General features: G+C 54.0%; 54 protein-coding genes, 1 other RNA gene and 1 pseudogene (1 of these 56 running past the window's edge). 20 read left to right on the top strand and 36 right to left on the bottom strand.

The features are described 5' to 3' along the window. From dnaX to ACZAHD_RS03485, 3 genes are all read right to left on the bottom strand, one after another. Positions 1-709, bottom strand: partial view of a DNA polymerase III subunit gamma/tau gene (dnaX, locus tag ACZAHD_RS03495; protein WP_462455547.1) — the beginning only. It extends 1,205 nt beyond the left edge of the window; only the first 709 of its 1,914 coding nucleotides appear in the window; it begins with the start codon at positions 707-709; the stop codon falls past the left edge of the window. 91 nt (positions 710-800) lie between these two features. Next, positions 801-1,352 (bottom strand): adenine phosphoribosyltransferase, encoded by a 552-nt coding sequence (gene apt / locus ACZAHD_RS03490; RefSeq protein ID WP_462455546.1) that lies wholly within the window; start codon positions 1,350-1,352, stop codon positions 801-803. A gap of 150 nt (positions 1,353-1,502) precedes the next feature. Continuing rightward, positions 1,503-1,880, bottom strand: coding sequence for a DUF454 family protein (locus ACZAHD_RS03485; protein ID WP_462455545.1), 378 nt, complete (start codon positions 1,878-1,880; stop codon positions 1,503-1,505). Between the two features lie 69 nt (positions 1,881-1,949). Here ACZAHD_RS03485 and priC point away from each other — a divergent pair, with 69 nt between their 5' ends. Continuing rightward, positions 1,950-2,477: a primosomal replication protein N'' gene (gene priC / locus ACZAHD_RS03480; protein ID WP_462455544.1), complete on the top strand. Its 528-nt coding sequence runs from the start codon at positions 1,950-1,952 to the stop codon at positions 2,475-2,477. Between the two features lie 14 nt (positions 2,478-2,491). Further along, entirely contained in the window at positions 2,492-2,668 is a 177-nt protein-coding gene (gene rsmS / locus ACZAHD_RS03475) for a pleiotropic regulatory protein RsmS (RefSeq protein ID WP_462455543.1), read from the top strand. 51 nt (positions 2,669-2,719) lie between these two features. On the opposite strand, the gene mscK is transcribed toward rsmS, so the two are convergent. After that, positions 2,720-6,067 (bottom strand): mechanosensitive channel MscK, encoded by a 3,348-nt coding sequence (gene mscK, locus ACZAHD_RS03470; protein ID WP_462455542.1) that lies wholly within the window; start codon positions 6,065-6,067, stop codon positions 2,720-2,722. A 133-nt stretch (positions 6,068-6,200) separates the two neighbouring features. Next, positions 6,201-6,851, bottom strand: a complete 651-nt coding sequence (gene acrR, locus ACZAHD_RS03465; protein ID WP_462455541.1) for a multidrug efflux transporter transcriptional repressor AcrR — start codon at positions 6,849-6,851, stop codon at positions 6,201-6,203. 142 nt (positions 6,852-6,993) lie between these two features. Between acrR and acrA the strand changes: the two genes are divergently transcribed. The 5 genes from acrA (at position 6,994) to maa (ending at position 13,221) form a co-directional block, all read left to right on the top strand. Next, entirely contained in the window at positions 6,994-8,187 is a 1,194-nt protein-coding gene (gene acrA, locus ACZAHD_RS03460; RefSeq protein ID WP_462455540.1) for a multidrug efflux RND transporter periplasmic adaptor subunit AcrA, read from the top strand. Positions 8,188-8,209: 22 nt separating this feature from the next. Then, a complete protein-coding gene (gene acrB, locus ACZAHD_RS03455) occupies positions 8,210-11,356 on the top strand; it encodes a multidrug efflux RND transporter permease subunit AcrB (protein ID WP_462455539.1) in 3,147 nt (1,048 codons plus the stop codon). A 525-nt stretch (positions 11,357-11,881) separates the two neighbouring features. Then, complete coding sequence (tomB, locus tag ACZAHD_RS03450; protein WP_004858785.1) at positions 11,882-12,256, top strand: Hha toxicity modulator TomB; 375 nt, start codon at positions 11,882-11,884, stop codon at positions 12,254-12,256. Positions 12,257-12,282: 26 nt separating this feature from the next. Then, a complete protein-coding gene (locus ACZAHD_RS03445; RefSeq protein WP_004858783.1) occupies positions 12,283-12,501 on the top strand; it encodes an HHA domain-containing protein in 219 nt (72 codons plus the stop codon). A gap of 153 nt (positions 12,502-12,654) precedes the next feature. Next, a complete protein-coding gene (gene maa / locus ACZAHD_RS03440) occupies positions 12,655-13,221 on the top strand; it encodes a maltose O-acetyltransferase (RefSeq protein ID WP_462455538.1) in 567 nt (188 codons plus the stop codon). Here the strand turns inward: maa and ACZAHD_RS03435 are convergent. Beyond that, the gene (locus ACZAHD_RS03435; RefSeq protein ID WP_462455551.1) at positions 13,193-13,327 is read right to left on the bottom strand and encodes a hypothetical protein; all 135 of its coding nucleotides are present in this window, start codon (positions 13,325-13,327) and stop codon (positions 13,193-13,195) included. The genes maa and ACZAHD_RS03435 overlap by 29 nt on opposite strands. Between ACZAHD_RS03435 and ACZAHD_RS03430 the strand changes: the two genes are divergently transcribed. After that, the gene (locus ACZAHD_RS03430) at positions 13,321-13,791 is read left to right on the top strand and encodes a YlaC family protein (RefSeq protein ID WP_462455537.1); all 471 of its coding nucleotides are present in this window, start codon (positions 13,321-13,323) and stop codon (positions 13,789-13,791) included. The two genes, ACZAHD_RS03435 and ACZAHD_RS03430, sit on opposite strands and share 7 nt — an antisense overlap. Here the strand turns inward: ACZAHD_RS03430 and pdxR are convergent. Beyond that, on the bottom strand, positions 13,766-15,217 hold the full coding sequence (gene pdxR / locus ACZAHD_RS03425) for a MocR-like pyridoxine biosynthesis transcription factor PdxR (RefSeq protein ID WP_462455536.1): 1,452 nt from the start codon (positions 15,215-15,217) through the stop codon (positions 13,766-13,768). The genes ACZAHD_RS03430 and pdxR overlap by 26 nt on opposite strands. 101 nt (positions 15,218-15,318) lie before the next feature. Between pdxR and ACZAHD_RS03420 the strand changes: the two genes are divergently transcribed. Further along, positions 15,319-16,029 (top strand): GNAT family N-acetyltransferase, encoded by a 711-nt coding sequence (locus tag ACZAHD_RS03420; protein ID WP_462455535.1) that lies wholly within the window; start codon positions 15,319-15,321, stop codon positions 16,027-16,029. Here the strand turns inward: ACZAHD_RS03420 and ykgO are convergent. The 3 genes from ykgO to ACZAHD_RS03405 form a co-directional block, all read right to left on the bottom strand. After that, positions 16,026-16,166: a type B 50S ribosomal protein L36 gene (gene ykgO / locus ACZAHD_RS03415; protein WP_003859006.1), complete on the bottom strand. Its 141-nt coding sequence runs from the start codon at positions 16,164-16,166 to the stop codon at positions 16,026-16,028. The genes ACZAHD_RS03420 and ykgO overlap by 4 nt on opposite strands. Positions 16,167-16,168: 2 nt before the next feature. Then, positions 16,169-16,429 (bottom strand): type B 50S ribosomal protein L31, encoded by a 261-nt coding sequence (locus tag ACZAHD_RS03410; protein WP_004858777.1) that lies wholly within the window; start codon positions 16,427-16,429, stop codon positions 16,169-16,171. A 117-nt stretch (positions 16,430-16,546) separates the two neighbouring features. Then, positions 16,547-17,620 carry a LacI family DNA-binding transcriptional regulator gene (locus ACZAHD_RS03405; protein ID WP_462455534.1) on the bottom strand — a complete coding sequence of 358 codons (1,074 nt, stop codon included), beginning with the start codon at positions 17,618-17,620 and terminating at the stop codon, positions 16,547-16,549. Between the two features lie 270 nt (positions 17,621-17,890). On the opposite strand from ACZAHD_RS03405, the gene ACZAHD_RS03400 reads away from it, so the two are divergent. Continuing rightward, a complete protein-coding gene (locus ACZAHD_RS03400) occupies positions 17,891-19,162 on the top strand; it encodes a maltoporin (RefSeq protein WP_462455533.1) in 1,272 nt (423 codons plus the stop codon). A 140-nt stretch (positions 19,163-19,302) separates the two neighbouring features. Here ACZAHD_RS03400 and ACZAHD_RS03395 read toward each other — a convergent pair whose 3' ends face one another. The 6 genes from ACZAHD_RS03395 to ACZAHD_RS03370 all read right to left on the bottom strand — a co-directional run bounded on the left by ACZAHD_RS03395 (position 19,303) and on the right by ACZAHD_RS03370 (position 26,506). After that, positions 19,303-19,617, bottom strand: coding sequence for a glucose PTS transporter subunit EIIB (locus ACZAHD_RS03395; protein ID WP_462455550.1), 315 nt, complete (start codon positions 19,615-19,617; stop codon positions 19,303-19,305). A gap of 69 nt (positions 19,618-19,686) precedes the next feature. After that, on the bottom strand, positions 19,687-21,744 hold the full coding sequence (locus ACZAHD_RS03390; RefSeq protein ID WP_462455532.1) for a beta-galactosidase: 2,058 nt from the start codon (positions 21,742-21,744) through the stop codon (positions 19,687-19,689). A gap of 31 nt (positions 21,745-21,775) precedes the next feature. After that, positions 21,776-22,978, bottom strand: coding sequence for a glycoside hydrolase family 53 protein (locus tag ACZAHD_RS03385; protein WP_462455531.1), 1,203 nt, complete (start codon positions 22,976-22,978; stop codon positions 21,776-21,778). Positions 22,979-22,982: 4 nt separating this feature from the next. Continuing rightward, positions 22,983-23,834, bottom strand: a complete 852-nt coding sequence (locus tag ACZAHD_RS03380; RefSeq protein WP_462455530.1) for a sugar ABC transporter permease — start codon at positions 23,832-23,834, stop codon at positions 22,983-22,985. Between the two features lie 11 nt (positions 23,835-23,845). Beyond that, positions 23,846-25,153, bottom strand: a complete 1,308-nt coding sequence (locus tag ACZAHD_RS03375; protein WP_462455529.1) for a carbohydrate ABC transporter permease — start codon at positions 25,151-25,153, stop codon at positions 23,846-23,848. 120 nt (positions 25,154-25,273) lie between these two features. Then, positions 25,274-26,506: a maltodextrin ABC transporter substrate-binding protein gene (locus tag ACZAHD_RS03370; protein ID WP_462455528.1), complete on the bottom strand. Its 1,233-nt coding sequence runs from the start codon at positions 26,504-26,506 to the stop codon at positions 25,274-25,276. 353 nt (positions 26,507-26,859) lie between these two features. On the opposite strand from ACZAHD_RS03370, the gene ACZAHD_RS03365 reads away from it, so the two are divergent. The 3 genes from ACZAHD_RS03365 (at position 26,860) to ACZAHD_RS03355 (ending at position 30,376) form a co-directional block, all read left to right on the top strand. Continuing rightward, the gene (locus tag ACZAHD_RS03365) at positions 26,860-28,005 is read left to right on the top strand and encodes an ABC transporter ATP-binding protein (protein WP_462455527.1); all 1,146 of its coding nucleotides are present in this window, start codon (positions 26,860-26,862) and stop codon (positions 28,003-28,005) included. A 226-nt stretch (positions 28,006-28,231) separates the two neighbouring features. Next, positions 28,232-29,791 (top strand): EAL domain-containing protein, encoded by a 1,560-nt coding sequence (locus tag ACZAHD_RS03360; protein ID WP_462455526.1) that lies wholly within the window; start codon positions 28,232-28,234, stop codon positions 29,789-29,791. 39 nt (positions 29,792-29,830) lie between these two features. After that, entirely contained in the window at positions 29,831-30,376 is a 546-nt protein-coding gene (locus ACZAHD_RS03355) for a flavin reductase family protein (RefSeq protein ID WP_462455525.1), read from the top strand. 49 nt (positions 30,377-30,425) lie between these two features. Here the strand turns inward: ACZAHD_RS03355 and ACZAHD_RS03350 are convergent. Together ACZAHD_RS03350 and yczE are read right to left on the bottom strand one after the other, a co-directional pair. Further along, positions 30,426-30,762 (bottom strand): annotated as a pseudogene (locus ACZAHD_RS03350) (DUF1428 domain-containing protein); the annotation flags it as partial. A 92-nt stretch (positions 30,763-30,854) separates the two neighbouring features. Then, positions 30,855-31,469 (bottom strand): membrane protein YczE, encoded by a 615-nt coding sequence (yczE, locus tag ACZAHD_RS03345; RefSeq protein WP_462455524.1) that lies wholly within the window; start codon positions 31,467-31,469, stop codon positions 30,855-30,857. 87 nt (positions 31,470-31,556) lie between these two features. On the opposite strand from yczE, the gene yczR reads away from it, so the two are divergent. After that, positions 31,557-32,984 carry a MocR-like transcription factor YczR gene (gene yczR / locus ACZAHD_RS03340; protein WP_462455523.1) on the top strand — a complete coding sequence of 476 codons (1,428 nt, stop codon included), beginning with the start codon at positions 31,557-31,559 and terminating at the stop codon, positions 32,982-32,984. A 133-nt stretch (positions 32,985-33,117) separates the two neighbouring features. Here yczR and ACZAHD_RS03335 read toward each other — a convergent pair whose 3' ends face one another. The 3 genes from ACZAHD_RS03335 to ffs form a co-directional block, all read right to left on the bottom strand. Continuing rightward, positions 33,118-33,333, bottom strand: a complete 216-nt coding sequence (locus ACZAHD_RS03335; RefSeq protein WP_462455522.1) for a hypothetical protein — start codon at positions 33,331-33,333, stop codon at positions 33,118-33,120. Further along, on the bottom strand, positions 33,330-33,587 hold the full coding sequence (locus ACZAHD_RS03330; protein WP_032696529.1) for a hypothetical protein: 258 nt from the start codon (positions 33,585-33,587) through the stop codon (positions 33,330-33,332). Before ACZAHD_RS03330 ends, ACZAHD_RS03335 begins: the two co-directional genes overlap by 4 nt. 391 nt (positions 33,588-33,978) lie before the next feature. Continuing rightward, an RNA gene (gene ffs, locus ACZAHD_RS03325) (signal recognition particle sRNA small type) lies at positions 33,979-34,075 on the bottom strand. 343 nt (positions 34,076-34,418) lie between these two features. On the opposite strand from ffs, the gene ACZAHD_RS03320 reads away from it, so the two are divergent. Together ACZAHD_RS03320 and ACZAHD_RS03315 are read left to right on the top strand one after the other, a co-directional pair. Beyond that, on the top strand, positions 34,419-34,826 hold the full coding sequence (locus ACZAHD_RS03320) for a dTDP-glucose pyrophosphorylase (protein ID WP_462455521.1): 408 nt from the start codon (positions 34,419-34,421) through the stop codon (positions 34,824-34,826). A 65-nt stretch (positions 34,827-34,891) separates the two neighbouring features. Then, entirely contained in the window at positions 34,892-35,203 is a 312-nt protein-coding gene (locus tag ACZAHD_RS03315; RefSeq protein WP_462455520.1) for an MGMT family protein, read from the top strand. 36 nt (positions 35,204-35,239) lie between these two features. Here the strand turns inward: ACZAHD_RS03315 and ACZAHD_RS03310 are convergent, their stop codons facing one another. Then, positions 35,240-35,752 (bottom strand): YbaY family lipoprotein, encoded by a 513-nt coding sequence (locus tag ACZAHD_RS03310; protein WP_462455519.1) that lies wholly within the window; start codon positions 35,750-35,752, stop codon positions 35,240-35,242. 219 nt (positions 35,753-35,971) lie between these two features. Here ACZAHD_RS03310 and tesB point away from each other — a divergent pair, with 219 nt between their 5' ends. Then, positions 35,972-36,835 carry an acyl-CoA thioesterase II gene (gene tesB, locus ACZAHD_RS03305; protein ID WP_462455518.1) on the top strand — a complete coding sequence of 288 codons (864 nt, stop codon included), beginning with the start codon at positions 35,972-35,974 and terminating at the stop codon, positions 36,833-36,835. Between the two features lie 99 nt (positions 36,836-36,934). On the opposite strand, the gene amtB is transcribed toward tesB, so the two are convergent. The 5 genes from amtB to ACZAHD_RS03280 all read right to left on the bottom strand — a co-directional run bounded on the left by amtB (position 36,935) and on the right by ACZAHD_RS03280 (position 42,883). After that, a complete protein-coding gene (gene amtB / locus ACZAHD_RS03300) occupies positions 36,935-38,224 on the bottom strand; it encodes an ammonium transporter AmtB (RefSeq protein ID WP_462455517.1) in 1,290 nt (429 codons plus the stop codon). A 33-nt stretch (positions 38,225-38,257) separates the two neighbouring features. Beyond that, positions 38,258-38,596 (bottom strand): P-II family nitrogen regulator, encoded by a 339-nt coding sequence (glnK, locus tag ACZAHD_RS03295; protein ID WP_004858743.1) that lies wholly within the window; start codon positions 38,594-38,596, stop codon positions 38,258-38,260. A gap of 242 nt (positions 38,597-38,838) precedes the next feature. Then, complete coding sequence (locus tag ACZAHD_RS03290) at positions 38,839-40,617, bottom strand: SmdB family multidrug efflux ABC transporter permease/ATP-binding protein (protein ID WP_462455516.1); 1,779 nt, start codon at positions 40,615-40,617, stop codon at positions 38,839-38,841. Then, on the bottom strand, positions 40,610-42,382 hold the full coding sequence (locus ACZAHD_RS03285; RefSeq protein WP_462455515.1) for a SmdA family multidrug ABC transporter permease/ATP-binding protein: 1,773 nt from the start codon (positions 42,380-42,382) through the stop codon (positions 40,610-40,612). Before ACZAHD_RS03285 ends, ACZAHD_RS03290 begins: the two co-directional genes overlap by 8 nt. A 42-nt stretch (positions 42,383-42,424) precedes the next feature. Next, positions 42,425-42,883 (bottom strand): Lrp/AsnC family transcriptional regulator, encoded by a 459-nt coding sequence (locus ACZAHD_RS03280; RefSeq protein ID WP_004858739.1) that lies wholly within the window; start codon positions 42,881-42,883, stop codon positions 42,425-42,427. A 115-nt stretch (positions 42,884-42,998) separates the two neighbouring features. On the opposite strand from ACZAHD_RS03280, the gene ACZAHD_RS03275 reads away from it, so the two are divergent. Next, the gene (locus ACZAHD_RS03275; protein WP_462455514.1) at positions 42,999-44,051 is read left to right on the top strand and encodes a PLP-dependent cysteine synthase family protein; all 1,053 of its coding nucleotides are present in this window, start codon (positions 42,999-43,001) and stop codon (positions 44,049-44,051) included. 44 nt (positions 44,052-44,095) lie between these two features. Here ACZAHD_RS03275 and cof read toward each other — a convergent pair whose 3' ends face one another. Beyond that, positions 44,096-44,914: an HMP-PP phosphatase gene (gene cof / locus ACZAHD_RS03270; RefSeq protein WP_462455513.1), complete on the bottom strand. Its 819-nt coding sequence runs from the start codon at positions 44,912-44,914 to the stop codon at positions 44,096-44,098. A gap of 208 nt (positions 44,915-45,122) precedes the next feature. Between cof and ACZAHD_RS03265 the strand changes: the two genes are divergently transcribed. Next, complete coding sequence (locus ACZAHD_RS03265) at positions 45,123-46,823, top strand: SgrR family transcriptional regulator (RefSeq protein ID WP_462455512.1); 1,701 nt, start codon at positions 45,123-45,125, stop codon at positions 46,821-46,823. Positions 46,824-46,889: 66 nt separating this feature from the next. Continuing rightward, positions 46,890-47,585, top strand: coding sequence for a 7-cyano-7-deazaguanine synthase QueC (gene queC, locus ACZAHD_RS03260; protein ID WP_462455511.1), 696 nt, complete (start codon positions 46,890-46,892; stop codon positions 47,583-47,585). Positions 47,586-47,795: 210 nt separating this feature from the next. On the opposite strand, the gene ACZAHD_RS03255 is transcribed toward queC, so the two are convergent. The 8 genes from ACZAHD_RS03255 to tig form a co-directional block, all read right to left on the bottom strand. Beyond that, positions 47,796-48,197, bottom strand: coding sequence for a YbgC/FadM family acyl-CoA thioesterase (locus tag ACZAHD_RS03255; protein ID WP_032689232.1), 402 nt, complete (start codon positions 48,195-48,197; stop codon positions 47,796-47,798). A gap of 110 nt (positions 48,198-48,307) precedes the next feature. Continuing rightward, on the bottom strand, positions 48,308-48,676 hold the full coding sequence (locus ACZAHD_RS03250) for a helix-hairpin-helix domain-containing protein (protein ID WP_462455510.1): 369 nt from the start codon (positions 48,674-48,676) through the stop codon (positions 48,308-48,310). A gap of 148 nt (positions 48,677-48,824) precedes the next feature. Further along, complete coding sequence (gene ppiD, locus ACZAHD_RS03245; RefSeq protein WP_462455509.1) at positions 48,825-50,699, bottom strand: peptidylprolyl isomerase; 1,875 nt, start codon at positions 50,697-50,699, stop codon at positions 48,825-48,827. A gap of 213 nt (positions 50,700-50,912) precedes the next feature. Then, complete coding sequence (hupB, locus tag ACZAHD_RS03240) at positions 50,913-51,185, bottom strand: nucleoid-associated protein HU-beta (RefSeq protein ID WP_002444653.1); 273 nt, start codon at positions 51,183-51,185, stop codon at positions 50,913-50,915. 207 nt (positions 51,186-51,392) lie between these two features. After that, positions 51,393-53,747 carry an endopeptidase La gene (lon, locus tag ACZAHD_RS03235; RefSeq protein ID WP_462455549.1) on the bottom strand — a complete coding sequence of 785 codons (2,355 nt, stop codon included), beginning with the start codon at positions 53,745-53,747 and terminating at the stop codon, positions 51,393-51,395. Positions 53,748-53,930: 183 nt separating this feature from the next. Further along, complete coding sequence (clpX, locus tag ACZAHD_RS03230) at positions 53,931-55,205, bottom strand: ATP-dependent protease ATP-binding subunit ClpX (RefSeq protein ID WP_004858716.1); 1,275 nt, start codon at positions 55,203-55,205, stop codon at positions 53,931-53,933. Positions 55,206-55,337: 132 nt separating this feature from the next. Further along, entirely contained in the window at positions 55,338-55,961 is a 624-nt protein-coding gene (gene clpP, locus ACZAHD_RS03225) for an ATP-dependent Clp endopeptidase proteolytic subunit ClpP (RefSeq protein WP_004858713.1), read from the bottom strand. Between the two features lie 359 nt (positions 55,962-56,320). Beyond that, a complete protein-coding gene (gene tig / locus ACZAHD_RS03220; RefSeq protein WP_462455508.1) occupies positions 56,321-57,619 on the bottom strand; it encodes a trigger factor in 1,299 nt (432 codons plus the stop codon). Positions 57,620-57,671: the final 52 nt, after the last annotated feature.

The raw sequence follows: 57,671 nt of genomic DNA, 5'->3' as shown, positions 1-57,671 counted from the left end.
CCGACTCCGCCGTCAGACGGCCATCGCCGCTGGCAATTGCCTGATCGGTCAGGCTTAAGGCATCGCGAAGGCTGCCATCCGCCGCGCGCGACAGCAGCTGCAGCGCGCGAGATTCATAGGCAATCTGCTCTGCGTCGAGAATATGCTCAAGCTGATGGCGGATCTGTTCGACATCCAGCGCCTTAAGATGGAATTGCAGACAGCGCGACAGGATCGTCACCGGCAGCTTCTGCGGATCGGTAGTCGCCAGCAGGAATTTGACGTGCGCAGGCGGCTCCTCGAGCGTTTTTAACAACGCGTTGAAGCTGTGGCGCGACAGCATGTGGACTTCATCGATCAGATAGACCTTAAAGCGACCACGGGCCGGTGCATACTGGACGTTGTCCAGCAGGTCGCGGGTGTCTTCGACTTTGGTACGGGAAGCAGCATCAATCTCAATCAGATCGACAAAGCGCCCCTGCTCTATTTCGCGGCAGTTATCACACACGCCGCACGGCGTGGCGGTAATACCGGTTTCACAGTTCAACCCTTTTGCGAGCAAGCGCGCGATGGAGGTTTTCCCCACGCCGCGGGTGCCGGAAAAGAGATAAGCGTGATGAATGCGCCCTAACGATAAGCCGTTCGCCAGTGCGGTCAGCACATGTTCCTGGCCGACGACGTCAGCAAAGGTTTGTGGGCGCCATTTACGGGCTAAGACCTGATAACTCATGGGCTGGCTCTGAAACGCTGGAAGGTGAAATCACGAGGGGTCATGCTATCACAGCCCCGCCCGATCGGCGAGGCTATGTGGAGGGATTTGCTTAGTGGCCCGGGAACGGAACCAGGCTATAGCAGTGGATTCCCAGTTTTTCCAGACGCTGCTCGCCGCCCAGATCAAACAGATTGATGATAAAGGCCGCGTCATGCACTTCACCGCCCAGGCGGCGAATCAGCTTCACGGTTGCATCAATCGTGCCGCCGGTGGCCAGCAGATCGTCAACGACGAGAACTTTATCGCCCGCTTTGATCGCATCGACATGAATCTCCAGTTGATCGGTACCGTATTCAAGCTCGTAGCTCTCCGCAATGGTTTCACGCGGCAGCTTACGCGGTTTACGTACCGGCACAAAACCCACGCCCAGCGCCAGTGCAACCGGGGCGCCAAACAGAAAACCGCGTGCCTCAGTGCCCACCACTTTGGTGATGCCGGCGTTTTTATAACGCTCGGTCAGCAGCTCAATGCTTAACGCATAGGCCTTCGGGTCTTCCAGCAAGCTGGTGACATCGCGGAAAAGAATACCCGGTTTCGGATAGTCCTGAATGCTTTGGATGCTGTTCTTTAGATATTCAAGCTGCTGTGCAGTTGCGGTCATAAGTTTATGCCTGATAAAAACGGTGTTACTCACGAGCAGGCCAAACGGGTCAAAGAAACATTTGGTTAACCTTTAACCAGGCGCGCCCGCGCTCGAAAACGCTCGAATTTACTGTCTGTAAGCGACAATTGCAACACTCATTATGATGCATTAGTGCTTTTGTTGCGTCGCGTCAACAACCGGAATACGCCACATAAATATCAACAGGCAGGTCAGAATCACCAGCAGCATGATGCGAACCCACGTAAGCTTGACCAGCCACAGCGACACGGCGAAGGTCAGCAGGATCATCACGACTGCCCGCGGCTTAGCGCCGGGCGGCATCGCACGGTATTGCTGCCAGTGACGAAGATAGCCGCCAAACCAGGAACGATACAACAGCCAGTGGTGAAAACGCGGTGAAGAACGGGCAAAACACCAGGCCGCCAGCAGAATAAACGGGGTGGTCGGCAATAAAGGCAAAAAGACGCCCAGCGTCCCCAGCGCTACCGCCAGCCAGCCTATGATGATTAAAATAATACGTGGCATAATGCGAATCGTTATCAGGCAGATGCGGCTACTCTAGCACAGTTGTCTATCAGGGTAGGGAGGTGTTATTTGAAAACAACCCGGCTTTTACAAACGCTGGAAAATCAGCTGGCCCAGTTGGCCGTGCAGGTGGCACCGCTGGCGCATCATGCTACGCTCAGCGCCCGCTTCGATCGCCAGCTGTTCCGCACTCGCAGCACGCTGATGCAGGACTGTCTCGAGGAGGCGCAGCAGCACTTTTCTGAGCTGCGGCAGGCCGTTGAACTACAGCAGCTTCCACAGGTCGCCTGGCTGGCGGAGCGGCTGGTCGCGCAGGTTGCCGCCCTCAGCCGGGAGGCAGCAACCTGGCCACTGCGCCGCTGGGATAGCGCCTCGCCCGGAGTGAACCGCTGGCAGCGGCGGCGACTTCAGCATCAGGAGTACGAACGTCGACTGCTGGCGATGCGAAACGATCGCCAGCATCAGCTCGCGCAGGCGACGATGCTTGAGGAGCAGCAGCGGCTGGCGAAAGAAGTCGATGTCTGCACCGGGCGTTTAGCACGCTGCCGCGATGCACTGGAAAAAATAGAAGGCGTGCTGGCACGCTTAACGCGCTAACAGAAGGAAGCACTATGTCGCTGGAAAACGCCCCGGATGAGGTCAAACTGGCCGTTGATTTGATTATGTTGCTTGAAGAGAACCAGGTGTCAGTGCAAACCGTATTGGGGGCGCTGGAGATAATCAAACGTGACTATGAAAATAAACTCAAGCACACCGGACAGACGTCAGATGAAGCGGATAAACGCTAACGACAGCCCGTCTGAAACGGGGCGGCACACTGGCCGCCCCTGCGGAGTCTTTTACCCGATAGCCGGAGACGGATCGTCCCCTTTGACCTCACGCTTGAGCGCCGTCACTTCATCCCCTTTTTCATTACGCAGATGGACTTCCAGCTGGTTGAAGGCGATGTTGATGTCGTTTTCACGACACAGGCGGTCGATCGCGCGGTTCAGTTCATCGACGGTATAGCTGCGATCGCGCAGTTCGCGGACATATAAACGCAGCTCATGATCCAGCGTGCTGGCGCCGAAGGTGGTGAAGAAGACCGATGGCGCAGGTTCCGGCATCACTTTCGGATGCTCATGTGCCGCCTGCAGCAGAACTTCCTTAACCTTATCCAGATCGGACCCGTACGCCACGCCGATGCGGATCACCACGCGGGTCACGGTGTCGGAGAGTGACCAGTTGATCAACCGCTCGGTCACAAACGCTTTGTTCGGGATGATCACCTCTTTACGGTCAAAGTCGGTAATAGTCGTGGCGCGAATGCGGATCTTGCTGACAGTACCGGAGAAGGTACCGATCGTCACGGTATCCCCGATGCGCACCGGGCGTTCGAAGAGGATAATCAGACCGGAAACAAAGTTACCGAAAATCTCCTGCAAACCAAAGCCCAGACCCACCGACAATGCGGCCGCCAGCCACTGCAGCTTGTCCCACGAGACGCCCAGCGCGCCAAATACCGTCATCGCACCGATCGCGATAATCGCGTAGTTCAGGATCGAGGTAATGGCGTAAGACGTCCCCTGGCGCATATTGAGCCGAGAGAGAATCAGCACTTCCAGCAGGCCCGGTAGGTTGCGGATCAATGCCCAGGCAACCATGGACGCGACGATCGCGAACAGCAGGCTTCCCATCGTCACGCTCCTCACCACACTGGCTCCCGCTTCGGTGCCGTTGTAGTGCCACAAGGTGATGCTGTCGAGATAGGCGAATACGGTGATGAGATCGGACCAAATTGCCCAGAATACGACACCAAACAAGGCGACCATCACCAGCATGGTAATACGCAATGTTTGCTGGTTGACCTGCTCCAGCGCAATCGTCGGTTCTTCCTGCGGCTCAGCCCCTTCCGCCCCCTCTTTGACCATATGCTGACGACGGGCCAGCGCACGCCGCCAGGCGATACGCCGCGCGGCAACGCTCAGGCCACGCAAAACGCTCTGGTACAGCAGATTCCACAGCATCACCAGGTAGACGGTCTCAATCCAGCGACCGGCCAGACGCAGGGTGGTATAGAAGTAGCCGGTTGCCGTCAGCACCATCAGCGCGACAGGCACAATCGAGAGAACGGTGACGGTGAGAAGACGCAGGCTGTGAGACTCTTTATCACGCCAGCTATCACGACACATCGGCCACACCAGTACCGCGATCAGCAGCAGATTGAGGAAGATAACAAACTGTCCCAGTACGTCATCCATCAGATTCAGCGGCGACAGCTCGGAGACCACCGACCAGAAATTCAGCGGCAGCAGCGCAAGACTGACGCGCACAATTTGCCGGCGCCAGTGGCTGGTCAGATGCGGCGGCATGTTAAAGTGGCTTACCGCAACGCCGTCTTTTTCCAGTACCTTCCAGCACAGGCCAAACACCAGCCAGAACAGCGCCAGTTTTTTACTGTATGCCCACAGCAGTTCGCTAATGTTCAGCTGCATCGTCAGCAGAATCAGCCCTATCGCCAGAATCAGCAGCACGACAGGCAATGCACGGATCAGGTCGATAAGAATCGCTTTAGGCGTATGGAGTTGCGTGTCGTTACGCAACTGGCCGACCTGCGAGGCCAGCCGGGCCTGGTAATTACGTAACCACTGCAGGCGCCAGCGGATCAGGCCAGCAATCAACAGCAGCGGCAGACCGGCAAGGAAGGCAACGAACACCGCTGGCCACGCTTTCTCCCAGTTTACGGTGATTTTCATCGCCTTAAACTGCCCTTTCAGCGCTTCCGGGAAAGATTTAATCCACTCCCAGTCCATCGGTTTATTGCTATTTACCCAGAAAATCTGCTGAGTCAGGATCGCTTTCAGGTTGCTTGAGACGCTCATTAACTGCTGCTGGTTGATCTGCAGGTTAATCGCCATCATCAACTGATTGCCGAGCTGCTTGTTAAACTGGTCGAGCAGTTCGCGGCGCATATCCACGATGTCCAGCAGGGCATTGTGTACGTCAGGGGTCACGTCACTGCTGTGCCCATCTTCCAGTTTGGCGACGAACGCATCGCTCTGGAACAACGCATCGCGCTGTTGGTTGACTTCAAACTGTTCAAGACGCAAATCGGCAATACGGTTGGTCATATCTTCCAGCTCGTCCGCCGACGGAAGCGTCTGCTGCTGCTGGTAAAGGATGCGCGACAGTAACAGGCTCCCTTTGAGGACTGAAATCTGTTCTTTGATATCACGCTCAGATTGCAGCGCCCGATCGAGCCAGTTTTTCACTTTAATGTTGCGCTGCACCAGCTGATTGCCGTTCTCGGTCGCCGCGATGAGCTTCTGACTCAGTTGATGGTTAACGTCCAGCTCTTGTTGGACCAGCGGGTTGGACTGGATACGCGCCGTCTCATCTGGCGTGACCGCTTCCTGAGCGGTTTTTTCCGTTAGCGTCAGGCGCTTGCTGTTAACCGCTTCCTGCAGCAACTGCAGTTGATGTTCAAGACGATTACTGTTGGCGCTGACGTAATCACGTTGCTTTTGCAACGTATCCTGCAACGCGGTATTACCTTCAAGGCTCTTCCGCTGCTGCTCGATTTGCGCGTTAAGCAGGGCCTGTTGCGCCAGCAGTAATGCCTGCTGACTTGGCCGCAGAGCTTCGTCACCCGTGGTGGTGGTGCCGTTCAGGCGGTTACGTATCTGTTGTAGCTGCTGGGAAGCCGCATACATCGCATTTTGCACGCGTTCCGGCTGAGTTTGCAGGGAGACCAGTTGACTGTTGTAGGTCGCCAGATCGTTCTGCGCGGTTTGCAGATCGTCCAGCGTCTGGGAGAGACGAGATTCCAGCTGCCGCAAAGAGAGTGTGCTGAACGTTTTCCGCGTCGCCTCATCATCAGGCACCTCGCTTAACGCGTTCAGACTATCAACCGCCTGGCGCATCTTCGCTGGCGCCTGCTCAACCTGTTGCCGCAGTTGAGTCGTTTCCGACTTAATCCGCTCAATTTTATCGAGTGCTTCAAGCGTCTGCACCAGGTCTTGTTGAACCAGCTTGTCCTGTGGTGTCAGTTCCTTTTGCTTATTTAGCGTATTAAGTTGATTCTGAATATCAGATCGGTCAGGGACATCGGCAGCCAAAGCCTGATTAACGCTAAGACAGCCGACAAATAACAACAGTACAATTACAAAAGCGGAAGTGGCATTTCGCCAACGGATAGTATGCAGCATAGTGTTAACATGAGTGGTTGCAATAGCCGGAGAATACCGGGGGTCGTCGCAGCCCGCAGAATAGCACTTCTGCAATCGCGCGAATAGCTGCGACCATCAGCAAACACTCACCTTTTTTATTTTTCCGGTATCGCTAATTATTCCCCTCCGAAGGCGCCCGGAGCGTAGGGCAAAACTGATACATTTCGAGAAGAATGGCCACGTAGTCGTGTGCTTCTTTTTCAAGATCGAATGAATCCGGTGCAAAGAGCCAGTTTTCCATCAGACCGGAGAGATAGCTACGCATTAAAATCGCCGCCCGGCGGGTTAACAAATTGGCCGGCAGCATCTTGGCCGCAATACACTCCTTTAACGTGTGTTCGATACGTTCATAGCTCTCAAGACATAAGCTGCGCTGCGCTTCCTGAACCACCTCCATCTCACCGACAAACTCACATTTATGGAAGATAATTTCCATCATGAGCCGCCGACGCTCTTCTGTTACGGTGGCTTCAAGAACATGGACTAAGATCCCTCTCACAACTGACAGTGGATCGTTAGGGAATTTTGCCCGATACTCAACTTCAAGATCGCTAATACTTGCGTCCGACAACACCCATATTTCATTGAATAGATCTGATTTATTCTTGAAATGCCAGTAGATAGCCCCCCTCGTTACCCCGGCAGCTTTTGCAATTGCTGCTAACGAGGTAGATGATACGCCTTGCTGCGAAAACAAACGCAGAGCAACATCCAGAATGTGTTGCCGGGTTTCAAGTGCCTGTTGTTTGGTTTTTCGTGCCATAGGTCGATGAGTTTGCAGAGGTTGCGTTTACATACATTTGTGAATGTATGTACCATAGCATGACCATAATAGAAACACAGTAGTGGGTTTGTGGTCGTTTGAGCCACTGAACAATTTGAAATCGGACACTCGAGGTTTACATATGAACAAAAACAGAGGGTTAACGCCTCTGGCGGTCGTTCTGATGCTCTCAGGCAGCTTAGCGCTAACAGGATGTGACGACAAACCGGCTCAACAAGGAGCCCAGCATATGCCGGAAGTCGGTATTGTGACGCTCAAATCCGCACCTCTGCAAATCACCACTGAGCTACCGGGCCGTACCAGCGCCTACCGTATTGCAGAAGTTCGTCCTCAGGTAAGTGGCATTATTCTGAAACGTAACTTTACGGAAGGCGGCGACATCCAGGCTGGAGTGTCCCTTTATCAGATCGATCCGGCGACTTACCAGGCCAGCTATGAAAGCGCCAAAGGCGACTTAGCCAAAGCACAGGCAGCGGCCAATATCGCCCAGTTGACGGTTAAGCGTTATCAGAAACTGCTCGGCACCAAATACATCAGTCAACAGGATTATGATACTGCCGTCGCCGACGCCCAGCAGAGCAATGCTGCCGTTGTTGCGGCGAAAGCCGCTGTGGAAACTGCACGTATTAACCTGGCCTATACCAAAGTGACTTCGCCTATCAGCGGCCGGATTGGTAAATCCGCCGTGACCGAAGGTGCGCTGGTGCAGAACGGTCAGGCCACTGCGCTGGCAACCGTGCAGCAGTTGGATCCTATCTATGTTGATGTGACCCAGTCGAGTAACGATTTCCTGCGTCTGAAACAAGAGCTGGCAAATGGCACGCTGAAACAAGAAAACGGTAAAGCCAAAGTCGAACTGGTTACCAACGACGGTCTGAAGTATCCGCAGAGCGGCACGCTGGAGTTTTCTGATGTCACCGTTGACCAGACCACCGGTTCTATCACTTTACGCGCCATCTTCCCGAACCCGGATCATACCCTGTTACCAGGGATGTTCGTCCGCGCTCGTCTGCAGGAAGGGACCAACCCGGACGCCCTGCTGGTTCCGCAGCAGGGCGTAACCCGTACACCGCGTGGTGATGCCAGCGTTATGGTTGTCGGTGAAGGCGATAAGGTCGAAGTTCGTCAGGTCACAGCAACGCAGGCGATTGGCGATAAATGGCTGGTCACCAGCGGAGTGAAATCCGGCGATCGCGTGATTGTCGCCGGACTGCAAAAAGTAAAACCAGGCGTGCAGGTTAAAGCGCAGGAAGTAGCCTCTGACGATCAACAGCAAGTTGCCAGCAACGCTCAGTCAGAACAAACCAAGTCTTAACTTAAACAGGAGCCGTTAAGACATGCCTAATTTCTTTATCGATCGCCCCATATTCGCATGGGTGATCGCCATAATCATCATGCTTGCCGGGGGACTTGCGATCCTGAAGCTGCCTGTCGCGCAATATCCAACGATTGCGCCACCAGCAGTCTCGATCACTGCAACCTACCCTGGTGCTGATGCAAAAACGGTGCAGGATACCGTGACGCAGGTTATCGAACAGAACATGAACGGTATCGATAACCTGATGTACATGTCCTCCAACAGTGACTCAACCGGTACGGTACAGATAACCCTGACCTTCCAGTCTGGTACAGATGCGGACATCGCGCAGGTACAGGTGCAGAACAAACTGCAGCTCGCCATGCCGCTGCTGCCGCAGGAAGTACAGCAACAGGGCGTGAGCGTGGAGAAATCCTCCAGCAGCTTCCTGATGGTTGTCGGCGTTATCAACACCAACGGCACCATGACGCAGGAGGATATCTCCGACTACGTTGGCGCCAACATGAAAGATGCGATCAGCCGAACGTCCGGCGTGGGTGACGTTCAGCTGTTTGGTTCTCAGTACGCGATGCGTATCTGGATGGATCCGAACAAACTGAACAACTTCCAACTGACGCCGGTCGATGTAATCAACGCGATTAAAGCGCAGAACGCCCAGGTCGCAGCCGGTCAGTTAGGCGGCACGCCGCCGGTGAAAGGCCAGCAGTTGAACGCCTCAATCATCGCGCAGACCCGTCTGAAATCCGCTGACGAATTCAGCAATATTCTGCTGAAAGTGAACCAGGACGGTTCGCAGGTTCGTCTGCGTGACGTGGCGAAAGTAGAACTCGGTGGCGAAAACTACGACATCATCGCGAAGTTTAATAACCAGCCGGCCTCCGGTCTGGGTATCAAACTGGCGACCGGCGCCAACGCCCTGGATACGGCGAAGGCCATTCGCGCTGAGCTGGCGAAAATGGAGCCGTACTTCCCGTCAGGTCTGAAGGTTGTTTACCCGTATGACACCACGCCGTTCGTGAAGATCTCGATTCATGAAGTGGTTAAAACGTTGGCTGAAGCGATCATCCTGGTCTTCCTGGTGATGTATCTGTTCCTACAGAACTTCCGCGCCACGTTGATTCCAACCATCGCGGTACCGGTGGTCTTACTGGGTACCTTCGCCATTCTTGCCATTTTTGGCTTCTCGATAAATACCCTGACCATGTTTGGTATGGTGCTGGCGATAGGCCTGCTCGTCGATGACGCCATCGTGGTGGTGGAAAACGTCGAGCGTGTCATGGCAGAAGAAGGCCTGCCGCCGAAGGAAGCAACCCGTAAATCCATGGGCCAGATTCAGGGCGCACTGGTCGGCATCGCGATGGTGCTTTCTGCGGTATTTATCCCGATGGCCTTCTTCGGTGGTTCAACAGGGGCGATTTACCGCCAGTTCTCCATCACCATCGTTTCGGCGATGGCGCTGTCGGTGCTGGTTGCGTTAATCCTGACCCCGGCGCTGTGCGCCACAATGCTGAAACCCATCGCTAAAGGCGGTCATACCGAGCACAAAGGCTTCTTTGGCTGGTTTAACCGCATGTTCGATAAGAGCACGCACCATTATACCGATAGCGTAGGTAACATTCTGCGTAGTACCGGTCGTTACCTGGTGCTGTATCTGATCATCGTCGTCGGAATGGCCTGGCTGTTCGTCCGTCTGCCAAGTTCGTTCTTGCCGGATGAAGATCAGGGCGTATTCCTGAGCATGGCGCAACTTCCGGCCGGTGCTACGCAGGAACGTACGCAGAAAGTGCTCGACGAGATGACGGACTACTATCTCACCAAAGAGAAAAACAACGTTGAATCGGTGTTTGCCGTTAACGGCTTTGGCTTCGCGGGTCGTGGTCAGAACACCGGCATCGCTTTCGTCTCGTTGAAAGACTGGAGCGAACGTCCGGGCAAAGAGAACAAAGTTGAAGCGATTACCGGTCGCGCGATGGCCCGCTTCTCGCAGATTAAAGATGCGATGGTCTTCGCCTTTAACCTGCCGGCTATCGTCGAACTGGGTACCGCAACCGGCTTTGACTTCCAGCTGATTGACCAGGGCGGCCTGGGTCATGAAAAACTGACGCAGGCACGTAACCAGTTGTTTGGTGAAGTGGCGCAACACCCTGATTTACTGGTCGGTGTTCGTCCGAACGGCCTGGAAGATACGCCGCAGTTCAAGGTGGATATCGACCAGGAGAAAGCGCAGGCGTTGGGCGTATCTATCAGCGACATTAATACCACGCTGGGCGCCGCCTGGGGCGGTAGCTACGTCAATGACTTCATCGACCGCGGTCGCGTGAAGAAAGTCTACGTCATGTCTGAAGCGAAATACCGTATGCTGCCGGAAGATATTGGCAACTGGTATGTTCGTGGTAGCAATGGACAGATGGTGCCGTTCTCAGCTTTCTCCACCTCACACTGGGAGTATGGTTCACCGCGCCTGGAACGCTATAACGGTCTGCCGTCAATGGAGATCCTCGGTCAGGCGGCGCCGGGCAGAAGTACCGGTGAAGCGATGACGATGATGGAAGAGCTGGCCAAAAAACTGCCTGCGGGTATTGGTTATGACTGGACCGGTATGTCCTATCAGGAACGTCTGTCCGGCAACCAGGCACCAGCGCTGTATGCTATCTCGCTGATCGTGGTATTCCTGTGTCTGGCGGCGCTGTATGAAAGCTGGTCGATACCGTTCTCCGTTATGCTGGTTGTCCCATTGGGGGTTATCGGTGCACTGCTGGCGGCCACGTTCCGTGGTCTGACGAACGACGTTTACTTCCAGGTAGGCCTGCTGACCACCATTGGCCTGTCGGCGAAGAACGCGATACTTATCGTAGAATTCGCCAAAGACCTGATGGATAAAGAAGGCAAGGGGCTGATTGAAGCGACCCTGGAAGCAGTGCGTATGCGTCTGCGTCCAATCCTGATGACCTCGCTGGCGTTTATCCTCGGGGTTATGCCACTGGTTATTAGCTCCGGCGCAGGTTCCGGCGCGCAGAACGCCGTAGGTACCGGCGTAATGGGCGGGATGGTGACGGCAACGGTTCTGGCTATCTTCTTTGTTCCGGTCTTCTTCGTGGTGGTTCGCCGCCGCTTCAGCAAGAAATCGGAAGACATTGAGCACAGCCATCCGACTGAGCATCATTAATCTCTCCACTGAGGGCCGCGCTAGCGGCCCTTTTTTTCGCCTTCGTCCCCGCTCGCTTCAGCATTCGTTGAGGAAATTTTTCGGATAGCGTATATTGAAACGCACGCATTGCTACGGTTTACTTTGCATCCTGATATACAATTTCTGGCGATAAGTTTTACTTTGTTTTTATCAGATTATTCTTTTGTCGCTTTACCCTTATCTAAACTAAGAACATTCTTAACCTCAGAGTTGTCCGGGTTTAAGTTCTGGTGTCAAAGAAAAGAGTCTGCTAAATCAATGATCCATAAGCATTGCTTTGAAGAAGCATCACTTTGAATGACATGGCATAATTAGTTCAGATATTTTTAAGATAAATTAACGGCGATAATTGTAATTTTTCGTAATAGCACGGTGAAATCTTTTTGAGAGTGGATTATAGTTAAAAAAACAGGATTACAATGTATGTGTCAGGTCTGTTAGTCGTGTTCATCCCACAACGGTGCTTGCTAGTCGTCGTTTAAACCACTAAAAAGGGGATGCGTTATGGACGAATACTCGCCAAAAAGACATGATATCGCGCAGCTTCGATTTCTTTGCGAAACCCTGTATCATGACTGCCTTGCAAACCTGGAAGAGAGTAACCACGGGTGGGTAAATGACCCGACGTCGGCTATCAATCTTCAACTTAATGAATTGATCGAACACATAGCTACGTTCGCGCTTAATTATAAAATTAAGTACGCTGAAGATAATAAACTGATCGCTCAGCTGGACGAATACCTGGATGACACTTTTATGTTGTTCAGCAGTTATGGCATTAACACGGCCGATCTACAGAAATGGCGCAAATCGGGAAATCGGTTATTCCGATGTTTTGTCAACGCCAGCCGGGAAAATCCGGCAAGTCTTTCTTGTTAGTATTATTACAATCAAAAGGTGAAGTTATGTCTGGTGAACCATTAACCAAAACAGACTATTTGATGCGCTTACGTCGCTGTCAGACAATTGATACGCTGGAACGTGTAATTGAAAAAAACAAATATGAACTTTCAGATAACGAACTGGCTGTATTTTACTCAGCGGCCGATCACCGTCTTGCTGAATTGACGATGAATAAGCTCTACGACAAAATTCCGACATCGGTGTGGAAGTTCATTCGCTAATTCATTTTACCTGTCAGTCAGATGCTTAACCGGGTCCTCCCCCTACTCTGGGTATCATTGTGATATTACTCGCATAAGTCACCAAGGCGCACCCATGAAACCGGTTTCTTTTTGTATAGTGTGATGCCTACCGACCTTAATCAGGAAAGCAGCATGAGTGAAGAGAAAGGTAAAATGATCGCCGGTGAACTGTATCTTCCTGGCGATGCCGTGCTACGGGCAGACCGTCTGCGCGCCAGGCAATTGCTACATCGCTACAACCACTCGTCCCCGGACGAACGGGAGTGGCGGAAAATATGTCTGACGGAACTGTTTGGCCAGGCTAACGATGCTGATATTGAACCCACTTTCCGCTGTGATTATGGTTACAATATTTTCCTCGGCGCAAATTTCTACGCAAACTTTGATTGCGTGATGCTCGATGTCTGCCCGATTCATATCGGTGATAATTGCATGCTGGCGCCCGGCGTCCATATCTATACCGCCACGCATCCATTAGATGCCGCCGAACGCAACAGCGGTAAAGAATACGGTAAACCCGTGACTATCGGCCATAATGTGTGGATTGGCGGACGGGCGGTCATTAATCCCGGGATCACTATCGGCGATAATGCAGTCATTGCCTCCGGCGCCGTAGTCGTGAAAGATGTTCCGGCCAATGCCGTGGTCGGCGGCAACCCGGCGCAAATCATTAAGATGCTGACAGCTGAAAAAGCGTAACTGTTATGCTTTTCTGCAACTGATCTGTTACTTCCCCGAGAGATTTCCGCAACATAAAATAGCCTTCAGGCTGAGCCTTAGCAGAATTCGGGGACCAAGATGACAGAAATACAACAACTGCTGACAAACACGATTGATGAGCTCAATGTGAAAGAGAAGCGCGACAACCTTCCGCGCTTTAGTATCAGTTTTATTCGCAATCATCCGTGGCTGTTCGTAGCAATGTACGCCGCATTCCTGGCAACATTCGTGGTCATGCTGACCTCGGAAACGCTGGCCGATTCGGTTTGGCTACTGGTGGTTCTGTTCGCTCTGTTAAACGGCTTCTTCTTTTTTGACGTCTACCCGCGCTACCGCTACGAGGATATCGATGTCCTGGATTTTCGCGTTTGCTACAACGGGGAGTGGTACAACACGCGATACGTTCCTCAGCAGTTGATCGAACGCATTATGCAGTCACCCCGCGTGGACGGCGAGCAGAAAACCCAGCTCCAAAAAATGGTGGCGACGAAAGGTAAACTCTCGTTCTACGATATCTTCAGCCTCAACCGCGTCGGTACCGCCCGATAAGACGATTCAACGTCCGCACCGCAGGGCCAAAAAGCGAGGCGGACGTATTGCCATACCCCAGCACCAGCCCGCTTCGCGCGCGTTGTGTATCAAGGTAAAACCGGCTTAATGCTGCCGGTGCTTGTTGGTACTGCCGCGCCTGCTCCACCACCGCACCATCGTCTATCCCGTCAATCGCCACCGTCAGGTGCAGTCCGCCCTCGCCACCGAGAATCGCAAAAGGTTGCGTGAGCTCCGCCGCCAGCACCTCACGGAGCTGCAGTTGTCGCCGGCGATACAAGCGCCGCATCGCCGCCAGATGACGCGCGTAATGCCCCTCTTCGATAAATAACGCCAGCGCTCGTTGTTCAACCCGGTGACCACCACGCAGCAACGATCCCACAAAGCCCTGAGCAGCTTGCGCCAGGGCGGGAGGCATCACCACGAAACCAATACGCAGCGCCGGAAACAACGTCTTGCTGAAGGTGCCGATGTAGACCACCGGCGCCTGTTTTATCATCCCCGGCATCGCTGGAACAGGTTCACCGCTATAGCGAAACTCACTATCGTAATCATCTTCAACAATCCATGCGTCATGCTGGCGGGCATATTCCAGCAGCGCCAGGCGCCTGCCTGCGCTCATCACTGCGCCACAGGGATACTGGTGCGACGGTGAGGTAAAAATCAGCCGCGGCGGCGGGTTCTCGTTCACATCCGGGCACATCCCTTCACTGTCCACCGGCATCCCTTTTATCTGTAACCCGGCTTTTATAAATACGCTCTTCGCGCCGGGATATCCCGGCTCTTCAACCCATACGGTATCACCCGCCACGCTCAGCAGATGGGTACAGAGGTTCACCCCTTCGAGCGCACCTTCGGTAATCACGATTTGCCGGGCGTCGCAGCGGATCCCGCGAGATATCGCCAGATGGCGGACAATCGCTTTCCGCAGCGCGAGTTCCCCTGCCGCCTCTCCGTAGCCCAACAGTGCTCCCCCCTCTTCGCGTAGCACCTTGTCGAGCAGCCGCCGCCAGATTGGTAGAGGAAAATAGTTAATCGCTGGCGTGCCGGGAGTCAATGCCAACGTCGGCGAATCGCGACGAGTGCCGGGAGGTAGCGCGAGCAGCCGCTCCGGCAGCGCGATAGTCAGCGGTTGCTCCTCCCGCTCACCGGAGGCGGTCAGCGTCGCCACATACGTTCCCTGACGGCTGCGCTGCAGGTAGCCTTCCATGGTCAGTTGCTCCAACGCGCCGTTAATCGTATTACGCGACAGATTTATCCGCGTCGCGATAATTCGTGACCCCGGTAGCCGGCTACCGCCTGCCAGCGCCCCCTGCAAAATCGCCTCGCGCAGCGCGCGATACAGCGTATGCTGAAGGGTTTCATGACCTCGCCGGGATAAGGCGTGTTCCAGTAGTGTAAAGAAGGCATCATCAGGAATATTCATCGCGGCTCCTCGTGGCACCATCAAAACATACCTCTATGGTCCTTTTTATGGAACCAGTAAAACTTTAGTCTCACTCCATTCCCCCAGACAAGGAGCCCCCAATGCCTCAATATAATTCGTTCGGACAGCCTGTTGGTCAGGCCCTGCCCGACTGGCAGCCGCGTCCGTTTCCGGAACGCCAAATTCTACAGGGACGTTACTGCCGCCTGGAGCCGCTGACTCCCGCTCACGCCAGCGCGCTCTTTGCCGCGCATCAACTGGCCCCGGATACCCGGAGCTGGACGTGGTTATTGCGCGAACCGGACAACTGCGTTGAGACATTCAGCGCCTGGATAGCCAGCGTGGAAAAGCTCGGCGATCCTCTCCATTTCGCCGTGGTGGATGAACGGACCCAGCAGCCCATCGGCTCCCTGGCACTGATGCGTATCGATGCCCCAAATGGCGTGATTGAAGTCGGGCACGTGCACTTCTCACCGCTGCTCAGCCGGACCGCAATGGCGACGGAAGCCCAATGGCTACTGATGCACTATGTTTTCGATACCCTCGGCTATCGCCGCTATGAGTGGAAATGTAATAGCCTGAACGAGCCTTCGCGCCGGGCGGCGCAACGGTTGGGATTTCACTTTGAGGGGCGCTTTCGTCAGGCGTTAGTGATAAAGGGCCACAACCGCGATACCGACTGGTTTTCGATAATCGACAGCGAGTGGCCGATGATTGATAAGGCGATGCAGCGATGGCTGGACAGTGGGAACTTTAGCCCCGATGGTCAGCAGCGTGCCACGCTGGAGAGCTTCCGCACGTCGACAGACTAGCGTCTCTTCTTGCGTCCCTGTACGGCTTTAAAGCGAGGATTGCTTTTGCAGATAACGTACAGCCGCCCTTTGCGTTTCACAATCTGACAGTCCGGGTGGCGCTGTTTCGCACTGCGCAACGAGTTAAGTACCTGCATCCTTAGTTCCTTTTAGCATCAATAAAGCCGCCGAAGCGCTGGCGGAAACGTGCAGTGCTGCCTTCGCTGTTGAGGGCTTTCTGCTTACCGGTGTAATACGGGTGCGATTTAGACGACACATCGAGGGTGACATAAGGATAGGTCTCCCCATCCAGCTCAATCACGCGCTCGGTCTTGATTGTCGATCCCACTTTAAAATATTCATTCACGCTGGTGTCATGGAACACGACAGTACGGTAATGCGGATGGATATTGTCTTTCATGATAATCTCGTCATATATGTTATAACATAACAATTAGGTTACGCCGCTCAAAGACAAAGATCAACCATGAAAAGCAAAGGGATGAAAAGTCGAGCGGCGCGAACCGCCCATGAGAGATTAAGAATTCAGTTGATGGGCAAGCGCACGCAGCTGTTCTGCAATCGCCTGCAGGTCTTTCCCCTGCTCCGTTCTTGGCCCGGTGGAATGACGCACGACCAGCCGTGCAGGCAGGATTGAAGAGGTACGCGAGATTTCGCCATCGCCGCTATCAAGAATACGACGTAAGGCCTCTTTCCCCTGCAAATCGAGATCCAGCGACACGGTCGTCAGCGCCGGGTAGAAGAACGAGCTTTCATAGGTATCATCGTAGCCAATTACCGATTTCTCACCGGGAATCGGGACCTGATGCTGATGAAACGCACTCAGTACCCCCAGCGCCATCTGATCATTCCCCACCAGCACTGCCGTAAATTTCGGCGTCTCACGCAACATCTGCAGCGCGCCCGCATAGCCGCTTTGCGCGTCCCAGTTACCACGAATCACCGTCACCGGCTGCAGACCATACCCTGCCAGCGTCTCTATCCAGCTCTTCAGGCGCAATGTTGCCGAGACGGAGCTTTCCGGCCCGGCCAGCAGCGCAATCTCCCGATGGCCCATCTCATACAGATATTTGACGCTCGCGCGGGTGCCATCAGCCGGATTAAACGAAACGTTGAACACGGAGCTGTAGGGATCGACATCGAGAAAGAGACAAACGATATCATCGTTATCAGCCGCGATTTTCTGGGCCTGTTCGGTCTCCAGCGGCACGTTGATAATGACCTTATCAACCAGCTGAGACTTCAGCTCATTGATGGATTCCTGAATACTTTGATTGACGCTCTCATCGATCATAGAGATTAACACCTGATAACCTTCCACGTTCGCATAGCGTTTTACCGCTGCGGCGACCTGAGAAGGTGCGTGCAACGACAGTGAAATCGTCACCAGACCAACGGTCCGACTTTGCTTGCCCACCAGCTGTTGGGCCAGGCGGTTAGGGACATATCGCAATAGCTCAATGGATTTCTCCACCTTACGACGCGTGGCCTCGGATACATTAGCAGATTTATTGAGTACCCTGGACACGGTCTGATAGGAGACGCCTGCATGACGCGCGACATCTTCTAAGGTTGCGCTTTTCGACTTCATGGTCCGGTTCCTTACTGTTGTTATCCCTGAATTGTAACAGGGGCTATTTAAAAAAACGCGCTCCGCAACGTTTTCCTGCTCGAATATGACAATAAAAGTATTACGCTCACAATACATCAAATTGTGAATTGACTCACTGACCGTAACAAATCACGCCACTTTATTTGCACTAAATCACACTATCGCGATCATTAAATTGCCTGGAGTTACGTTTAGGCATTTCATGACACCGTGAATGTGAACGTAATACAAAACAATAAGAGGATAGACATGAACACTACGCTGCGCACAGTATCTGTTGCGTTGGCCGCCGCGCTGATTTCACCATCCGTGCTTGCGGCTTCCGCCTCTGTTCCTGGAATCGATTTTCATGGTTATATGCGTGCCGGAGTTGGGGTCTCCGGAGATGGCAGTCTGGCCGAATGGCAAAAAAACAAAATTGGTCGTCTGGGTAACGAATCCGATACCTATGGCGAACTGGAGCTGGGTTCTGAGGTATACAAAAAGGACGACGTCAGCTTCTATCTCGATAGCATGGTCAGCATGGTCTCTGACGGTTCTAACGATAACGAAACCACCCTCAATGACGATGCGCAGTTTGGCCTGCGTCAGTTGAACCTGCAAATTAAAGGCCTGATCCCAGGCGATCCTAATGCGGTAATTTGGGGCGGCAAGCGCTACTACCAGCGCCACGATCTGCACATCATCGATACCAAATACTGGAACATCTCCGGTTCCGGTGCCGGGATCGAAAACTATACCTTTGGCCCAGGCGCCGTTTCACTTGCCTGGATCCGCGGTGACGCAAACGATGTTGATTACCGCGTCGATGGCGACAGCAACGTCAATATCAACTATGTCGATCTGCGCTATGCGGGCTGGAAACCATGGTCCGGCGCCTGGACCGAATTTGGTATCGACTACGCAATGCCTAACACCACCAAAAAACAGGATAGCTACGGCGGGCTGTACGATGCCGATAACGGTGTGATGCTAACCAGTGAAATCAGCCAGGATATGCTGGGCGGTTACAACAAGCTGGTTCTGCAGTATGCGAATAAAGGGCTGGCGCAGAACATGGTCTCCCAGGGCGGCGGTTGGTACGACATGTGGAACTACGTCAACGATGCCACCGGCTATCGCGTAATCAACACCGGTCTGATTCCGATCACCGACAAATTCTCAATTAACCATGTGCTAACCTGGGGCTCCGCCGACGACATCACCGACTACACCAACAAAACGCGCCTACTCTCTCTGGTCGCACGCGGACAGTATCAGTTCACCGAGTATGTCCGTTTGATTGGCGAAGTCGGCGGTTTCTACCAGAAAGACAGCTATAAGAACAATACCGACTACAAACAAGCCGGCGAGAAATACACCATTGCGCTGGGTCTGGCCGATGGCCCGGACTTTATGTCTCGCCCGGAATTACGTATTTTTGCCTCCTATCTCAATGATTCCGAGAATGGCAAACCGTTTGAAGATAAAACCGCCAGCAATACATGGAACTTCGGTGTCCAGGTCGAAGCCTGGTGGTAAGAGTCATCTTGTTATCTGAACATATTTTATCTCCAGCTGTAAGGTCGTAATTACCCTCCGGTAATGATTATTGCCATTATTTTCTTTGTCTTATTTTCGGGATAACTCAATATTGAGTTATCCCTTTTTATTTATTATCTTTATTTACGGCTGGTAAAGTGCTCGTCCAGGAGTTGACGCAGGGCGTCAGACTGCTTGCCAAAAATAGCGTGCACCTGTTGCCCAAGAATAATCACGCCCAGCGCCCCTTGCTGCTGTAACGCCTGAGAATCGACGATGGCCAGATTATTAACTGTGACCCGCAAACGCGTAATACAGGCATCGACATTAACCATATTTTCTTCCCCACCAAACGCCTGAATTAAATACTGTAGCTGTTGCTTTTCAATATCGCTTAACGGGACTGGTTGGCGAGGTTGAGCGAAATAATGCAGAAAGGATTTTAAACTGACCATCATGCACTCCTGATAATATCAAGGTAAAAAAAAGCCTGCTCGCAGGAGCAGGCTCGGATAACGCGGTGTTTACGCTTTACGACTGAGAATACGGCAGTCCCACGCCGTTAAGGTCAACGGCGCACTCATGACCGCGCCGGATAAACTGTCCTGATAGCCCTGCGGCAGGCTTACGCTGTGCTGCTGTGAGCTGTAGTTTTGCAAGAAAACATAGGTCGTTTCACCATCGGTGCGTGCCGTAGCGACCACGCCCGGCGGAAGCTCACTCTCGAACGCCCGTGGTAAAGCCAGTTCCCGGCTGATGACCGCGAAGAAATCGCGCTGGAAAGCCAGGTCGTTGCGTGAGGCGACATGCCAGGCTTTCCCCTTGCCGAAATGATTTACGGTAACCGCCGGGCGGCCAGCGTAGAAATCGTCACGATAGGTTGCCAGTGGCCGGGCGTTTTCGGCATGAATCAGCTCGCACAGATGGCGTACCTGATACGGCCCCTGTAACCCGCCTTCATTGCCTGCCAGACCCTGCACCAGATTCCGCTCGCCGTCATTCAGGCAATCAATCTCCTCCGCCCAAATGCCCAGCAGGTTACGTAGCGGTCCTGGGAATCCGCCAGAATGGCAAAGGTCGGACTCATTAACGATACCTGTCCAGTAGGTGGTCACCAGATGCCCCCCGCTGGCGACAAACGCTTCGGCGCGCGCGGCAAACCCGTCGCGAACCATATACAGCATCGGAGCGATGACCAGCTGGTAGGCACTCAGATCGCCATCGGCATCAATGATATCGACCGCAATGCCCTGTTCCCAGAATGGCCGGTAGTGTTCATTAACGGTATTTTCATACTCCATACCGAGATTACGCGGGCCCTGCGCATCATCCAGCGCCCAGCGGTTTTGCTGGTCAAAAATAATCGCCACTTTGGCATCGGTGCGACAACCAACCACGCCCGGCAGCCGACTGAGCATGTCTCCCAGCTGGCTTACTTCACGGCCGACGCGGGTATCCAGGTGACCAACATGATCAATGACCGCACCATGGAATTTCTCCACCGAACCACGGCTCTTACGCCACTGGAAGTACTGAACCGAATCTGCACCGTGGGCGACAGCCTGCAGCGAGGAGAGAATATGCATCCCCGGTTTTTTCAATTTACTGGTCGGCTGCCAGTTGGTGACACTTGGCGTTGACTCCATCAGCACGAACGGCTTGCCGCCCTTCAGGCTGCGCATCATGTCGTGGTACATCGCGGTATAGCAGGCCAGCGCGGTTTCATCTTTATCGCGATGCCACATCGGGTAGCTGTCCCAGGAGATAAAGTCCAGCTCCTGCGCCAGCTGCCAGTAGTCGTAATCGTAGAAATACTCCATGAAGTTGGTCGTCACCGGCAGATCGGCATTCGCCGCCTTCAGCGGGGCAATCTCATGGCGGCAAAAGTCCGTGACCTGCGCCGTATTAAAGCGGCGCCAGTCGAGGTTCAGCCCGTGAATGGACACTTCGCCCTGCGGCGCCGGCGATTCTATCTGTGACCAGTCGCTGTAGGTGTGACTCCAGAAGGTGCTCCACCAGGCGTGATTAAGATTTTCCAGCGTTTGATAGCGCGCTTTCAGCCAGTCGCGAAACCGCGCCTGACAGCGTTCACAATGGCAATCTCCGCCATATTCATTGGAAATATGCCAGCCGAGAACCGCCGGATGCTGCGCGTAGCGTTCCGCCAGCAGACTGTTGATTTTAAATACCTTCTCCCGGTAAACCGGTGACGTCATACAGTGGTTGTGCCGCCCGCCATGCAGCGCCGGTACCCGGTCGCGCCCCACTCGCAGCACCTGCGGATAGGCCAGTGACATCCAGGCCGGACGCGCGCCGCTTGGCGTAGCCAGAAATACGTGAATACCCGCGGCATACAGCTTATCCAGAATGCTATCCAGCCAGCCAAATTCAAATACGCCTTCCTGAGGTTCAAGTTTGGCCCAGCTGAAAATCCCTACCGACATGACGTTGCATTTAGCCTGCTGCATCATGGCAATATCTTGATCGATAATACCGGGATAATTATCCCACTGTTCCGGGTTATAGTCAGCGCCATGCAATAATACATTGACCTTCGGACTCAAAGGCGCAAATTTATTCATAATAAACATCCTGAAGTGTAAAACTTAACGATTAATTAAAGACTTTCGCTGAAGGTAATACTTTCCCCTGGCAATCAAACAACGCTTGATTTTCTCGGGCATTACCCTGTTTCCATTCATCGTGGATATATTTCATTCCCGCCGGCGTGGCCCAGGTATTTCCCGGCACGGCAATCCAGGTGGGTTCCCAATAAAAAATGCCTTTTCCGCGCTGGCCAGGAACATCAGCAACCGCCTGCATTAAATCGTGAATATAATTATATTGCCCCTGTACCGTGGCCGGATAACCGCCCGCTTTTTCTTCTTTGGCCTGGAAACTGTTTTCCGCGTTGTCACAATTTTCCAGGGTATAGGCATAGGCGGCCTCCACGACTATCACATCTTTGTTATAGCGTTTGCTGATATCATCCATATTCGCTTTCAGCGCGCTAATCGGGCCGTTCCAGTAGGTGTACATCGACAGGCCGATGATGTCGTACGGCACGTTGCGTTTGCTGATTTCATCACACCACCAGCGGAAAGTATCGTTCTTAGTGCCTTCAGCCAGATGAAGCATGATCTTCACCTGCTCACCATTCTTCAGATTCTCTTTCAGACCGTCGATTGCTGCATTCAGCAGGCCAGCCAGACGGTCAAATTCGCCGCCACCCTGCCCCCAGCTTTTGCCTTCCGGCCACAGCATGCCACCGTTAATCTCATTGCCAATCTGCACCATATCCGGCAGAACGCCTTCCTGCTTAAAGCGGGCGATGGTGTCACGGGTGTAGTCGTGAATGGTCGTTTTCAGCTGCGGGTAATCCATTTTTTCCCAGGCTTTCGGCTTGAATTGTTTACCCGGGTCGGTCCAGAAATCGCTGTAGTGGAAATCCAGCAGCAGCTTCATGCCCTGTGCTTTTGCCCGCTTCGCCAGCGCCAGCGTCGCCGCCAGATCGTTATCACCGCCGCCGTAGCCCTGACCCTGCGCATCTTTCGGGTCAACCCACAGGCGCAGGCGGACATAGTTCACGCCATCGGCTCGCAAAATGGCGATCGGATCCTGCAGTTGGTTGTTGTGGTTATAAAACTTTGCCCCATGCTTTTCCGCATCCAGCAGCGTGGAGATATCTGCGCCTTTAATAAAATCCGCAGGCATCGCGCGAAAGGCGCGCGTTTGCAGCGCCTCGGCAGCCAGAACAGAAGGGGAAAAACTGCATACCAGACAAACAGCAAGCAACGCGGGTGTTAATCTTTTCATGGGGTTATCCTTTTGTACTGCCAGAAGTCAGGCCGGAAACAAAGTATTTTTGTAATGCCAGGTAGAGAATCGCGACCGGTACGGCAATCAGCACCGCTCCTGCCGCGTAGGTGGTATAACTGGCGCCCATTTTTTGCGCGACCAGGTTATACAGGCCGATCGGGAGCGTGTATTTGTCCGGCGTACGCAGAATGGTGCTCGACAGGATAAAATCGCCCAGCGGACCGGTGAATGAAAACAGCGCCACGACCGCGAGAATTGGTTTCGACAGCGGCATGATTATCTCAAAGAAGATGCGGAAGCTGCTGGCACCGTCCATTCTTGCCGACTCATCCAGATCTTTTGGGATCGCGTCGAGATAGCCTTTCATCAGCCAGGTATTCATTGGGATCATGCCGCCAACGTAGATCAACGCCAGCGCCAGATGGCTGTTGATCAGCCCCAGTAGCTGCGAAAGCACGAAGATCGCAATCAGCGCAGAAAACTGCGGGATCATCTGCAGCAGCAGAAACAACATCAGCCCGTTCTGCCGGCCTTTAAAACGAAAGCGGGAAAAAGCGTAAGCGGTAAAACTGACGCTGATTAAGGTCAGCACCATGGTCATGAAACTGATTTTCATCGAGTTCCAGTACCAGGTCAGGTAGTTCACATTGCCGTTGAACAGGTCAGCATAGTGCTGGAATGACAGGTTCTCCGGAATAATCGAGGTGCTGAGCAGGCTGTTTCCGGCGTTCAGCGACGCGCCGACGGTCCACACCAGAGGATAGATAATCACCACCGAGACCAGGATAACAATCAGCCAGGTGAATGACAGGCGAATCCACTTTTCGCGTTTAATACTGGGTGATTTAGCCATTGTTGCTTCCCTTACGCCATGTCGTCGTTTTTGAAAGATTTGGTGGCGCGGAACTGCCACAGTGCCAGGCCGACGACAAAGATCGACAGCAGGATAGTAATGGTCGCCGCAATGGCATATTGCGAAGACGACATTGTCAGTTTGTAGATCCACGACACCAGAATATCCGTCCCGCCGGCGTTAGAACCGGCGACCGCTGGCCCGCCGTTGTTGAACAGGTAAATGATGTTGAAGTTGTTAAAGTTGAAGGTGTACTGAGTGATGATGATCGGTGCGATCGAGTACAGCACCAGCGGCAACGTAATGGTCCGCAGGCGGGTAAACGTGCTGGCTCCGTCCATGGTCGCGGCTTCATAAAGATCGTCAGGAATCGCCTGCAGCACGCCGGTGGTCATGGCAAAGACAAACGGAAAACCCAACCAGGTTTGCATCATAATCAGCGCGGTTTTCGTCCAGAACGGATCGGTCAGCCACGCCTTCGGACCAATGCCGAAGAACGACAGAATCGCGTTGTTGATCACCCCAAACGAGTCGTTGAACATCCCCGCAAACACCAGGATAGTGACAAAACCCGGAACCGCCCACGGCAGGATAAAAATGGTGCGAATCATCGGTTTAACACGCAGATCTTTCTGGTTCACCAGGATTGCCAGCAGCACACCGACGGCGCATTGCAGGGTCGTCGCCAGCAGCGTCCACACTACCGTCCACTGCAGCACGTCAAAAAAAGTCGAGCGCCAGATAGAGAGGGTGAAAATATTGATAAAGTTTTTAAAACCCACCCAATCCACCAGCTTAGCCGGCGGCGTGTGGTAGAGGTTGTAGTTAGTAAACGCGATGGCGAAGCCAAAGAGAATCGGGAAGATGACGACGAACACCAGCAGAATAAAGCCGGGGCTGATCATCAGATAGGGAAACCCCTGGTTCAACAGCATCTGATACTGTTTGCGCACGCTGTTCAGCGCCACGCCCTCATCGCGCTTTTTGCCGTTAACCCAGGCATCGCGCAGCGAAAGAGAGTAAATGAGCAGGCCGAAAGCGACGATCAGGAGGCTGATAATCCCTTCTGCCAACAGGAAAATGGAGTTATCCCGCGGGACTTCCTCACCCAGAGTGTAAAGCCCCCACAGTCCTTCCTGCAGGAAGTCATAAAAAACCCCCATGAAACTGCTCAGCAGAACCAGGAAGACAAGCCCCTTCAGCCACTGGCGATGATAAAACTGGCCAAAACCCGGCACAACAGCCAGCAGCAGGCCGCACCACGCATGGCGTCCTGCGCCGCGCACCTCGGCAATATTTTCACTGGGATTGATAATCACACACCACTCCTTCTGAAAACGGGAGGTCTTCCTCCCGCTTCTTTACCTCTATGCCCTGATAATCCGGGTAACAGGTCAGCGACCAACGCGCCTGTCACCTTAAAATGACGGACATCGCGATTACTGGTTGCTGGCCTGCATGGCCTCGATCTGCATCTTGATCTGTTTCTCTGCATTATCGAGGGCCGCCTGCGGCGACTGTTTGCCGGTCAGACTGAGCTCCAGCGCCGCATTCGCCGGCCCCCACACTTCGCCCATTTCCGGGATACCCGGCATCGCCGTGGCGCGAGCGGATTGTACCGCCACCGCGCTGGCTTTCTCGTCATTCTTGATAAGCGGATCGTCAATCATTGCTTTCAGCGCCGGGATCTCGCCGGTTGCCACATAGCGCGCCTTCACGTACTGAGGCTGATTGATAAACTCAATAAATTGCTGTGCCAACGCTTTGTCTTTACTCCAGGTCGACACCACGTAACCTTTTACGCCAAGGAACGAGCTCATCGGTTTGCCGTCTGGCAGCGTCGGTAGCGGCGCAACGCCGTAATTAATTCCCGCCGCCTCGTACGGCTGGAAAGCCCATGGACCGTTGATCACCGCCGCCGCTTTCTTCTCCGTGAATAACGAGTCGATGGCATTCAGCCCGTTATCACCGAGGATCCCCGCCGGGAAGACCTTGTCGCTATAGAATTTTTTCAGGAAGGTGACGGCTTCGACCGCACCAGGCTTATTCAAACCGACGTCCTGCGGGTTAAAACCGCCCTTATCGTTTTTGCCGAAGATATAGCCGCCCATCGGGCCAATCGCCCCCCAGCTGTAATAGATCTGATCGAACTTCGCCAGCAGGCCATATTTGTTCTGCGCCCGTTGCGCTTTCGAATAGTCGAACCACGCCTGCAGGCTATCCAGCGGTTTGTCGATCAGGTCTTTGTTGTAAATCAGCACCAGGGTTTCCACCGCTTTCGGCACGCCATACAGCACGTTACCCATCCTGAAGGCATTAATTGACGCCGGGGTGAAGACCTCCTGCTTCGCCTGATCCAGCGTTAGCGGCGACAGCAACCCCTGCACTACCGCCCCCCCGAGCTGGTCATTCGGGATCACCAGCACATCAGGGCCAATACCGGCTGGACCGTCAAGGCGCAGCTTTTCCAACTGCTGGGCATAAGGCATCTCCTGCACGTTGACCTTAACGTCATACTGTTTTTCAAAATCGCCGATCGCGGCTTTAATCCCGGCGGATTTTTTGATGTCTTCCCAGACATTCAACTGACCGGCGGCGTGAGCCTGCAAGCTGACCAGCTGCCCGGCAGTCAGAGTCGTGAGGATAAGTGCAGCAAGGATGTTCTTTTTCATTATCAACCTCATGTGAAGGTATAACAATTTATTGGTTTTATTTGATGATTTCATTTATCACTGGGTTTGAATCAACTGATAAATGGCGACTTACAACGCTAAAGTAAGATTTTCCTGATTTGTTATACGCTACGCTTTGAAGGCGTATAAAACTACATGAAGCTACCAGTTGTGTGATCGTGATTGCAGAAATGAAACATCGATGTAGGGCTCAAAAATACTGGAAGTTATAGTCATCCCATGATTTCAGTGCTGTTGAGCATTGTTCAGCCAGGTTGTTACACGTAGTACAAAAAACCGCTGCAACCCTAATCCCAACGGCAAATAACGATTACTAACCCCGGGGAATGTTGATGTCCAATATACGACTGAGGAATGTCACCAAACGGTTTGGTACTACCGTGACGCTGCAGCAGGTCAATCTTGATATCGAAGACGGTGAGTTTGCGGTCTTTGTCGGGCCATCCGGCTGTGGGAAATCGACCCTGCTGCGCATGATTGCCGGACTTGAGGAGGTCAGCGATGGCGAGGTGCTGATCGGCGATGAGGTGATGAATGATGTGGTGCCCGCGCACCGCGGCGTGGCTATGGTTTTCCAGTCCTATGCGCTCTATCCGCACATGACGGTGGCGGAAAATATGGGCTATGGCCTGAAAGTCAATAAAGTGCCGAAGGACGAAATTCGTCGTCAGGTCGAAATGGTGGCCAAAACACTACAGCTGACTCATCTGCTGGACCGCAAACCTAAGCAGCTCTCCGGCGGCCAGCGCCAGCGCGTGGCAATCGGCCGTGCCATCGTCCGTAACCCACGGGTATTTATGTTTGATGAGCCGCTCTCGAACCTGGATGCAGAGCTGCGTGTCGAGATGCGTCTGCACATCGCCAAACTGCATCATGAGCTGAAAACCACTATGGTGTATGTCACCCACGATCAGGTGGAAGCGATGACCCTGGCCGATAAAATCGTGGTGATGAACTACGGGAAAGTCGAGCAGATGGGTTCGCCGATGTCGCTGTACTACAACCCGGTCAACAGGTTCGTCGCCGGTTTTATCGGCTCGCCGAAAATGAACTTCCTGCCCGCCACGGTCACCGCCTGGCAACCGGGACAGCTCAGCGTACAGATGGCGCAGCATCACAGCCTGACGCTGAATATCACCACCTCGCCGCTGCAACCCGGTGATGCGGTGACGCTGGGGATTCGCCCTGAACACCTGTCGACCGATGTTCGCAGCGGTACGGTAGTGGAATTTCAATGTGAAGTGGTTGAACGCCTGGGGAACAACACTTACCTGTTCGGCCAGTGCTACGGGCATGACAACGTTAAAATTCTGCTGCCTGGTGATGTTCACTTTCGCCCGTGGCAGAAAATCGATGTTGCCTTTGATGACCGCTTCTGTATGGTTTTCGATGCAAACGATCTGCGGATCAGCACCAATATTACTGCGCCGGAAGACCATTCAAAAACATCTGGCTGTCATGATGACGCTGTAAACTGAACCTGGATGCTGCCAACGCAAGCTATCGGCATGCCAGCTCCAGCCCTCGTTTCAATCCGCGCAGCTCATTGCCTCGACTGTTGCGGATCATCCACTGTTAGCCCGATATCCGCGCCATGTCGTGATTCGGGCATTTTTTAAATCCAATAATCATTGTCGCTCGTCTGCGACCTTTCCCGACTATCGGATATACTCATTACAACCCGAATAACATAAGGATATGCGCATGGCGACCAGAAATCTGGTGAGTCTGGTTACCGGGGTATTGATACTCGCAGTTATTGTGCCGATAGCCTTAAGTATCTGGCTGGCGACCAGCCAGGCGAAAATACTGTTTTATTCCGAACTGGATAACTACTCTTCCCGCGTACTCATGCGCATCCAGCAGGTGGCAAACCAGGCACGAGAAGCCCTGCAGGAAGCCGACGCCCACAGCGCAGCTGCCTGTAGCCCGCAGCATTTGCTCGCAATGCGCCAAATCGCCTATACCCATCGCTATGTGCAGGAGGTGCTTTGGCTCAAAAATTTGGTGCCGCAATGTTCTTCTCTCGAAGATCGCAGTACTCCCGTCTCCTTTCCTGCCCCCGATCATATCAGCACCGATGGCTATCGGACCTGGCTCACGTCGGTCAACGATCTCGGCCTGAAGCATAAAATGACGGCGCTAGGCAGTAAGCATCATATCGTGATGATCGATCCCGCCTCATTTATCGATATCATTTCGCCCGGCAAGGAAAATATTCATGCGATTCTGTTTGGCATCAAAAACAAGCAGGTCATTACCAGCAGCGAGCCTCTCGATCCGGTGGTCTGGAATCAAATCAATCACCTGGATGGCAAGACGCTCACCATCGACAACACAGTTTATCGCCTCCATCGTATTTCTGAACTGGGGCTGGCTATCGCCATCTGGTCATCCACGCTACCGCTACAGGAAAAATTCCGCCATCAGTTGATGCTGTGGCTCCCCCTCGGCCTGTTTATCAGTCTGCTGACCTCATTTTTGCTACTGCGACTGCTGCGTACCTTACGCTCACCACGCTATGGAATGCTGGATGCGCTGCACTCCGACGCGATTCAGGTCCATTACCAGCCCATCGTCGCGCTCAAGGACGGCAAAATCGTCGGCGCCGAAGCGCTGGCGCGCTGGCAGCAGCCCGACGGCAGCTTTTTATCGCCGGATATTTTTATTCCGCTTGCCGAAGAGACCGGGCTCATTACCCATTTAACCGAAGATATTGTGCGAAAAATTTTCGCCGAACTCGGCCCGTGGCTGCACACGCATCCACAACTCCACATTTCAATTAATCTCTCGGTCGACGATCTGCGCTCTCCTACCCTGCCAGTCCTTCTGGCCGAACGGCTTCACCAGTGGGAGATCGCGCCGGCACAAATTACGCTTGAGCTAACGGAGCGCGGTTTTGTCGATCCCGATAATATGCTGCCGGTGATCGCCCGCTATCGCCAGATGGGACACAGTATTTCAATCGATGATTTCGGGACCGGGTATTCCAGCCTGAGCTACCTGCAAAAACTGGATGTCGATATCCTGAAAATAGACAAATCCTTCGTCGATACTCTCGAATATAAGCCGCTAACGCCGCATATCATCAAAATGGCCAAAGCGCTCCATCTGGACACTATTGCCGAAGGAGTCGAAACATCGGAACAGCACGACTGGCTGTGTCACCACGACGTACTCTATGGCCAGGGCTGGCTATACAGCCCGGCATTGCCGAAGGAGCAGTTTATTCTGTGGGCAGAAAATAACCTTAAAGCGCATTGAGCTACGCTTAAAGTAAATCCATGAAGGGAGACTTCCCTGATGCAAAAACATCCCTGGCCTTTACACGATGTACGCCACTGGCTGGAACCCGGCGCGGTGGTCTTAATCAGCAGCCGCTGGCAGGATCGGAATAATATTATGACTCTTGGCTGGTATACGGTGCTGGAGTTTTCCCCCTCGCTGGTAGGGTGCATGATTTCCGCTGGCAATATCAGTTTCGATATGATTCGCCGCAGCGGGGAGTGCGTTATCAACCTGCCGGATGCCGCAATGGCGGAGACGGTCGCCAGAATCGGTAACTGTGACGGCGACACAGTGGACAAGTTTGCGGCCTTCCGGCTCACTGCAGAACCCAGTATACAGGTGGCCGCGCCATCCATTGCCGAGTGTCACGCCAGCTTTGAATGCCGGCTCTTCGACGATGCGCTAGTGGAGAGCTATAACTTCTTTATTTTTGAAGTGGTGGCGGCAAACGTGAAACCGCAGCCCAGGTGGCCACAGACCCTGCATTATAGCGGCGGCGGTCTGTTTCGTACCGACGGCGATGTGCGCGATTATCGCCATCTGTTTACCAAAGTATCCTGACCACGCCACTGCCGTCCCCTTCAACAGGAAAGGGACGGCGGGAGAGATATTCATCCGGTAACGGCAGGAAGCCGCCGAAAATCATGCGTTGACTATCACAGAGCATGTTATCGCCTAACGCCTTCATCCTTGAGTCGGCCATCATGGTGGCATTCACCGCGTCGCGCACTTCTTTTGACGGATATTCTATCCGGTTGAACACGACCTCTTGGCTTTCACCGCCATGTGAAAATCGGTGAGCTTATCGCCGGAACTTCGTCCGCCTGGCACTCCCTCCGTAGCGCATCACACTCTTTAAACAGCGGTGCAGCCTTTGCTGCCAGCTCGCGATAGGCCTGCTGATTTTTCGCGGGCACGGCCACGATAAAACCATCAACGTGCTTCATGAGTATGATCTTCGAAGTGAACAGCGCGACCGGAGAACCCGGCCGCATCTGTCGGGCTAAGTTTAGCCCTTACTCCCTGTAACCGGAGGAAATCAGGAGACGACTTCACGTGTACCGGTGACCGCTTTACGCAGCGCCGGCTGGCGAAACCAGGGTAAGAACAGCTGGATAAGCGGCCCGATCGTCAGAGCATAAAGCACGGTACCGACGCCAAAGGTCCCCCCCAACGCCCAGCCGATCGCGAGAACCGATAGCTCAATGACAGTGCGGATCCCGCGCAAAGACCACCCGGTACGGGCATGTAAACCGGTCATCAATCCATCACGCGGCCCGGGTCCAAAACCGGCACCAATATACATCCCCGTTGCCAGTGCGTTAAGTACGATGGCGCCGCTCAGCATCAAGCTGCGCAACACCAGCGACTCCATCGGCGGCAGGACGGCCAGCGTCGCGTTTGCCGCCAGTCCCAGGACGATCACATTGCTGACCGTTCCCAGCCCCGGCATTTGACGCATCGGGATCCACAACAGCAGCACCGCAGCCCCGGTCAGAATTATCACCGTGCCAAAATCGAGGCCAAACTGCTTACCGATGCCGAGATGAAAAACATCCCACGGATCGGCCCCCAGATTGGCATGAACAAACAACGCGGTCGACACGCCGTACAGAACAAGACCGATATAGAGCTGCACTAATCGACGTAACATTTTTTACCTCTGGATGATTGCGGACCTTGCCATCATCAGCAAAAATGGATTGATAATTAATGGCCAGTTTTTTAAAAGTGGATCGCTATGGTTTCTCGTCGCTTCGGTACGCAATCGCTAGTACGCCTGTTGGGCCACTGGCAAGAGTCTTCAACCCGAACGCCGCTCTGGCGCCAACTGGCGGACGCCCTGCGTCTGCTGATTCTCGATGGTCGACTGACGCTGGAGACACGGCTGCCAGGTGAACGGGAGCTGGCCGCAGCCCTGAACGTCAGCCGCACCACCATCGCCAGCGCGCTCGGCCAGCTGCGTGAAGAGGGTTATCTTTACAGTCGCCAGGGAAGCGGTTCGCGGATCGCCCTACCAGAACAAGCGGACACGGTGACAAAAGTGGCCCTCCATCCATCCTCAGTCAATCTGGCCACCGCCGCCCTGAGCGCCGGACCGGAGATTCATCAGGCCTATCATCAGGCCCTGACAATGCTGCCGCAGCACCTGTCCAATACCGGTTACGATCAGCACGGGCTACCGGTTTTACGGGAGGCGATAGCCCGCCGCTACTGCGAGCGAGGTCTTCCAACCCGCAGCGATGAAGTGATGATTGTGAACGGCGCGCTGAATGCATTTTCGTTGGTACTTCGCTTGCTTAGCGGGCCAGGCGATCGCGTGGTGATTGATGCGCCGACCTATCCCATGGCGATCAGCGCCATTCAGGGCGCCTCCTGCCGTCCGGTTAGCGTCGCCCTGCCGCAGCACGGCTGGGACTGCGACGGACTGGCGGCAACCATTGCGCAAACCGCGCCGCGGCTGGCATGGCTGATGCCTGATTTTCACAACCCTACCGGCCGTTGTATGGATAGCGCCACCCGCCAGCGGGTGGCCGATATAGCGGAGCAAACGCGGACGACGCTGGTGGTTGATGAGACAATGGTGGATTTATGGTACACCGCCCCGCCACCACCACCGCTGGCGACCTTCAACACCGAGGCGCCGGTCATCACGATTGGTTCGGCCGGAAAAAGTTTCTGGGGGGGATTACGTATCGGTTGGATCCGCGCCTCCTCACGCACTATCGCCTCATTAGTTCAGGCCCGGGATTCACTCGATCTGGGCACTCCACTTCTCGAACAACTGGCCTGCTGCTGGTTGCTCGAAAATGATCGGGCCTGGCTCCCGGCGCGTAGAGCAATGTTGGCCGCACGCCGCGATATGTGTGGCGCGCTCATGACGGAATACTTTCCCCACTGGCGCTTCACATCGCCAGAAGGCGGACTCTCTTTTTGGGTGGAATTGCCGGGGATGCTGGCGACAATATTCTCAGCAAGAGCAGAAAGTCTTGGGATTCATATTGGTACCGGAACGCGCTTTGGCCTGGCTGGCGCCTTTGACCGCTACTTACGCTTACCTTTCACCCTGGACGATGAGGAGTTGCGCCGCGCATTTACAACCCTGCAGCCAGTCTGGGCAGGTCTTGCGCAGCAGAATGAAAATACGCGAATACGTAAAATAATATAATAAAATATCGACGGGCTGGATTCAGCCCGTCAAAAAACCATCATCCATGACGCATATGAGATGTTTTTTATAAAATTGCGCTTCATGATGTCATCGCTATATGTCTGCCCGATGACATCAATGAAAAATTTCATTAATGCTGGCGTGGGATTGGAAAACTTTTTAACGAGATAATAAAACCATTTTCATCTTTTTTTATTTTCGCCCCGGTATCACACCAGTCGGAGGCAATGCGAAAGAACTCATCACTACCGATATTCCAGTTGAGGCGAACATGCTTAACATACCCTGAACGTAACAAGTCGCAGGCTTCGCTATAGTTGCTGGCTGTAGAGAATTGTTGTTTCATTTTTTCTTCTTCAGAATTTTTCTTAATGCTTTGATTTCTTTAGGGGTTAATGGAGAAGCTTCTTCTTCGGTATGCTGGCTATCAATATCTTCTTCCGAAACCCCCGCCTCACCTGCAGAATCCGCCATTTGAAAGGCAAGAAGCAGCAGTTTCTCCGTTGCAGTACCCAGATTCTCGTTATTTACTTCCGCATAATGACGCAGTTTTTCTTTTAACTCCGCATCAATTTTTACGTTCAAAACTACTGTAGTCATCGTCATGCTTCCCGTGCAATAAATTTACAGTAATTAATACACGAAGTTAACAAACTGATCCAGACATATATTTTCAGCTGATAGTCAGACTATAAATACCCAGTGATAATCTGCCAGTTATTTGTGACATAGGGATGACATTAATATGTCAATATCATTTCAAATTTATGACATATATTTTTAAAGCATAACAAGAGGGTATTTTTAGAGGCGATACTGACAGGTATGTTCTCCCTCAAGTTATCCGCTATTCATCGTGCTGGCACGATTCGGAAGTGCAAAAATCAGGCAAAATACTCCGACATGCAGATACGCAAGGTGGTTTTTTGCTCATTGCGGCAGCATGTGAAACAAGAAGGAAAAAACAGGGATCCCCAGAATTGGGTGGGGGCCCTGCCAGCTACATCCCGGCACACACGTCGTCTGCTCTGGCTGCTTCCTTCCGGATCTGACCTGGTAAACAGAGTAGCGTTGCGGGAGAACCAACAGAGCCCCCATTGAGAGCGTCGTTATCCAACGCGCTGGCGCATTATCCCTACTGGACCAACGAATTGCAAGCTAACCCCAACCGGATGCTGGTTTATTGCGCAGCGGCAGGCGAAAAGCGTCCTGTCTAACCCTGGCGACACGGTGTCGACCCGCTATTTGTGCCGCCGCCGCAAGCGGCACAAAAGCGATGCCCCGGACACAATTCTCTGTTTCACTACGCTTCTTCGGGCCTAAATTAAAGGATTGCGAGCGCTATAGCAGCACATTTCCCTGTCGCCATCCCTACTTCAATCCACATCTTCGTACTCTTTTTAATCAATGTGTTACATCAATGGTAATGGAATGAGTGAAGCTCCCCGTTTAACCACGCCCCTCGCAATGCCACAGATCGACGGCGTCACCCTCTCCTTTCAAGGGTTGAATTTCCTGCGCCTGGAGCTGATGCTGGATTTCGGCAGCGTCAGCAGCGGCCCCCTGCTGGCAGTCACCACGGTTGCTGTGCTCTATTCCACGGTTGGCGTCCTGCGGCGCATTGATTTGCGCAAACTGACCATCGAAGTCAGCGGTCGCATCATCTACCCGATCTCCTCGCAGCAGCTACCTTCCCTGCGGGCCAAGCTGATTATCAACGCCCACTCCCGACGACTGAAATTTTTCGAGAGTTTGATAGCCGTCAGCCCGTATGACAACCTGCACGGGATGCAGATTCCAGGCCTCGTTCTCGATTTCACTATCGTGAAACCCGCATAGCCCCACGCTGTACAGGCACGCAGTCAGCGCTTATTCTGAGCCTTTCCCGGTTTACAGGACGCACGATGGATTCTCACGACACTTTTCCCCGGCGGGTCTGGCAAATTGTGGCCTCAATTCCGGAAGGTTGCGTCGCCACCTATGGTGATATAGCACGACTGGCGGGCTCACCCCGTGCGGCACGCCAGGTTGGCGGGGTCCTCAAGCGTTTACCTGAAGGCTCCACGCTGCCCTGGCACCGGGTGGTTAATCGTCACGGCGACATCTCTCTTACCGGCCCGGATCTGCAGCGCCAGCGCCAGGCGCTGCTCGCTGAAGGCGTGCAGGTGTCCGGCAGCGGACATATCGATCTGCAGCACTATCGCTGGATTTATTGAAGACAAAAAAATGCCCCAGGCAGGGGCATAGATGGTTTACTGCGCGGTAGGGGTATCGCTGCTGGCGACCGGTACGGCCGTCTGCTGTACCGGTACCAAAATCAGGTCGGCCCGGTTCCCTCCGCCATTCACCACCGTCTGCACGGTATCGGTGATAAACATCAGCTTGCCGTCAACGGTGATGGCCGAACTCAGCAAAATTCGCGCGTCAGGCTTAATGTCCGCCTGGTTGTACGGCAGGACGAAGTTATACGGCGGCTGTTTACCTTCGGTACGAACCGTTTTCTGCGCCAGTACACGCGACGGCGCATCGGCTAACGATGCATCCGACAAGGTCACGGTCAGTACCGCATCCGGCGGTAGGGCGACTTTCTGCCGGATGGAAATGGTCCCGGAAACATTAGGCTGCTGCTGCGATGACGTCAGTGAGGCAATGCCATAAGGATCGGGGGTAGCCGCGGTACTGGCCGTGTTTGCGCCGTGATTATTCGCGCAGGCGGTCAAAGCGGTTGCAACGGCTAAAGCACTTAACATATAGGTAAATTTCATTATGTTCTCCTTTTCATCCCTTTACATGCAGGAGTATGTCCTGCCGACTGACGAGCAGTAACATTGGCATCATGCATAAGTGTGGCACAGATCTCAGTTCTCTTCCTGCAGATGACCCTTTATTCAGATTATTACACCCATCGGACCACTTGAGATTCCAGGTTATACTTGCCCTCAATACGCACTGCGCAAGGCAGTTATCATTGATTGAGGGTAAATATGAGTCAGGCACTAACCAATCTGCTGGCATTATTGAATCTGGAAAAAATTGAAGAAGGGTTATTCCGCGGGCAGAGTGAAGATCTGGGCTTACGTCAGGTCTTTGGCGGCCAGGTCGTCGGTCAGGCACTGTACGCGGCGAAAGAAACCGTGCCTGCCGAGCGTCTGATTCATTCATTCCACAGCTATTTCCTGCGTCCTGGCGACAGCCAGAAGCCAATTATTTATGACGTCGAAGTGTTGCGCGACGGCAACAGCTTCAGTGCCCGTCGGGTCGCGGCCATTCAAAACGGTAAACCCATTTTTTACATGACCGCCTCTTTCCAGGCGCCAGAGCCCGGCTATGAGCACCAGAAATCGATGCCGGCCGCACCTGCACCGGATGGTCTGCCTTCTGAAACCGACATCGCGCGTAAGCTGGCGCATCTGCTGCCGCCGCAGGCCAAAGATAAGTTCCTCAGCGACAAACCGCTGGAAATCCGCCCGGTTGAGTTTCACAACCCGCTAAAAGGCCATGTTGCTGAACCAACTCGTCAGGTGTGGATCCGCGCCAACGGCGCGGTGTCGGAGGATATTCGCATTCATCAGTACCTGCTGGGCTACGCTTCCGATTTCAATTTCCTGCCGGTGGCGCTTCAGCCGCACGGCGTCGGGTTCCTGGAGCCGGGGATGCAGGTGGCGACGATCGACCACTCGATGTGGTTCCATCGCCCGTTCAACATTAACGACTGGCTGCTGTACAGCGTTGAGAGCACTTCTGCATCCAGCGCCCGGGGCTTTGTTCGCGGTGAGTTTTATACACAGGATGGCACGCTGGTGGCGTCAACCGTTCAGGAAGGGGTCATGCGCAATCGCCACGCTTAAAGTGTCATCCGTGACGAGTAATGCCTGAATACTGTCCCCTGACAACAAAAAAAGCCTCCCGTCGGGAGGCTTTGCTGCTAGTGGAGATAACTCAATTTATCAGGCGTTGTAGGCATTTTCGCCATGGCTGTTGACGTCCAGACCTTCGCGCTCCTGCTCTTCCGGAACACGCAGACCGACGGTCATATCCGCCACTTTATAACCGATGAAGGCTACAATGCCGGACCAAACGATAGTGATGCCGATACTTTCCAACTGCACCAGCAGCTGATGGCCCATGGTAACGCCTTCCGCGTAGCCGACGCCGCCCAGAGAAGTTGCGGCAAAGATACCGGTCAGGATACAACCCACGATACCGCAGACACCGTGTACGCCGAACACATCGCACGGATCATCAACACGCAGCCAGCGTTTCAGAACCGTTACGCCCCACAGACCCGCCAGGCCGGAAGCGATACCCACAATCAGTGCGCCGCCTACGCCGATATAACCACATGCCGGGGTGACGCCAACCAGACCGGCAATCGCACCGGAACAGGCACCTAACAGAGAAGGTTTACCGCGGGTTGCCCATTCGCCAAAGGTCCAGGCCAGAATAGCCGCAGCGGTCGCCACAACGGTGTTGACGAAAGCCAGCGCAGCAATTTCGTTCGCCGCACTCGCGGAACCAGCGTTAAAGCCAAACCAGCCAACATACAGGATTGCTGTACCGGTGAAGACCATCGGCAGGTTATGCGGTTTGAACGCTTCTTTGCCAAAGCCAACGCGTTTGCCCATCATATAGGCACCCACCAGGCCAGCAACGGCGGCGTTGATATGCACCACGGTACCACCGGCAAAATCCAGCGCGCCGTGCGTCGCCAGCAGACCACCGCCCCATACCATGTGCGCAATCGGCACATAGGAGAGAGTCATCCAGACGGCAACGAAAATCAGCACTGCGGAAAAGCGAATACGTTCAGCCAGCGAGCCCACGATCAGGCCAACGGTGATACAGGCGAAGGAGCCCTGGAAAGCGACGTGGATGTACTGATAGAAGGTCCCCATCAGCGCTTTCAGCTCAATGTTTTTCAATAATACCCAGTCGAAACTGCCGAAGAAGCTGCCGCCGGTACCAAACGCCAGCGTGTAGCCATAAACGACCCACAGTACGCATATCAACCCAAAGGTGACGATGACCTGGGTCAGCATAGAGAGTACGTTTTTACCGCGAATCAGGCCGCCATAGAACAGCGCAATGCCCGGAATGGTCATAAACAGCACCAGCGCGGTGCAAATCATCATAAAGGCGTTGTCGGCTTTATCTGCCACTGCCGGTGCGGCGGCCATCGCCAACCCCGGAAGCAGTGCCAGCGCACCCAGACCTGTTTTCATTGTTGCTATTTTCATTTTCTCAATCCCCATCACTGTGTGGTCTGGACGTTACAGTGCCGCTTCGTCGGCTTCGCCGGTGCGGATGCGAATAACGCGTTGCAACTCGGCGACAAAAATTTTGCCATCGCCAATTTTTCCGGTGTAGGCCGCTTTACTAATCACATCAACGACCTCATCAAGCTGATCGTCGGCAATCGCGACATCAATCTTCACCTTTGGCAGAAAATTGACGCTGTATTCGGCACCACGGTACAGCTCGGCATGACCTTTCTGACGGCCAAACCCTTTTACCTCAGTGACCGTCAGGCCCTGAATGCCGATGGAAGATAACGCTTCACGCACATCTTCCAGTTTGAATGGTTTGATTACCACGGTAACCAGCTTCATAAGTCCCCTCCGCTCAGAATTCGTAATGGCAGCAGCTAACACGCAGAAAATAAAGCAAGGGCTATGCCAGAAATGAAAAAGGGCCGCAGAGCGGCCCTTTTAGCGAAGAAAACAGAGGAATGGCATAAGAAGCAGGCGGAAAAGCGCTGGCCCCACGCAAAAATGCATCATTATGGTGCAAAAAGCGTTACATTTTTGCACCATACTAAACCACACCAGCACAACTGCCTGCTTATAGTGCATCAGGCAATCAGCGACTCTTCCTGCGCGCTGGCCGCCAGCTCTTCACCGGCCAGTTGCAGCTGATACATTTGCCAGTAGCGCCCTTTTGCTCCCAGCAACTGCTGATGATTGCCACGCTCGACGGCCTGCCCGCGGTGGAGCACCAGAATGGTGTCAGCTTCAACAATCGTCGACAAACGATGCGCAATCACCACCAGCGTGGTGTGCTGGCGAACTTTGGCCAGCGCTTGTTGAATCGCCTGTTCGGTGCCGGAATCGATATTCGCCGTCGCTTCATCGAGAATCAGAATCTGCGGGGTATCCACCAGCACCCGCGCCAGCGCCAGCAGCTGTTTCTGTCCCACCGAGAGATTATTCCCCTGCTCGCCGAGCTGGGTGTAAATCCCCTCACTCATTCCGCGCGCCAGTTCCGCCAGTTGCACCGACTCCAGTACCTCCCAGACCTGCACCTCACTGATATCGCGACCGAGCGTGACGTTGGCATAAAAGGTATCCGCCAGCACCACCGGATCCTGCTGCACCATGGCGACGCCCTGGCGCAATGCACTGTGACTCAATAAGGAGAGCGGACGCCCATCAATACGAATCTCCCCTTTGCTCAGCGGGTAGTAACCCATCATCAGGCTGGCAAGCGTGCTTTTACCGCTGCCGGTATGGCCGACTAGCGCCACAAAACCACGGGACGGAATCTCCAGGTTAATATCCTGCAGCACCAGACGATCGCCGCGATAAGCAAAAGAGAGATTCTCAATCGACACCGTGCCGCTGCGCAGCGGCGCACTATCCTGCCCCCACTCCTGACGCGGGCGATCCATCAATTCGAAGACGCGCTCGCCGGCGACCACCGCCTGCTGGAGCATTGATTGCTGGGTCGTCAGCTCGATCAGCGGTTCATTCAGGCGCCCCAGATAGCTGATAAAGGCATACAGCACCCCGACTTCAATCGTGCCAGCCGAGCTGAAGCCAAACAGCATCAGCAGCCCGCAGAGTACCAGCGTTGAGAACAGGCTCAGCAGCGGACGCAACAAAAAACCATCGAGGCGCAGCGTTTGCATCCGCGCCAGATAGTGCGCATAGCTGGCTTCACGCATCCGCTCGCCGAAGCGCGCCTGCTGGCGGAACTGCTGGATAACGCCCATGCCATTGATCACTTCATTAAAGCCGTCGTTGATATCCGCCAGCCATGCACGCACCCGGCGCACGATCGGCGTGCTGTAACGTTGATAAATCACCATCACGATCAACACCGCCGGGAAAATAGTCAGCGCCACCAGTGCCATGCGCCAGTCAAGGCTGAACATCGCCACCAGCATGGCGCCGATCAGTGCCGCGCTACGCAGCACCGTCGCTACCACCGTGACGTACAGATCGCGGATCACTTCCGTGTCGTTGGTGACACGCGAGATCAGTTGCCCGACAGGCTGGGTATCAAATTCACTCAGCGGCTGACGCAGCGCCGCATCCATTACGTCACTGCGTAGCCGCTGTACCACGCCAACAGCGGCGCGGTTAAACAGCAGCGACTGGTTATAGTGCAGGGTCGCCGCGAGGATCTGTAAGCCGAGGTAGGCCACGGCAAGGCCACAGACCAGCTTCAGCGGCAGGGAGTTCTTCGCCACCATATTATCGATAAAGTAGCTGATCAGCAGCGGACCACTGACCTCGGCGGCGGCCGCAATCCACATCATCACCACCGCAATAATCAGCGGCTTACGCCACGGAGAACCGTAGGCCAGCAGGCGTTTTAAAGTGGGCCAGAGCTCGGAAAAACTACGCATCGGCGGCCTCCTCTTGATCCTGTGGCGCATCGTCCAGTGCCGCTTCCAACTGTTGATAGCGATACATATCGCGATACCAGCCGGGTTGCGCCACCAGTCCGTCGTGGCGACCGCGCTGGACAATATGACCATGCTGCATCACCAGAATCTCGCTGGCTTCAGTCAGTGCCGACAGGCGATGGGCGCTGATAATCACCGTCCTTCCCTCTCCCCACTGCCGCAGGTTATGCAATATCTGATGCTCGGTCCGGCCATCCACCGCCGACAGCGCATCGTCAAGAATCAGTATCTCCGCCTCCAGCAACAGCGCGCGTGCGATGGAAATGCGCTGTTTTTGCCCGCCGGACAGCATCACGCCGCGTTCGCCGACTTCCGTGTCATATCCCTGAGGCAGGCGCAGAATATCGTCGTGCACGCTGGCCAGCCGCGCAACGTGCTCAATTTGTTCCGCCGTCGCATCGGGCCTTCCCAGCGCGATGTTGTTGGCGACGGTGTCAGAAAAGAGGAACGGCGTTTGGTTCACGACCGCCAGGCGGGCACGCCAGCTATCGAGCTGCAACCGCGTCAGCGGAATATCATGGAAGCGAATATCCCCTTGCGTGATGTCAAAGTGGCGCTGGATCAGCGCCAGGATCGTGCTTTTTCCTGCGCCGGTTGGCCCGCAAATACCCAGCATTTTCCCGGGCTGGAGCACGAAGTTCACCTTCTCCAGCGAGGCTTTATTCGCCTGCGGATAGATAAATTCGCGCACGGCGACGCTCAGCACACCACGCCCTTCCGGGACCTGCTCATGACCATCGTTGACGGTCGGCGCCTCTTCGAGCATCGTGCGGATCCGACTGTAGGCCGCGCTGCCGCGTTCCACGATGTTAAACATCCATGCCAGCGCCAACATGGGCCAAATCATCAAACCGAGGTACATCACAAAGCTGGTCAGTTGGCCCAGAGTCATACTGCCCTGCAGTACCATCCAGCTCCCGCCACCGATCGCCAGCAGGTTAGCCATACCAATCGCGATATAGATAGTCGGGTCAAAGCGCGCATCAATACGCGCCACGCGCATGTTTTTTCTGCCGGTATCCGCCGCATCGGCAGCAAATTGCGCCGACTGCCGGTCCTCCAGGCCAAAGGCCTTAATCATGCGGATACTGGTCAGGCTCTCCTGAGTACGATCGTTGAGGCTGGAGAATGCCGCCTGCGCGACGCGGAAGCGCGTATGGAGTACATCACCGTTACGCTTGATAACCAGCGCCATCACCGGCATCGGCAACAGCGCCAGCAGGGTGAGCTGCCAGCTGATTTGCGTCGACATCACGATCAATACCGCGCAGCCCATCACCATCGAGTCCACCAGCGTCAGCACCCCTTCACCCGCAGCAAACACCACCCGATCAACATCGTTGGTGGCGCGGGCGATCAGGTCGCCGGTGCGGTGGCGCAGGTAAAAGGCCGGATGCTGACGGCTGAGCTGACGATAAAAGTCCTCCCGTAGCTCCACGGCCAGTTGATAAGAGGCGCCAAAAAGCAGCACGCGCCAGACGTAGCGCAGCAGATAGACCATTACCGCGATCAGGACTAACGTACCAATCCACATCCACACCTTTTCGGCGGTGTAATGTTGTCGGGTGACGCCGTCAACCACGATTCCCACCACCTTTGGCGGAATCAGCTGTAAAACGGCGATAATGGCCAGCAGGGCAATAGCACCGAGATAACGGCGCCACTCCCGGCGGAAGTACCAGCTAAGTTGAGCAAATAATCGCAAGCAGTTAAATCCTGAGTGTATAAATCGTCGCGGCAAACGCCGTTAATCAATAGGTAAGGCAGTGGTGTATTTTATCTGTTCCATCGCGAAACTCGAAGTGACATCAGATAGCCCGGGGACGCTATTCACCAGCCGTTTATAAAAATCATCGTAGCGTTTCATATCCGCTACCTGCACCCGCAGCAGGTAATCATACTCTCCCGCCATACGCCAGAAGCCGAGGACTTCCGCCATCTGCGTGACTTCGCTGACGAAGCGGCAGTACCAGTCGCTGCTGTGATGCTGGGTCTTGATCAGCACAAATGCTGTCAGACCGAGGCCAAGCTTTTCGGCATCCAGCAGGGCCACGCGCCCAAGCAGGATACCCTCATCCTCCAGCCGTTTCAGCCGTTTCCAGCAGGGCGTGGTAGTCAGATTAACGGCATCAGCCAGCGCCTGCAAAGAGAGGGTGCAGTCAGTTTGCAGCAAAGAAAGCAGCTTACGGTCAATTTTATCTAGCACAGGGCACCTCTGAAGAAAATTTTTCTCCATTCATTGTAATTGAAAGGCTAAATAGCAACAATTTTTCCTCGCGCTTGCGCTAAGCTGGGCACAAAATGACAAACAGGAAATGACGATGAAGAGCGCCTGGGTAAAACACGCAATCAGTGAAATCAACGCCGATTATCAGCGTTCCGCCGACACGCACCTTATTCGCCTGGCGCTACCCGGGTTCCCGGGTATTCAGATCTACCTGAAGGACGAGAGCACCCATCCTACCGGCAGCCTGAAACACCGTCTGGCGCGTTCTCTGTTCCTTTACGGCCTGTGTAACGGCTGGATTAAAGAAGGAACGACAATTATCGAAGCCTCTTCCGGCTCGACGGCAGTCTCTGAAGCCTACTTCGCACGTCTGCTCGGTCTGCCGTTTATCGCCGTCATGCCTTCCTGTACGGCAAAACGCAAAATTGAGCAGATTGAGTTTTATGGCGGACGCTGTCACTTCGTCGAGAGCGCGAGTGAAATCTATGCCGCCTCTGAGAGGCTGGCTCGCGAGCTGAACGGCCATTATATGGATCAGTTTACCTTCGCTGAACGGGCGACGGACTGGCGCGGCAATAACAATATTGCCGACAGCATTTTCCGACAGATGACCCACGAACCGCATCCGCAGCCCTCTTACATTGTGATGAGTGCGGGGACTGGCGGGACATCGGCCACGATTGGCCGCTATATCCGCTGTCAGGGCTATGATACTCAGCTGCTGGTGGTTGATCCGCAAAACTCGGTCTTCCTCGACTACTGGCACAGCCGCGATGCCAGCCTGCGCAGCCCGGTCGGAAGTAAAATAGAAGGTATTGGCCGTCCGCGCGTCGAGCCATCATTTATTCCTGACGTCGTCGATGAGATGCTGCGGGTGCCTGATGCGGCCAGCGTTGCCACCGCCCTGTGGCTGGAAAGGCTGCTGGGGCGCAAAGTCGGCGCCTCCACCGGCACCAATATGTGGGGCGTGCTTGAGCTTGCCGTGCGTATGCGCGCTGAGGGGCGTAGCGGTTCTATCGTCACTCTGCTGTGCGATAGCGGCGAACGCTATCTGGAAAGCTATTACAGTCCGCAGTGGGTCGCGAGTCAGATTGGCGATATCACTCCGTGGCAGGCAAAAATCGCGGCAATGGTGAACACACAATAAAAAAAGCCAGACACAAAGGTGCCTGGCTTGCTGGAAGGGTCTGTTTATTCGGGGGAATAAGGAAGATCGGGATTATCCAGCCAATGAGTTAAAAAATGGGAGACCGCTTCATGGCGGCAGTCTCCAATAACCGGTAAATTCGGCAGTTCAGCTTTGAGCTGCGGCATGGCGTTACCCATAATGACCCCGCGTCCCACACTACCGAGCATTTCGCGGTCGTTCATGGCGTCGCCAAACGCCATACAATCTTGCATCGACAGGCCCAAATGCTGGCTAAGTACCGCCAGGGCAGCGCCTTTATTACAACCATTCGGCAGCACTTCCAGACAGTCGAACGCTGAAAAACAGATATGCGCGCGATCCCCGAGTGCTTCAGCCAGTTGAACGTTGAGCCGCCGGAGATCATCGTGATCGCCGCAGAAGCAGACTTTGGTGACGTTATCGGTCGGCATCAGCCTGGGATCGTATATCTGATAGCGGAAGCCGCTGAAAATATGCGCTTTCAACAACCCGGGGATCTCCTGGCCGGTAAACCAGCCGCCGTCATTAAAGACGTGCATGCTGGCTGCCGTGTCCCAGCGACGGTGGAGCACCGCTTCCGCGACGCCAGGATCGAGATCGCTGCGGTGCAGCACTTCTCCATCCAGCGCATGAATCCGCGTACCGTTGCCGGTAATTAAGTAGGCATCCAGCGAGAGCTCAGCGATTACGTAGCGCATTTCCAGCGCATGGCGTCCCGTAGCAAAGGTCAGGGTTATGTCACGATCGCGCAGACGCTTTAGTGTTGAGAGCGTTGATATTCCCAGACGATGATCCGGCAGCAGCAGCGTACCGTCCATATCAAATGCAGCGAGTCTTGCCATGTGAGTTCCCAAAAGCACGGTGAGTTTTACTTGAGTTCCAGTATTGCCTGAGATATACGGAAGTAATAGTGAATAGATAAATTTTATTGTTCCGGTTTTATAACCCGCGCTCGCGCAAGCTCCGAAAGGGCGAGGCCGAAGGACAGCCCGGGTAACGGGTGTGAGCAAGCGTAGCCAACGCAAAGGCCGGTTGAAGGATGAAGTGCCTATGAGGTTATTAAACCGTCTGAACCAGTACCAGCGCCTGTGGCGGCCCTCATCCGGCGCACCACAGCAGGTGACCGTCGGTGAACTGGCAGAACGCTGTTTTTGCAGCGAGCGCCATATTCGAACGTTGCTTCGTCAGGCTCAGGAGGCCGGCTGGTTGAGCTGGCAGGCTACTCCCGGGCGCGGAAAACGCGGCACGCTGCTCTTTCACAGCGCGCCAGAAGCCTTACGTAATGAGATGATGGAGCAGGCACTGAGTAACGGCCAGCAGAAAAACGCGCTGGAGCTGGCTCAGTTGGCGACAGAAGAGCTGAAGGCGCTGCTTTCGCCTTTTCTTGGCGGTCAGTGGCAAAACAATACGCCGACGTTGCGCATTCCCTATTATCGTCCGCTTGACGCGCTGCAGCCGGGTTTTTTACCCGGGCGCGCCGAACAGCATCTTGCCGGGCAAATTTTTTCCGGTCTGACACGCTTCGGGGTGCACAGTAGTTCTCCGGTCGGTGATTTAGCCCATCACTGGCAGGTAACGCCGGACGGCCTGTGCTGGCAGTTTTATATCCGTTCAACGCTGTGCTGGCATAATGGCGATCCGCTTGAAACGACGCAGCTGCAGCGGCGACTACTGATGTTGCTGGAGCTACCCGCCCTGCGCGCCCTGTTTGCCAGTGTCAAGCGGATCGATGTCACGCATGCGCAGTGTCTGACGATTACGCTGCATCGCCCGGATTACTGGCTCCCTTTCCGCCTTGCCAGCGACGGCTGCGTACTGGCACATCCCGATGAACCAATGGTCGGTAGCGGGCCGTTTCGTCTGAAACTGTTCAGCCCGGAGCTGGTGCGGCTGGAGAATCATCCGCGCTATCATCTGAACCACCCGCTGATCCAGGCGGTGGAGTACTGGATCACTCCCCAGCTGTTTGAGCAGAATATGGGCACCAGCTGCCGCCACCCGGTGCAGATTACTATCGGCGATCCGGACAAGCTGGCAAATCTTCGTCAGGTCAGCAACAGTATCAGCCTCGGGTTTTGCTACCTGGCGCTGCGTCAGAGCCCTCGCCTCAGCAAAGCTCAGGCGCAACGTCTGGTATCGCTTATTCACCGCTCCTCATTGCTGAAGACACTTCCACTCGACGAAGATTTGATTACCCCCAGCAGCGAGGTGTTGCCCGGATGGAGCATTCCCCAGGGGCCAGAGAATCAGGATGTTCCTCTGCCTGAACAGCTTACGCTGCTGTATCACCTGCCGGTCGAACTGCACACGATGGCAGAACAGCTCCGCCTGCAGCTTGCCGCTCTTGGCTGTGAACTGAAACTCATTTTTCACGATGCAAAAAACTGGCACGGTTGCCAGGAACTGGCGCTGGCGGATTTGATCATGGGCGATCGGCTGATCGGCGAAGCGCCGGAATACACGCTGGAGCAGTGGCTGCGTTGCGATACAATGTGGCCTCATTTATTGACCGGGGCACAATATGCTCATCTGCAGGCCACCCTTGATGCCGTCCAGGCGCAGCCTGAAGAACGCAGCCGCAACGAAGCGTTGCGCAATGTTTTTAATATTCTGATGGATGATGCCATCATGACGCCGCTATTTAATTACAATTATCGCATCAGTGCTCCACCGGGCGTAAACGGCCTGCAGCTTAACGCCCGAGGCTGGTTTGATTTCACCAGCGCCTGGCTACCGGCATCGCCGCCGTGATGAAGCTGGTCGCCGCGCCCATCAGGCGCTACCATATCGCTTTCACTTTGATTGTCAGGAATTGCCATGAAACGCGCCGTAGTTGTCTTCAGCGGAGGACAAGATTCAACAACCTGCCTGGTGCAGGCTCTGCAACAGTACGATGAAGTGCACTGCGTCACTTTTGATTATGGCCAACGCCACCGCGCGGAAATTGATGTCGCTCGCTCTCTGGCGTTAAAGCTGGGCGCCGTTGCCCACAAGGTGCTCGATGTGACGCTGCTCAACGAGCTTGCCGTCAGCAGTCTGACCCGCGATAACATCCCGGTGCCGGACTATGAACCGGAAGCCAGCGGTATCCCGAATACCTTCGTGCCTGGACGAAATATCCTGTTTTTAACCCTGACGGCAATTTACGCTTACCAGGTCAAGGCGGAAGCGATCATTACCGGCGTTTGCGAAACCGATTTTTCCGGCTACCCGGACTGCCGCGATGAATTCGTGAAAGCACTGCACCATGCCGTCAGCCTCGGAATGGCGAAGGATATTCGCTTCGAGACGCCGCTAATGTGGCTTAACAAAGCCGAGACATGGGCCTTAGCCGATTACTGGGGCCAGTTAGCACTGATTCGCCATGAAACCCTGACCTGCTATAACGGTATTAAAGGCGACGGCTGCGGACAATGCGCGGCCTGTAATCTACGCGCCATTGGGCTAAGACAGTACGAGGCCGATCGGCCAGGTATTATGGCAGTTATGAAGCAGAAAACCGGGCTACAGTAACCGGTTATTTCCCGGTAGCGGCAGACGCCTTAGCGGGCCTGCGAGGACCGCGAATGGCATCAAGCCCGTAGCCAGCGTAGCTCCAGTACCCAACCCGCACCGACTCGTAGGCCGGGTAAGGCGTCAGTCGCCACCCGGCATTTTCTCGATTATCGTTCGCTGAAACAGATGCGCCCAAGCGCCCCAGGACAGACTACTGCGGCTGGCCTGCTAGCAAGGCTCCAGCTGAACCAGTTTCTCGCGCAGTTCACCCTCCAGCGGCAGTGCTTTCTGCGTTTTAAGATCGATGCAGACAAAGGTAATGAGCGCATCGGCTACCACCTCACCGTTAGGGTTAAGGGTAACCACCTGACTTAACGTCCCGCTTTTTCCGTTCAGTTGTTCCAGTTTGCTGGTAACGGTGAGCACATCGCCTAATACCGCCGGGCGTCGATAGTTGATATTGATATTCACCACCACGAACGCGATGTTGCGTGCGGTCATCCAGTGAAAGGCCGGGCTGCTTTCCAGACCATCCCAACGCGCCTCTTCGAGAAACTCCAGATAACGTGCATTATTGACGTGCTGATAGACGTCAAGATGATAACCGCGAACTTTGATTTGTGTCTGCATAGCGCACATGCCTTATCTTTCATTGTTGTTTTGAGGTCAGAGGTCACACCACTTGTGTAACCTCTTCAGTCTGGCAAATAATGACGACTGTGCAAACTTGTACTGAAAATTTACAGCTTCAGATGTGACAGATTTCTCTCCACCAGAGAGCTCCCCATTCCCGGGACCTGCTTAAGATCGTCAACGGTTTTAAATGGCCCGTACTCTTCACGATAGCTCACGATAGCCTGCGCTTTCTTCAGACCGACACCATTCAGAGCCTTTGCCAGTTCTTCTGCGCTGGCGCTATTGATACTCACCCTGATTCCATCCCCCTCAGTCGCGTTTAATGCCTCAGGCGCCTTCGTCTGCGGCGTCTGCACGCTCTCCTTTATCGTCGACGACGTTTTCCCGCTGGAAGGGACGGCAAGTACGCACTGGCTTCCTGTCGCACAAACCAGTACGGCGGCGGCTATAAGCGTTTTCAATCTACGTTGCATGCTGTTATCTCCTTGTTTGTAGACAGCAGGGTCACAATAGCGAGCGCAGAAAAGGAGTACAAAAGACAAACCGCAGAAATGGAAAAGGCCGCGAAAGCGGCCTTTGAGAATTACATCACGTTACTGATTTTTGCGAAGCGTCACGAGATTATTGCTGTTGGCCGATGGCATCGCCGAGTTTAATTTTCGCAGACTTACGCAGGTTGCTCATCAGCGCTTCAAAAGCAATCTGAGCATTGTTCTGCGTGATACCTTGAACCATAGCTTTTTTCTGCGCTTCCGGCATGTCGCCGGCTTTCACTTCATCCAGCGCCAGCAGCACCACATTGCCTTTGATGTCGCTACCCACACCGTAGACAGGTTTACCCTGCTGCGGCAGCGGCAGGGTAAACGCCGCCTGGCTCAAGGGATCCTGACCGGTACGAGTCAGGGTCTGCGCCGGGCCGAAGTTTAAACCAGCGGCTTTCATCGCCTCGTCACCTTTGCCATCTTTCAGCGCGACCAGCAGTTTGTCTGCATCCAGCTTCGCCTGCTGTTCAGCTTTGGTGTGTTTTACAATATCGATAACCTGTGCTTTCACGTCCTCCAGCGGCTTCACAGCTTCTGGTTTGTGCTCGCTGATGCGCAGGACAAATGCGCGATCGCCGTCGACGGTGATGATATCGGAGTTGCTGCCCGGCGTACCGTTCTCGCCCACCAGACCGCCATTGAAGATAGCATCGGCAACCGGTTTAAAGTTCAGCTCTTCTGGCAGATTGTCACGCCCAAACCAGCCGGTTTCGGTCACTTTCACATCTGCAGCCTGTGCGGCGCTGGCCAGAGATTCGTTATCATTGCTGGCTGCATCGCTGACTTTCTGCTGCAGCGCGTAGTAAGCATCCAGCGCTTTTTCCTGCTTCACTTTCGCCGCGATATCATCGCGAACTTCAGCCAGCGGTTTAACCTTCGCCGGCTGAACATCATCAAGACGGACAACGAGGAAACCAACGGAAGATTTAATCACGCCAGAAAGCTGGCCTTTTTCTTTCAGACCGGCGTTTTTCAGCTCTGGTACCGTTGCCGCATCTTCCATCCAGCCCATATCACCACCGTTGCGGGCAGAGATAATATCGGTGGACTTTTCTTTCGCCAGCGTGGCGAAATCGGTCCCTTTCTTCAGAGCATCCAGAACGGCCTGGGCATCGGATTCGGTCTTCGTCTGAATCACGCTGTAGCGGTTACGCTGCGGCTGCGTGAACTGATCCTGATGCTGATCATACCAGGCCTGAATTTCTTCGTCAGAAGCGTTCTCCTGCATGCCAGCAGCATCCATTTTGATGTAGCTCACGCGGAACTGCTCCGGCGCCATAAAGCGGGCCTGATTTTGCTGGTAGTAAGCGTTGACTTCCGCATCAGTCACCGTCTGCTTCGCCGCCAGAGCGTTGACATCGATGGTGGCTTCACGCACCAGGCGTTGCTGGGATACCAGCGCAGCCAGCTGATCGGACTCACCAGACAGCATAAAGTCGGTACCGGCAATGGCATTAATCAGCTGCTGAGTTGTCAACTGGTTGCGTAGCGCCTGCGCGTACTGATCGGTGGTCATGCCCATTTGATTCACGATACCGCTAAAACGTTCGTTATCAAATTTGCCGTTAGTCTGGAAAGCCTGAGTCTGGAAGATAGCCTGTTTAACTTGAGCATCGCTGACGCTCAGTCCGAGTTCGCGGGCGTACTGGTCAAGCAGCGACTCGTCAATCAGACGGTTCAGCACCTGCTGACGCATGGTTTTCATGTAGTTTTCGTTGGCCGCCAGTTCCGAGAACTGATCGCCAAGCTGCTGCTGCATACGGTTACGTTCGCTGGCAACGGCATTTTCAAACTGTGAGCGACCAATTTCCTGGTCGTTAACTTTCGCGGCATAATTGTTACTGCCGCCAATCAGGTAACCACTTACCCCGGTCAAAATGAACGAGATAATGATGATACCGAAAATAATCTTGAGCACGACGCTATTGGCGGCCGTGCGTAGGTTGTCCATCATGGTGTAACAACGCTCCGCTGTAGATGACTTTAGCTCGCGCAGCATAGCACGTGATGGCTGCCGCGCGTGAGGACCTATTTTGACAAGAAAATGGGGTGATTGTCAGCCCACAAGTGCGTACAAACACACATAAAATCGGGTTCCGGGCAAATAAAAAAGGCACATCTCGCGATGCGCCCTTGTACTTCGTCACATTCCCTGATGGGAAGTCGATCAGTTGACCGCGTCTTTCAGCGCTTTACCGGCACGGAAACCCGGTACTTTGGCAGCAGCGATGGTAATTTCTTTACCTGTTTGCGGGTTGCGACCAGTACGGGCAGCGCGCTCTTTCACAGCAAAGGTACCAAACCCGACCAGCGCAACGTCATCTCCAGCCTGCAGAGATTCAGTAACAGAAGCAATTAAAGCATCTAACGCACGTCCGGCTGCAGCTTTAGAAATGTCCGCACCGGCAGCAATTTTGTCAATCAGTTGAGATTTATTCACTGTTCTCTTCCTCTCTTTATAATTTATATCGCACCAGAATCCTTCGTGGTGCGACCGCGCAGCAGTTATATCAGGACTGTCATGCCCTTACAACAGAGTTGTAGATGACCCCCTGCCAGCGATCTAAGTTAGCTACACAAAAAAAGGCTGGCAAGTACGAATTTACTTCCCAGCCCCACTTTTCTTAGCGCTATTTGCGCGAAATCACTATTTTGCCGTGACAACCTGCATGCCGAATGGTTCGTTCTGCAACGCAAGTGTCAGAACTTCCTCGATTCGTTTCACCGGATGGATATCTAAATCGGCAATAACGTTATCTGGAATTTCTTCAAGGTCACGTTTATTTTCATCAGGAATCAGAACAGTCTTAATGCCGCCGCGATGTGCCGCCAGCAGTTTTTCCTTCAGACCACCGATTGGCAGCACCTGTCCGCGCAGGGTAATTTCCCCTGTCATCGCGACGTCAGCGCGTACCGGATTCCCCGTCAGACAGGACACCAGCGCGGTACACATCGCGATACCGGCGCTCGGACCGTCTTTCGGCGTCGCCCCTTCCGGAACGTGTACGTGAATATCACGTTTTTCGTAGAAATCCGAGTTAATCCCCAGCTTATCCGCACGCGAACGCACCACGGTCAGCGCAGCCTGAATAGACTCCTGCATCACTTCGCCCAGCGAGCCGGTATAGGTCAGCTTGCCCTTACCCGGCACGCAAGCGGTTTCGATGGTCAGCAGATCGCCGCCCACTTCAGTCCATGCCAGACCGGTAACCTGACCAACGCGGTTTTCGCTATCCGCACGGCCGTAGTCGTAGCGCTGTACGCCAAGGAAATCATGCAGGTTATCGCCATTAATCGTGATGTGTTTCAGTGATTTATCCAGCAGCAGCTGTTTAACCGCCTTACGACACAGCTTGGAAATTTCACGCTCAAGCCCACGCACGCCCGCTTCACGGGTGTAATAGCGAATAATCCCGATAATCGCGCTGTCCTCAACGTTCAGCTCGCCTTTTTTCAGCGCATTACGCTCAATCTGCTTAGACAGCAGGTGGCGTTTGGCAATGTTCAGTTTTTCGTCTTCGGTATAACCGGACAGACGAATGACTTCCATACGATCCAGCAGCGGCGCCGGGATGTTCATGGAGTTAGAGGTCGCCACAAACATCACATCGCTCAGATCGTAGTCCACTTCCAGATAGTGGTCGTTAAACGCTACGTTCTGTTCAGGATCCAGTACCTCCAGCAGCGCTGAAGCCGGATCGCCGCGCATGTCTGAGGACATTTTGTCGATCTCATCCAGCAGGAACAACGGGTTTTTCACGCCCACTTTCGCCATTTTCTGGATCAGTTTGCCCGGCATTGAGCCAATATAGGTCCGGCGGTGACCGCGGATTTCCGCTTCATCACGCACGCCGCCCAGCGCCATACGCACGTACTTACGTCCGGTCGCTTTGGCGATGGATTGACCCAGTGAGGTTTTACCCACCCCTGGCGGTCCAACCAGGCACAGAATCGGCCCTTTGAGCTTATTCACACGGCTCTGCACCGCAAGATACTCAAGGATACGATCTTTCACACGCTCAAGGCCGTAATGATCGGTATCGAGGATCTCCTGAGCCTGACGCAGATCTTTTTTGACCTTGCTGCGTGCGTTCCACGGTACCTGCACCATCCAGTCAATGTAGCCGCGTACGACGGTCGCTTCTGCCGACATCGGCGACATCATCTTCAGCTTTTGCAGTTCCGCTTCGGTTTTTTCTTTCGCCTCTTTCGGCATTTTTGCCGCGTCGATCTTGCGCTTCAGCGCTTCGTTCTCATCCGGGGCATCGTCCATCTCACCGAGCTCTTTCTGAATAGCCTTCATCTGCTCATTCAGATAGTACTCACGCTGAGACTTTTCCATCTGCTTTTTCACGCGGTTACGAATACGCTTCTCAACCTGCAGCAAATCGATTTCCGATTCCATCATCGCCATCAGATATTCCAGACGTTCGTTAATGTCGGACATCTCGAGGACAGACTGCTTATCGGCCAGCTTGAGCGGCATGTGCGCAGCGATGGTATCAGCCAGACGCGCAGGATCGTCGATGCTGTTGAGCGACGTCAGCACTTCCGGTGGGATTTTCTTGTTCAGCTTGATGTAGCCTTCAAACTGACCGATCGCGGTGCGCACCAGGACTTCCTGCTCGCGTTCGTCGATCGCCGGCGATTCAAGGTACTCGGCTTTTGCTGAAAAATGCTCACCGTTATCAGATAATGCAGAAATACGTGCGCGCTGCAGGCCTTCAACCAGCACTTTGACGGTGCCGTCAGGCAGCTTCAGCATCTGTAAAATTGACGCCACGGTCCCGACGGTGAAAAGATCATTTACACCCGGCTCATCCGTCGAAGCTTCTTTCTGCGCAACCAGCATGATTTTTTTATCATGGTCCATAGCCGCTTCAAGACAACGGATAGATTTTTCCCGCCCTACAAATAGGGGTATGACCATGTGCGGATAAACCACCACATCGCGCAACGGCAATACGGGGATTTCAATGCGTTCAGAACGCTCAGGATTCATAGAGCTCTCTCTTAGTTTAAAGTCCGCCAGGTAGCCAGCGGCACGACTCGTCATCGCGACGCCGTTAATATGTAATCCAGTATATGGGGATGTATTCCACACATTCAACGGCAGGAATGCATGAAAAATAAAAGGGGGGATAAAATCCCCCCTTTTTGTTAACTGCTTGAGCGAATTGGTTAATTATTCACCAGAAGCCTGCTGCGCTTCCGGTTTGCCATAGATCAACAACGGCTTGCTTTGTCCATCGATAACGGAAGCGTCGATGACCACTTTTTCCACGTCTTCCATTGACGGAAGATCGTACATGGTATCGAGCAGCGCCGCTTCAACGATAGAACGCAGGCCACGCGCACCGGTTTTACGCGCCATCGCTTTTTTGGCGATCGCGTCCAGCGCTTCATCACGGAACTCCAGCTCTGCGCCTTCGAGGTTGAACAATGCCTGATACTGTTTGGTCAGGGCATTTTTCGGCTCTTTCAGAATCTGAATCAGCGCTTCTTCACTCAGCTCATTCAGCGTTGCGACGACCGGCAGACGACCGATGAACTCCGGAATCAGACCAAATTTGATCAGATCTTCCGGCTCCACCTGAGACAGCAACTCGCCTTCGCTCGCTTTGTCAGATTTGGCTTTTACCGTCGCGCCGAAACCAATACCTGAACCGGTTTCTACACGATGGGAAATAACCTTATCGAGACCGGCAAACGCACCGCCGCAGATAAACAGGATCTTAGAGGTGTCAACCTGCAAGAACTCCTGCTGCGGATGCTTACGCCCACCCTGCGGTGGTACCGCGGCAACGGTCCCTTCGATAAGCTTCAGCAATGCCTGCTGCACGCCTTCACCAGAGACATCGCGGGTAATCGACGGGTTATCCGATTTACGGGAAATTTTGTCGATTTCATCGATGTACACGATACCGCGCTGCGCTTTCTGTACGTCGTAGTCGCATTTCTGCAGCAACTTCTGAATGATGTTTTCGACGTCTTCACCGACATAACCGGCTTCGGTCAGGGTGGTGGCGTCAGCCATGGTGAACGGCACATCCAGCAGGCGCGCGAGCGTTTCTGCCAGCAGCGTTTTACCGGAACCTGTCGGCCCGATCAGCAGAATGTTACTTTTACCCAGCTCAACACCGTTGCTGGTATCACCATTGCGCAGGCGTTTGTAGTGGTTATATACCGCAACGGCCAGCACTTTTTTCGCCGGCTCCTGGCCGATAACATAATCGTCCAGGTGGTGGCGGATTTCATGCGGAGTCGGCAGCGCACTGCGTTCACGATGCGGCGCGACTTCTTTAATCTCTTCGCGAATGATGTCGTTACATAAATCAACGCATTCGTCGCAGATATACACGGATGGCCCGGCGATCAGTTTACGCACTTCATGCTGGCTTTTGCCGCAAAAAGAGCAATACAACAGTTTGCCCGAACCATCTTTGCGTTTATCTGTCATGAGTCCAAACCTCTTATTAAGTTCTTTGTGCCGCACACGACGACGCAAATGCCATTCTCAGGCGCAAGCCGCTGATAAGCGTTGTGCCGCCCTACTCCAGACAAGTATAGCGGCCCCCTTACGCCAGGGGCATCAATTACGATGGGTCAAAATGGAATCGACCAGGCCGTATTCCACCGCTTCGGAGGCTGACAAGAAACGGTCACGCTCGGTGTCGTTCTCAATCTGCGCAAGGGATTGACCCGTATGATGTGCCATCAGTTCATTCATCCGCCCTTTCACCTTCAGGATCTCGCGGGCGTGAATTTCGATGTCCGTCGCCTGCCCCTGATAACCGCCCAGCGGCTGGTGGATCATCACACGGGAATTCGGCAGGCAGAAACGCTTGCCTTTTGCCCCTGCCGTCAGCAGGAACGCACCCATCGAGGCCGCCTGCCCCATGCAAATGGTGCTCACGTCAGGTTTGATGAACTGCATGGTGTCGTAAATCGACATCCCGGCGGTGATCACCCCGCCCGGAGAGTTAATATACAGATAAATGTCTTTTTCCGGGTTTTCTGCTTCCAGAAAAAGCATCTGCGCCACGATCAGATTCGCCATGTGGTCTTCCACCTGGCCGGTCAGAAAGATGACGCGTTCCTTGAGCAGACGGGAGTAGATATCAAAAGAACGTTCACCGCGCGAGGTCTGTTCAATGACCATCGGCACCAGGGCCATATGGGGTGCAAAGTTATCTCGTTCGCCACTGTATGACATTTCCGTCTCCTGGATTAATTTTGAATAAACCTGCCGCACTGATTGTAACCTTATGGACGGATTATCAGCCAGAGTCTTCTGTCCGTCATCATTCAAATTACCTGAATATCAGCCTGATGCCCGCAACCTGAACGAATCCCGACAGATACGCTTCGTCATTATGCATGATTTCACGCGTGCAGTTTCGTCTCCTCGTAGTGGGGGCGATGCAATCATAATTCAAGCATAACAAGCTTTTGTTGTAACGCTATCATCGATATCGCGTTTTCGCACTCATCGTGAAGCTATTGCTACGATAAAAAAAACCCGCCGCCTCTCGGCAACGGGTTTTTACCTGAATGTTAAACCGCGGGGCGAAATTACGCCTGCTGGTTCATCAGTTCATTGAAGGTGGTGGCTTTTTCAGACACTTTCGCTTTTGCCAGAACGGCTTCAACAGCCTGCTCTTCCAGCGCGACGTTACGCATATTGTCCATCAGTTCGTTGTTTTTGCTGTAGAACTCAACAACTTCTTTCGGATCTTCGTAAGCGGAAGCCATCTCTTCGATCAGGCCTTTAACGCGATCTTCGTCAGCTTTCAGCTCGTTGGTACGAATCACTTCGCCCAACAGCAGACCGACAACAACGCGGCGTTTAGCCTGCTCTTCGAACAGTTCACGCGGCAGTTCCAGAGCCTGCTTCTCGTTACCACCGAAGCGCTGAGCAGCCTGACGACGCAGAACGTCGATTTCGCTGTCGATCAGGGCAGCCGGCACGTCGATGTCGTTCGCTTTAACCAGACCTTCGATAGCCTGAGACTTCACGCGGTTACGCACGGCGCCTTTCAGCTCGCGATCCATGTTTTTACGCACTTCAGCGCGCAGACCTTCGACGGAACCATCTTCAACACCGAAACGTTTGATGAATTCAGCAGTCAGTTCCGGCAGCTCGCGCTCTTCAACTTTCTTCAGGTTGATAACGAACTTAGCCGCTTTACCTTTCAGGTTTTCTGCGTGGTATTCTTCCGGGAAGGTCACATCGATAGTGAACTCTTCGCCTGCCTGGCGGCCTTTGATACCGTCTTCAAAGCCTGGGATCATACGACCCTGGCCCATCGCCAGTACGAAGTCAGACGCTTTGCCGCCTTCAAACTCTTCGCCGTCAACAGAACCGGTGAAATCGATGGTTACGCGGTCTTCTGCATCAACAACGCCATCTTTGTCTTTCCAGTTAGCCTGCTGCTTACGCAGAGTGTCCAGCATGGTGTCGACGTCAGCTTCGGTCACTTCAACAACCGGTTTTTCAACTTCGATTGTTTCCAGACCCTGCAGTGCAACTTCCGGGTAAACTTCGAACTCAACCGCGTAGGTGAAGTCTTCACCCAGCTTGTATTCGCCCGGAACGTAGTTCGGCGCGCCGGCCGGATTGATTTTCTCTTTGATGATCGCGTCAACGAAGTGACGGCTCATCAGGTCGCCCAGCACGTCCTGGCGAACGGATGCGCCATAACGCTGAGCAACAACATTCATCGGCACTTTCCCTTTACGGAAGCCGTCAATGCGAACTTTTTTCGCCACGTTGACCAGCTCGCTTTTGACAGCATTCTCGATGCTGTCAGCGGCGATAGTAATCGTTACACGGCGCCCAAGGCCCTGAGTGGTTTCAACTGAAACTTGCATCTTGTTACCTCAAAAAAATCACAGTGCTCGGTCAACTCTGGAAGCGCGTGTA

The sequence above is a fragment of the Raoultella sp. genome (assembly GCF_039594335.1).
Lineage (GTDB): Bacteria > Pseudomonadota > Gammaproteobacteria > Enterobacterales > Enterobacteriaceae > Klebsiella.
Note: the sequence above shows the minus strand (reverse complement) of the source record. Positions and strands in the feature narration are given on the sequence as shown.

Bases quoted from the DNA above. Each gene is read 5' to 3' on its own strand.
- apt (WP_462455546.1), bottom strand. From the start codon at position 1,352: ATGACCGCAACTGCACAGCAGCTTGAATATCTAAAGAACAGCATCCAA.
- ACZAHD_RS03485 (WP_462455545.1), bottom strand. From the start codon at position 1,880: ATGCCACGTATTATTTTAATCATCATAGGCTGGCTGGCGGTAGCGCTG.
- rsmS (WP_462455543.1), top strand. From the start codon at position 2,492: ATGTCGCTGGAAAACGCCCCGGATGAGGTCAAACTGGCCGTTGATTTG.
- mscK (WP_462455542.1), bottom strand. From the start codon at position 6,067: ATGCTGCATACTATCCGTTGGCGAAATGCCACTTCCGCTTTTGTAATT.
- acrR (WP_462455541.1), bottom strand. From the start codon at position 6,851: ATGGCACGAAAAACCAAACAACAGGCACTTGAAACCCGGCAACACATT.
- acrA (WP_462455540.1), top strand. From the start codon at position 6,994: ATGAACAAAAACAGAGGGTTAACGCCTCTGGCGGTCGTTCTGATGCTC.
- acrB (WP_462455539.1), top strand. From the start codon at position 8,210: ATGCCTAATTTCTTTATCGATCGCCCCATATTCGCATGGGTGATCGCC.
- tomB (WP_004858785.1), top strand. From the start codon at position 11,882: ATGGACGAATACTCGCCAAAAAGACATGATATCGCGCAGCTTCGATTT.
- ACZAHD_RS03445 (WP_004858783.1), top strand. From the start codon at position 12,283: ATGTCTGGTGAACCATTAACCAAAACAGACTATTTGATGCGCTTACGT.
- maa (WP_462455538.1), top strand. From the start codon at position 12,655: ATGAGTGAAGAGAAAGGTAAAATGATCGCCGGTGAACTGTATCTTCCT.
- ACZAHD_RS03430 (WP_462455537.1), top strand. From the start codon at position 13,321: ATGACAGAAATACAACAACTGCTGACAAACACGATTGATGAGCTCAAT.
- pdxR (WP_462455536.1), bottom strand. From the start codon at position 15,217: ATGAATATTCCTGATGATGCCTTCTTTACACTACTGGAACACGCCTTA.
- ACZAHD_RS03420 (WP_462455535.1), top strand. From the start codon at position 15,319: ATGCCTCAATATAATTCGTTCGGACAGCCTGTTGGTCAGGCCCTGCCC.
- ykgO (WP_003859006.1), bottom strand. From the start codon at position 16,166: ATGCAGGTACTTAACTCGTTGCGCAGTGCGAAACAGCGCCACCCGGAC.
- ACZAHD_RS03410 (WP_004858777.1), bottom strand. From the start codon at position 16,429: ATGAAAGACAATATCCATCCGCATTACCGTACTGTCGTGTTCCATGAC.
- ACZAHD_RS03405 (WP_462455534.1), bottom strand. From the start codon at position 17,620: ATGAAGTCGAAAAGCGCAACCTTAGAAGATGTCGCGCGTCATGCAGGC.
- ACZAHD_RS03400 (WP_462455533.1), top strand. From the start codon at position 17,891: ATGAACACTACGCTGCGCACAGTATCTGTTGCGTTGGCCGCCGCGCTG.
- ACZAHD_RS03395 (WP_462455550.1), bottom strand. From the start codon at position 19,617: ATGGTCAGTTTAAAATCCTTTCTGCATTATTTCGCTCAACCTCGCCAA.
- ACZAHD_RS03390 (WP_462455532.1), bottom strand. From the start codon at position 21,744: ATGAATAAATTTGCGCCTTTGAGTCCGAAGGTCAATGTATTATTGCAT.
- ACZAHD_RS03385 (WP_462455531.1), bottom strand. From the start codon at position 22,978: ATGAAAAGATTAACACCCGCGTTGCTTGCTGTTTGTCTGGTATGCAGT.
- ACZAHD_RS03380 (WP_462455530.1), bottom strand. From the start codon at position 23,834: ATGGCTAAATCACCCAGTATTAAACGCGAAAAGTGGATTCGCCTGTCA.
- ACZAHD_RS03370 (WP_462455528.1), bottom strand. From the start codon at position 26,506: ATGAAAAAGAACATCCTTGCTGCACTTATCCTCACGACTCTGACTGCC.
- ACZAHD_RS03365 (WP_462455527.1), top strand. From the start codon at position 26,860: ATGTCCAATATACGACTGAGGAATGTCACCAAACGGTTTGGTACTACC.
- ACZAHD_RS03360 (WP_462455526.1), top strand. From the start codon at position 28,232: ATGGCGACCAGAAATCTGGTGAGTCTGGTTACCGGGGTATTGATACTC.
- ACZAHD_RS03355 (WP_462455525.1), top strand. From the start codon at position 29,831: ATGCAAAAACATCCCTGGCCTTTACACGATGTACGCCACTGGCTGGAA.
- yczE (WP_462455524.1), bottom strand. From the start codon at position 31,469: ATGTTACGTCGATTAGTGCAGCTCTATATCGGTCTTGTTCTGTACGGC.
- yczR (WP_462455523.1), top strand. From the start codon at position 31,557: ATGGTTTCTCGTCGCTTCGGTACGCAATCGCTAGTACGCCTGTTGGGC.
- ACZAHD_RS03335 (WP_462455522.1), bottom strand. From the start codon at position 33,333: ATGAAACAACAATTCTCTACAGCCAGCAACTATAGCGAAGCCTGCGAC.
- ACZAHD_RS03330 (WP_032696529.1), bottom strand. From the start codon at position 33,587: ATGACTACAGTAGTTTTGAACGTAAAAATTGATGCGGAGTTAAAAGAA.
- ACZAHD_RS03320 (WP_462455521.1), top strand. From the start codon at position 34,419: ATGAGTGAAGCTCCCCGTTTAACCACGCCCCTCGCAATGCCACAGATC.
- ACZAHD_RS03315 (WP_462455520.1), top strand. From the start codon at position 34,892: ATGGATTCTCACGACACTTTTCCCCGGCGGGTCTGGCAAATTGTGGCC.
- ACZAHD_RS03310 (WP_462455519.1), bottom strand. From the start codon at position 35,752: ATGAAATTTACCTATATGTTAAGTGCTTTAGCCGTTGCAACCGCTTTG.
- tesB (WP_462455518.1), top strand. From the start codon at position 35,972: ATGAGTCAGGCACTAACCAATCTGCTGGCATTATTGAATCTGGAAAAA.
- amtB (WP_462455517.1), bottom strand. From the start codon at position 38,224: ATGAAAATAGCAACAATGAAAACAGGTCTGGGTGCGCTGGCACTGCTT.
- glnK (WP_004858743.1), bottom strand. From the start codon at position 38,596: ATGAAGCTGGTTACCGTGGTAATCAAACCATTCAAACTGGAAGATGTG.
- ACZAHD_RS03290 (WP_462455516.1), bottom strand. From the start codon at position 40,617: ATGCGTAGTTTTTCCGAGCTCTGGCCCACTTTAAAACGCCTGCTGGCC.
- ACZAHD_RS03275 (WP_462455514.1), top strand. From the start codon at position 42,999: ATGAAGAGCGCCTGGGTAAAACACGCAATCAGTGAAATCAACGCCGAT.
- cof (WP_462455513.1), bottom strand. From the start codon at position 44,914: ATGGCAAGACTCGCTGCATTTGATATGGACGGTACGCTGCTGCTGCCG.
- ACZAHD_RS03265 (WP_462455512.1), top strand. From the start codon at position 45,123: ATGAGGTTATTAAACCGTCTGAACCAGTACCAGCGCCTGTGGCGGCCC.
- queC (WP_462455511.1), top strand. From the start codon at position 46,890: ATGAAACGCGCCGTAGTTGTCTTCAGCGGAGGACAAGATTCAACAACC.
- ACZAHD_RS03255 (WP_032689232.1), bottom strand. From the start codon at position 48,197: ATGCAGACACAAATCAAAGTTCGCGGTTATCATCTTGACGTCTATCAG.
- ACZAHD_RS03250 (WP_462455510.1), bottom strand. From the start codon at position 48,676: ATGCAACGTAGATTGAAAACGCTTATAGCCGCCGCCGTACTGGTTTGT.
- ppiD (WP_462455509.1), bottom strand. From the start codon at position 50,699: ATGATGGACAACCTACGCACGGCCGCCAATAGCGTCGTGCTCAAGATT.
- lon (WP_462455549.1), bottom strand. From the start codon at position 53,747: ATGAATCCTGAGCGTTCTGAACGCATTGAAATCCCCGTATTGCCGTTG.
- clpX (WP_004858716.1), bottom strand. From the start codon at position 55,205: ATGACAGATAAACGCAAAGATGGTTCGGGCAAACTGTTGTATTGCTCT.
- clpP (WP_004858713.1), bottom strand. From the start codon at position 55,961: ATGTCATACAGTGGCGAACGAGATAACTTTGCACCCCATATGGCCCTG.
- tig (WP_462455508.1), bottom strand. From the start codon at position 57,619: ATGCAAGTTTCAGTTGAAACCACTCAGGGCCTTGGGCGCCGTGTAACG.